Below are 56,329 nucleotides of genomic sequence, written 5' to 3' on the forward strand. Positions count from 1 at the left end.
CCGGATCGCCCGCGAGGCACTGCGCGCGCGTGGCGGCCGGGCCCACGCGGCGGGCGCCGGGGAGCCGACCGTGGGCCCGGACGGCGCCACCCGGGGCGACACCTGCCATCTGGACGTGGTCGACCGCTGGGGGAACATGGTCGCCGCCACCCCCAGCGGCGGCTGGCTCCAGTCCAACCCGGTCGTCCCCGAACTCGGCTTCCCGCTCGGCACCCGGCTGCAGATGGCCTGGCTGGAGGAGGGGCTGCCCAACACCCTGACGCCGGGCCGCCGCCCGCGTACGACGCTGTCGCCCACCCTGGCGCTGCGCGACGGCGTACCGGTGCTGGCGTTCGGCACTCCCGGCGGGGACCAGCAGGACCAGTGGCAGCCGCACTTCTTCCTCGCGCTCGCCCTCGGCGCGCGCGAGCGCGGCGGCCTCGGCCTCCAGAGCGCGATCGACGCGCCGAACTGGCACAACGAGTCCTTCCCGAGCTCCTTCCACCCCCGGGTGACCCGGCACGGCAGCGTCACGGTCGAGGCACGGTTCCCCGCGGAGGTGGTGGCGGGGCTGCGGCGGCGCGGGCACCGGGTCACGGTCGGCGGCGCCTGGTCGGAGGGGCGGCTGTGCGCGGTCGCCCGCGACCCGGAGACCGGCGTCCTGTCCGCAGCCGCGAATCCGCGCGGGATGCAGGGGTACGCGGTGGGGCGCTGACCCGGCGCCGGTCGGGCGCCGGCGCGGCGCCGACCTGGCCGGCGTCCGGCCGCGCCCGGGGACGTCACCTCGATGACGGCCAGGTCAGGGGCCGTGTTCGTCGGTTGTCAGTGGGGCGTGTTTTGCTGGACGCATGATCGAAGGGTTGCTCGCAGAGTTTCTGGAAAACCGCACGTCCGACGTCGAAGAGGCGGTCCGCAAGGCGGCGGCCGTCGAGATCATGCCGCGCTTCCGCCAGCTCGCCGCGCACGAGATCCTGGAGAAGAACGGCCCGCACGACCTGGTGACGGTCGCCGACCGGCGCGCCGAGGAGTTCCTGACCGAGGCCCTGCCCGCGCTGCTGCCGGGATCGGTCGTCGTCGGTGAGGAGGCCGTCGCGGCCGACCCGTCGTCGTACGACGCGCTGGGCGGCGACGCGCCGGTGTGGATCGTCGACCCCGTCGACGGGACCCGCCAGTTCGTGCGCGGCGAGGAGGGTTTCTGCACCCTGGTGGCGCTCGCGCACCGGGGCGAGGTGCTGGCGTCGTGGACGTACGGGGCGGCGCTCGACGTCATGGCGGTCGCGGTCCGCGGCCGGGGCGCCACCGTCAACGGCGAGGCGATACGGTCCGGGGCGCCCGCACCCGGCGCGGTGATCGAGATCGCCACCTCCCACCCGGACTACACGACGCAGGACCAGAAGCGCGCGCTGCTCGGCCTGCGCACCGAGGGCGTCCGCCCGCGCCCCTGCGGCTCGGCCGGGCTCGAATACCTGGCGGTCGCGCGCGGCGAGCTGGACGCGATCGCGTTCTCCTGGGAGCTCGCCTGGGACCACGCGGCCGGCCTGCTCCTGGTGGCCGAGGCGGGCGGCACCCACACCACGGTGACCGGGCAGCCGTACCGGATAACCGGGGGCAACGCGCTGCCGTTCACGGCCGCCCGGGACGCGGCGACGGCCGAGCGGGTGCGGAGGCTGCTGGCGGGGGAGTGAGCGGGCGGCAGGTCCTCATGGACACCGCCATCGCCCGGCCGCCGCTCCGGCCGGGACGGCACCCACCGCGGACCGGATCGCCGGCGGTCCGGAATATGCTGGGTGTCTTGGCCACAAGGGCGTGAGGAGTCCAAGGTGCCGTCGATGCTCGATGCCGTCGTCGTGGGGGCGGGGCCCAATGGACTGACCGCCGCCGTCGAACTGGCCAGGCGCGGCCTGTCCGTTGAGGTCTTCGAGGCCAAGGACACCATCGGGGGCGGCGCCAGGACCGAGGAGCTCACCCTCCCCGGCTTCCGCCACGACCCGTGCTCCGCCGTGCATCCGCTGGGCATCGGCTCCCCGGCCTTCCGCGCCATGCCGCTCGACCGGTACGGGCTGGAGTGGCTGCACCCCGAACTTCCCATGGCACACCCCTTCGACGACGGCACCGCGGCCGTGCTCGCCCGCTCGGTCTCGGAGACCGCCGCGTCGTTCGGGCCGCGCGACGCGGGCGCGTACCGCAGACTCGTGGCGCCGTACCTGGGAAAGTGGGACGTCCTGGTCCGCGACTTCATGTCGCTGCCGCTGACCGCCCTGCCCCGCGACCCGCTCGGCCTCGCCCGCTTCGGCCTCGACGGTCTCCCGCCGTACACCTGGACGATGCGCCGCTTCCAGGACGACCGGGCGCGCGCGCTGCTGGCCGGGCTCGTCGGCCATGTCATCGCGCCACTGAACGGGCTCGCGACCTCGGCGGTCGGCCTGGTCTTCGCCCTCGCCGCGCACGAGAACGGCTGGCCGCTGCCGCGCGGCGGCTCGCAGTCGATCTCGGACGCGCTCGCGGCGTACCTGCGCGACCTCGGCGGCTCGGTCCACACCGGCTTCGAGGTGAAGCGCCTCGACGACCTGCCGCCCGCGCGCGCGTACGTCTTCGACACCTCGCCCACCGCGCTCGCCCGGATCGCGGGGCTGGGACGGGCGTACGAGGGGTACCGGTACGGCGCCGGAGTGTTCAAGATCGATTACGCGCTGGACGGACCCGTGCCGTGGACCGCGGCGGAGCCGCGCCGGGCCGGGACCGTGCAGATCGGACCGTCCAGCCGGGAGATCGGCGCCGCGCTGAGCGAGGCGTCCGGGGGCACCGCGCCCCGGACACCGTTCCTCATCACCGCCCAGCCGAGCCTCGTCGACCCCTCGCGGGCGCCGGAGGGCAAGCACGTGTTCTGGGCGTACGGGCATGTGCCGAACGGGTGGGACGGCGACCTCACGGACGCGGTGGAGCGGCAGATCGAGCGGTTCGCGCCTGGCTTCTGCGACCGCGTACTGGCGCGGGCCACGGCGGGGCCGCCGCAGCTCGCCGCGCACAACGCGAACTATGTGGGCGGGGACATCGCGTGCGGGGCGGCGCGGGGGCTGCAATTGCTGCTGCGGCCGACGCTGTCGCTGTTCCCGTACACGACACGGCATCCGTCGGTGTTCCTGTGCTCCTCCGCGACGCCGCCGGGGCCGGGGGTCCACGGGATGTCCGGGCACAACGCGGCGAAAGCGGTGTGGCGGGCGCTGCGGAAGGCGGACGGGAAGTGACGGGCTCGGGCGCGGCGGGCCGGGGCGCGGTGTCCATCGTGCTGGTCCGGGGGGACATCACCGAGCAGAGCGTCGACGCGATCGTGAACGCGGCGAACTCGTCGTTGCTGGGCGGGGGAGGGGTGGACGGGGCGATCCACCGGCGCGGCGGCCCCGAGATCCTCGCCGACTGCCGCCGGCTGCGGGCCTCCCACTACGGCAAGGGACTGCCGACCGGCCGGGCCGTGGCCACGACGGCGGGGCGGCTGGACGCACGATGGGTGATCCACACGGTGGGCCCGGTGTGGCAGCGGGACGAGGACCGCTCCGAACTGCTGGCCTCCTGCTACCGGGAATCGCTGAGGGTGGCGGGGGAGTTGGGAGCCCGGACCGTGGCGTTCCCGGCGATCTCCACGGGGGTGTACGGGTGGCCGCTGGAGGACGGCGCGCGGGTGGCCGTGCGGGCCGTCCGGGAGACGGCGGGGGCGGCCGGGGGTGTGGAGGAGGTGCGGTTCGTGCTGTTCGACGACGAGGCGTATCGGGCGTTCGAGGGGGCGCTGGGGTAGCGGTTGGCGGGGCGGTTGTTCGTCTGCGGGTTCCCCGCGCCCCTGGGGGTCGGGGTGCCGGGGTTGCGCTGCGGTTCGTCTGCGGCTAGGTGGGGCCTGGCCGCGCAGTTCCCCGCGCCCCCTGGGGGTTGGGGTGGGCCGGGGTTGCGCTGGGGTTCGTCTGCGGGCCGGTGGGGCCTGGCCGCGCAGTTCCCCGCGCCCCTCAAGCCCCCGGCCCCGGGCACCGGTCTGGGTTGCCCCCGCCCCCACCCCCTAGGGGCGCGGGGAACTGCGCGCTCAGCCCACCACCGACCCGCACACGAACAACCACGCCCGCCCCCACCCCCCAGGGGCGCGGGGAACTGCGCGACCAGCCCACCACCCACCCGCAGACGAATCTCCGCCCACACCCCACCCCACCCCCAACCTCCATGTCGGATTCCTGCCAGCAACCCCCCACCCCCTAACCGATCCTTAACCCATGAATCCCGCTTCCGCCGCCACCCCGGCGGCCCCCGCGGCCATGTACACCGATGCCGAGCGCTGCGTGCGGGCCGTCCAGTCCAAGGACGCCCGTTTCGACGGCTGGTTCTTCACCGCCGTCCTCACCACCCGTATCTACTGCCGGCCCAGCTGCCCCGTGGTGCCCCCGAAGGTCGAGAACATGACCTTCTATCCGAGCGCCGCCGCCTGCCAGCAGGCCGGGTTCCGGGCCTGCAAGCGGTGCCGGCCGGACACCACGCCCGGCTCCCCGGAGTGGAACGCCCGCGCCGACTCCGTCGCCCGTGCCATGCGCCTGATCCGGGACGGCGTCGTCGACCGCGAGGGCGTGACCGGGCTCGCCGCGCGGCTCGGGTACAGCGCCCGCCAGATCGAGCGCCAGCTCCACGCCGAGCTCGGCGCCGGACCGCTCGCCCTGGCCCGCGCCCAGCGCGCCCAGACCGCGCGGATCCTCATCGAGACCACCGCCCTCCCGATGGCCGACGTCGCCTTCGCGGCGGGCTTCGCCTCGGTACGCACCTTCAACGACACCGTCCGCGAGGTCTTCGCGCTCGCCCCCACCGAGCTGCGCGCCCGCGCCGCACGGGGCATCGCCCGTCAGGCCCCGGCCCCCGGCTCGATCGCCCTGCGGCTTCCGTACCGCGCCCCGCTCAACCCGGACAACCTCTTCGGGCACCTGGCTGCGACGGCGGTGCCCGGTGTGGAGGAGTGGCGGCGCGGCGCGTACCGCCGCACGCTGTCCCTCCCGTACGGACACGGCATCGCCGAACTCACCCCCGGCCCCGACCACATCGGCTGTCTGCTCTCCCTCACCGATCTGCGCGACCTCACCATCGCCATCAGCCGCTGCCGCTGGATGCTCGACCTCGACGCCGACCCGGTCGCCGTCGACGACCGGCTGCGCGCCGACCCGCTGCTCGCCCCGCTGGTCGACAAGGCCCCCGGACGCCGGGTGCCGCGTACCGTCGACGTGGCGGAGTTCGCCGTACGGGCGGTGCTCGGCCAGCAGGTATCCACCGCCGCCGCCCGCACCCACGCGGCCCGGCTCGTGGCGGCGCACGGCGAGCCGGTGGCCGACCCGGCGGGCGGGCTCACCCATCTGTTCCCCACCCCGCAGGCGCTGGCCGGTCTCGACCCGGAGTCCCTGGCCCTGCCGCGCAGCCGCCGTACCACCCTGACCACGCTGGTCGCGGGTCTGGCCGACGGCAGCCTCGCGCTGGGCATCGACACCGACTGGGACCGGGCGCGGGCCCAGCTCCTGGAGCTGCCGGGCTTCGGCCCCTGGACCGTCGAGGTGATCGCGATGCGGGCGCTCGGCGACCCGGACGCCTTCCTCCCCTCCGACCTCGGCGTGCGCCGCGCGGCCCGCTCCCTCGGCCTGCCGTCCTCGCCCGCCGCGCTCACCGCGAGCGCCGCGGCCTGGCGCCCCTGGCGGGCCTACGCGGTCCAGTACCTCTGGGCCACCGACGACCACCCCATCAACCACCTCCCCGTATGAGGACGTTCACGATGACCACCACACACACCGTCACCGACAGCCCGTACGGGCCGCTCACCCTGGTCGCCGAGGACGGCGTCCTCAGCCGCCTCTACATGGAGGGCCAGCGCCACCGCCCGCCCCAGGAGACCTTCGGCGAGCCCGACGACGGCGGCCCGTTCCCCGAGGTGATCCGCCAGCTCGCCGCGTACTTCGCGGGCGAGCGGACCACGTTCGACCTGGAGCTGGACCTGCGCGGCACCGACTTCCAGCGCGCGGTGTGGGACCAGCTGCGCGGCATCCCGTACGGCGAGACGCGCAGTTACGGCCAACTCGCCCAGGCGCTCGGCAAGCCCGGCGCCTCGCGCGCGGTGGGCCTGGCCAACGGCAGGAACCCGGTGGGCATCATCGTCCCCTGCCACCGCGTGATCGGCTCCGGCGGCGGCCTGACGGGGTACGGCGGCGGCCTCGACCGCAAGCAGCGGCTGCTGGCCTTCGAGAAGGGAGCGCCGGAGGACGCCCTGTTCTGAGGGCCCGCCACGCCCGCTCAGTCGGCCACCAGCAGGGCCCCCAGACGCAGGAACGCCTTGTACGTCTCCGGCGCCAGCCAGGACAGCTCCACCGTGCTGCCCGTCGTCAGATGGCCGTCGCGGGGGATCATGAGAACACCCCGGCAGCGGGAGCTCAGGCTGCGGATGGTGGCCGCGTCCAGGGTCCAGCCGGCGGCCGGACGGCTGTGGTTGAGGACGACCACCGCGTCCGCCACCAGGTCGGGGCGGCCCAGCGCCATCAGCCGGTCGACGGCCTGCTGAGCCTGGGTGACCCCGGCCGGGTCGGCCCGGGAGACGATCACCACGCGGTTGGCGAGCTCCAGCACCGCCTGCGGGAACTTGTCCGTGTCGGCGAGCACGATGTCGAAGTAGGGGGCCGTCACCTCCGCGACCCTGCGGTACTCCTGGTCCGAGAACTGGCCGACCGTCGGCGGATGCGAGACCGAATCGTTGGCCAGCACCATCAGCCCGGAGCGGTGCTGGGAGAGGAAGAGGCGCAGCACCTCGAAGCCGGAGACCTCGTGGGCGGAGTGGGCCAGCTCGGTCAGCCGGGCCGCCGTCGCCCGGTACACGCGGCGCGCCAGATGGATGTGGCTGCCCGCATGCCGGTCGGTGTCGACGGCCAGGACGCGCTCCTGGCGCTGCTCGGCCAGGATCGCGCCGAGCACCGTGGTGGTCGTGGTGCACCCGGCTCGGTCCTTCACCCCCAGGACCGCGATCCGCAGCGGCCGGCTCAGCGGCGCCCGGATGGCACGGATCCACTCCTCGCGGCCCGCCTCGTCCTCCGGGTCCTCCTCGGCGTCGGCCGCGACCTGGTCGTCGTCCTCGTCGTCCCACTCCACCGGCGTCCCCAGGAGCGAGCCGAACGCCTCGGCCATCTCCCGCGCGGTCGGCCTGGCCTCCGGCTCCTCGTCCACCGAACGCAGCAGCAGATCGCGCAGGCTCTCCTCCAGACGGCGGAACTCCGGGTGGTGGCGCAGTACGTCGTGCTCGTACCAGCGCCAGTGCCGTCCGGTGACCGCTTCGAGCAGGATGGTGCCCACCGCGTACACGTCGCCCGCGGCGATCCGGGATTCGCTCCAGGAGGTTACCTCCGGGGCGCGGTAGGGCGAGTTGGTGGGCATAGCAAGCGACGACGCGCTGGAGGCGCCGTCGATCCGGGCCGACGCCCAGCTGATGATGTGCAGCGTCCGCTCGGTGACGAGGACCGTCCCGGGTGTCAGCGAGCCGTGGACGAGGCCCCTGCGGTGGCAGCGGTTGATCGCTCGGGCCAGGCTCCAGCCCAGCCAGGCGAGGAGCGCGGAGTCGCGCAGCGGCCCGGTGGCGTGCAGCACCGCGCGCAGCGTCGGCGCTGGAAGGCCGGTGCTTAGACTGTCGAGCCGCAGCGCGATCCAGGGGGTGCTCCAGCTGAGGCCGGGGCGGAGGTCGCCGGCGATCACCCCGGGCGCGTACACCCCGTCCATCCGCCGCAGCGCGCGGTACTCGGTGGCGAGCAGTTCGCGGGCGACCGGCGGGTCCGAGGTGTGGGCGACCCGCAGCAGCACCTTCTGGCCGTCCGCGTCCTCGCCGATGTACGCGACCGGCTTGCCGCCGGTGTCCTGCCGCATCAGCAGGGTGTACGGGCCGAGCGCGTGCAGGTCCTGGAGGCGCAGCGGCAGCCAGCAGGGCGCCGTCTCCAGCCCGGACGGCAGCCCCACCTGGTGGTACTCCGTCACCGGCGGCGGCCGGACGGGCGCCATCGGCCGCGCCCCCAGATGGGTCAGCAGCCGGTCCTCCAGCCAGGCGAACGGCCGGGTCCCCGGCAGGAGTTCGCCCGTCCCCGACGGGTGGGCGAGCCAGGCGGGGAAGTCGGGGGAGCGGCCCACCAGGGTGGCGAGGCGGTCGGTGACCGCGCGGGTGGTGCGCAGCAGGTCGATGGGGGAGGCGGTGTCGAGCAGGATCTCCTGGACGCCGTCGAGGAAGCCGAACCGGCGGTGCTGGGCGGGCAGGGCGGCGCCGGACGGGTCGGCCGCGCGCATCAGCCCGCCCAGGAACACCTCGGCCAGGTGCGCGGTGTCGGAGCGCCACGGCACCGCCGCCTGCACGAGGCGCATCACCGGCACCGTCAGCGGCGAGATCGCGGCGAGATGCGCGGCGAGCCGGTACGCCTGCGGGGACGCCGCGTCCCGGAACCGCAGCACCGCGTCGGCCGGGTCCGTGCCCCGGGTGGCCGCCTCGCCCCGCAGGCCCCGCGCGCCCGGTGGCGCGAGCAGCGGCAGTTCGGCGCCGGCCCCCGGCGACGCCACCAGCCGCGCCCAGGCGGCGACGGCCGGGGGATACGGCTCCAGTACGGGGACCGGCACCCCGGGGAAGCGGTCGCCCAGGCCGGGCGGCAGCAGCGGGTCGGTCACCTCCCAGGTGTGGTTGGCCGCGCCGCGCCGCCGGGTGGTCACCGACCACTGCTCCGAGCGGATGCCCGAGGCGTCCCACATATGGGACGGCAGTGCGTGCACCACGGCCGTCGGACCCTGGCGCGCCCAGCGTTCCAGCGCGGAGTGCATCCGGCCGTCGCGCCAGCAGGCCCCCACCCCGTCGCTGATCACCAGGACCAGGGTGCGGCCCGAGGGGTCGGCGGCGGAGGCGGGGGAGAGCAGCGGGCCGCCGGGGTCGAAGGGGCGTCCCCGCAGGCCCGGCGCGTCCGGGGAGCGCGCGTCCAGGCCGTGCACCCGGATGTCGCGGAAGGCGCCCAACCGCTCGAAGACGGAGCGCAGTTCGGTGGCGAGCCTGCGCCACAACAGCATCGACAGACCGTCGTCGATGAGCAGGGTGAGATCAAGCCAGCGTCGTCGGGCGGGCCGCAGCACCACGTCGGGCAGACCGCTCTCGGCCATCGCGGTGGCGGTCGCCTCCTCGTCGAACTCCCAGAAGTGCGAGCCGGGGCGGGGCTGCTTCAGCAGCCGCAGGGACCGGCTCAGCCGCAGTTCGCCGTCGCCGAGCGCCTTCTCCTCGGGCACGCGCACCGGCAGGGCCCCGGTGCCCTGGGCCGGGGGCGGCGGGGAGTGGGCGGTCTCGGCGAACTCGGGGGCGCCGCGGGAGGCCGCCGCCGCGTGCAGGGCGCCCAGCAGCTGGGTGGGAAGCGGCGGCTGGGAGCCCTCGCCCTCCCCGGCCTCCGCCGCCGGACCGTCCGGGGGCGCCACCGTGCCTCCGGACGGCGTCCGGGTCGTCTCCCGGGGCGCCGGGCCCGGCCGGCGCGTGCGGTCCGGGGCCAGGGCGCTCGCGAGCGGTGCGGCGGAGCCCCGGGGCAGCCGGGTGGCGAGCCACAGGGTGTCCAGCAGCTCGTGCGTGGACAACTCGTGACCCACCAGGGCGGCGAGCCTGGCCAGGGCGTCCGGGGGCTCCGCGCGCGGCACGGCTAGACCGATCCGCCCAGCCGGTGGAGCACCGCGTCCAGCAGACCCTCGGCGTTCAGGTTCACCCCGCCCTTGCGCAGGAACACCGCGTTGAGCAACTGGTCGGTGGCGAGCTCGCCCGGCGCCCGGCGGTTGAGGAAGGCGTGCAGCAGGTCGTCCACGCCGTCGAGCGCCCCGTCGCCCAGGTGCGCGGCCACGATGTCCCGCAGCCGCTCCTCGTCCGGGTCCGGCAGGTCCAGGCGGACACAGCGCCGCAGGAACGCGGGCGGGAAGTCCCGTTCGCCGTTGCTGGTGATCACCACCACCGGGAACTCGCGGCAGCGCACCACCCCCCGGATGACCGTCACCCGGCCGCCGTCGGGGTCGTGGGTGAGCACCGGCACCTCGGACTGCGCCTCCGGCAGCCGCGACAGCTCGGGGATCTCGAACTCGCCCTCCTCGAACACCGTCAGCAGGTCGTTGGGAAGGTCCACGTCACCCTTGTCGAGCTCGTCCACCAGCAGGACCCGGGGCCGCCGACCCGGAACGAGCGCGGTGCCCAGCGGGCCCAGCCGGACGAAGGTGCCGATGTCCGGCTCGGGCGCGCCGTGCTCCTGGCGCAGATGGGTCTCGCGCAGCCGCCCGATGGCGTCGTAGCCGTACAGCGCGTCCTTGAGCACGGACCGGCTGTTGACGGGCCACTGGAGCACGGGGCCGAGTGACAGCTCGTGCGCGACGGCGTGCGCCAGTGAGGACTTGCCGGTGCCGGGGTGGCCGGTGACCAGGAGCGGGCGGCGCAGATGCAGCGCCGCGCTAACCACGTCGGCCTCGGTGCGGCCGATCAGATACGGGCGGCGGCGCACCCGGGTGCCGGGCGCGCCGCCCGCGAACTGGCGCCACGGCGGCGCCTCGGGGAAGTCCACCTCACGGGGTGTGCGGTCGCCGCGGAAGAGCCGCCACCCGTCGTTCTCCGTCATGTCGCCTGATCCGTTCCTTCCGAGGGGCGGCCGATGGCTTCCGGTACGCCCGGTTCCTGCGCGGGGTCGGCGAGCTGCAGCTCGTCGGGGAGCGGCAGCTCGGCGTCCTCCCACACCAGGGCCGGCCGCGCGGGCACCTCGGGGTCCGTGTAGGCGCGGACCCCGAAGTGCCGGACTCTTTCGGGGAGTTCGTCGACGGGTCCGTACGGCGCGGCCCCGTCGAGGCGGGCCGCGTCGGCGGGTTCGACGGCCGCGCGGTCCCACAGGACGATCGGGACGCCCATGGCCAGACAGAAGTGCAGCAGCCGCGTCCGGCCGGCCGGGGGCCCGTGCAGGAGGACGCGCGCGGCGTCGTAGTGGGTTGTCTTGAGCAGCCGGATGAGCTCCATCTCGTCGGAGATCCGGTGGTCCGCGACGAGCGGCTCGCTCTGGTGGCGGGCGCCCCAGCGGCGCTTCAGGTCGCCCGCGCCGGTGCGCGAGCGGCGTCTGATCTGCGGGCAGCGCAGCACCAGGTGGAAGTCCTCGCCCAGCCGCGCCGGGAAGAATTCGTCGGCGCCGGCCCCGTCCCACTCGTCCACCGGCAGGTGCAGCGCGTCCGGGGCGACGGACACCGCGACCAGCGCCACGTTCTGCCCGGCGCCCTCCGCGCCCCCGGCCACCTCGCGCACCAGCCGGGCGATCTCCCGCCCGGTGCGCGGGCGGTCGGTTCCGGCGGTGGTACGGGCGGCCGTGCCGTCGGCCCGCATCCGCCACACCGCGCACCGGTAGTGGCCGGCCGGGTCCTGGGGGTGGCGGGCGAGCTCCACCAGGACGCGCACCCCGGTACCGGCCGACCGGGCCGACCAGCGTGCCGCGTCCGCCCGGCGCTCGCCCAGCGCCGAGGGATGGATGCCGAGCCGGGCCGCGACCCGGCCGCTCCACTCCTGGAGCGCCTGGCAGGTCATACCGCCGGTCTCCGCGGCGGCGTACTCCACCACGCGCAGCAGGGCGGGCAGCCGGGGTGTCTCGTGCGGCACCGGCGAGCCGTCGCCGGGCCACTCCTCCAGCTCGCGGACCGCGCCGGGCACGTCCTCGGGGGCGAGCCGCGCGGCCGTCAGCGAACGGGGCAGGTCCACATAGGGCAGCGCCGCCGTCGCGGCCCGGGGCAGCAGCCCCGGGTCCCGGCGGGTGAGATGGTCCCACTTCACCAGCAGCGCCCGGTGTTCGGCGACGGAGAGCAGTCCGGCGGCGTCGGTGAGCCGGCCGAGCGCGAGCAGCCGGTCAAGCCCGGCGCGGTCCCGCGCCCCCTCCAGGGATGGCGCGAGCGACTCGGCCAGGGTGGGCAGCGCGCGTTCGACCGTGCACAGCACCACCGCGAGCTCCTCCACCGACGGCGCCGTCCCGTCCGTCCGGGTGCGCAGCCCGAGGGCCGCGCCGAGCGCGGTGGCATGCGCCGCCCGTACGGTCGGATCGCCCAGCAGGGCGTGCAGCGGGCCGACCATCATGTCCCGCACCGAGTCGTCGCCCGCCGCAGCCGCGCCCTCGCGCGCCCCGAGCACCGGGTCCGGCGCCGCTCCCACCCGCGCCAGCTCCTGCCGGACCGACTGCCAGGTCAGGCCCCAGCTGCGGCGCAGGGTGTGCTGGGCGTCGAACTCCCCTTCCGGCGGGGTGATACGGCCCATCACCAGGCCGACGGCCGCGCCGTCGGCGGGCGACCACAGGGGCCCGCCGCTGTACCCGTCGTCGACGGCCGCGCCCGAGAGCCGCCCGTCGAGATAGCCGATCCGCCCGTCGCACGAGCCGACCTGGACGTCCGCGTACGAGAACGGCTGGCCACCGCCGTACCAGGCCCGCACCAGCTGTCCGGCCCGCATGTCCTGCCAGCGCACCGGGCTCACCGGGGACGGCGGTTCCTCGTCCAGTTCCAGTACGGCCAGGTCGCCGCCCCACTCCGGGGAGCCGTCGGCCACCGGGCCCCGGTGGTGCGCGGCGCGCGGCGGCACCCAGGCCACCAGTCGCGCCTGCCGGGCCCCCGCCGCGCCCGCGGCCAGCGCGGGGAAGGAGACGTCGAGGGTGACCGCGCCCGGGTCGCGCGGGCTCAGCATCCGCAGGCCGAGGGCGGCGTTGACGACGTGGGCGCAGGTCAGCAGTCTGCGCCCGGCGAGGTAGACACCCGCGCCCGCCGTGCGCCCCCGGTCGGCCGAGAGCACCCGCACCAGCGCTTCGCGCGCGTCGGCCGACGGCTCCGGGTCGGGCGCCTTGAACCAGCCCACGGCTCAGTTGCCGCCGGGGTCCGTGCCGGGGCCCGGCGCGTCGGGGCGCAGGTTCCAGGTGGCCGAGACGGTCATGCTCGCCTGCCCATTGGCACCGACGATCCCGAGCTTGAGGTCGTGCCCGATCTGGAGCCCGAAGGCGACCGCGAGCGAGTCGGGCGGATCCGCGATGCCCCGTACGGCGTCGTGCACCTGCTGAAGAACGGGCCCCAGCGGTCTCAGCACGGCCGCGAGGGTGTCCGTCGCGAGCGCCGCGACCCGCTCGCCGCGCCCGGCGGGCGTTCCCCCGCCGACTCCGCCGGGCAGATCGTCGTCCGGGGCCGTCCGGGGTACGCCGACGGGTGAGAGCCCGACTCTGACGCGGGCGCCGTCGTCGAGGATGAGTTCCACGTAGTCGTCATGCGGCACGGGGACATTGTGCGGCCAACGGACCCGCGGGGCAGCAGAGTTGACGGAACCGGCGGCGGGCGGCCGTCAGCCCACCCGCCGGCCGTTCTCCAGCTCCGCCGTCCCCGTCCCGGCCGCCAGCACGTCGAGCGCGGCGAGCACCCGCCTGGCGGGGGTCTCGCCCCGGTCCGACTCGATCGTGCCGCCGGGCAGCGCCCAGCCGTCCCGGTGGTTCGGCTCGACGAGCAGGACGTGCCCGCGCCCGTCGCGCAGGAGGAGGGCGGCACCGGCGAGGACGCGGGGGAACCCGGCGATGTACGTGGCGCAGTCAACGGTCGTCACGGGTGCCAGGGCAGGGGCGCCCGGCCGGCCCCTGCCGCGATATGGAGGTTTTGTCGGGTGACACGCCGTCCCGCCGTGCATGACGCCTATGGGCAGGGGTGCGCCCGGCGGATAGGGTCGTCAGCGGCGCGACTGCCTGTTCGATAGCAAGGGATGCAAGGTGACGGACGGAGCAGTTTTGGAGACCGCGCGCGTGCTGGTGGCGGCGGACAAGTTCAAGGGCTCGCTCACGGCCGTACAGGTCGCGGAGCGGGTGACGGCCGGGCTGCGGCGGGTCGTCCCCGAGCTGGTGGTGGAGACCCTGCCGGTCGCGGACGGCGGCGACGGCACGGTCGCGGCGGCGGTCGCGGCCGGGTTCGCCCGCCGCGAGGCCCGGGTCACCGGCCCGCTCGGCACCCCGGTCACCGCGGCTTTCGCGGTACGGGACGGGGTGGCCGTGGTGGAGATGGCGGAGGCGTCCGGCCTCCAGCACCTCCCCGAGGGCGTCTTCGCCCCGCTGACCGCCAGCACGTACGGCTCGGGCGAGCTGCTGCTGGCCGCGCTGGACGCGGGGGCGCGCACCATCGTGTTCGGGGTGGGCGGCAGTGCCACCACGGACGGCGGGGCGGGCATGCTCGCGGCGCTCGGCGCCCGTTTCCTGGACGCGGCGGGGGAGCCCGTGGCGCCGGGCGGCGGCCCGCTGGCGACCCTGGCCACGGCGGACCTCTCGGGCCTCGACCCCCGGTTCGCCTCGGTCGAGCTCGTCCTGGCCAGCGATGTGGACAACCCGCTGACCGGGCCCAAGGGGGCGCCCGCGGTGTACGGCCCGCAGAAGGGTGCCACGCCCGGGGACGTGGCGACCCTGGACGCGGCGCTGGGCCACTTCGCCGAGGTCCTGGAAGCCTCCCTGGGCGCCCGCGCGGCCGAGGCGGCGCTCGCCCCGGGCGCGGGGGCCGCGGGCGGCGTCGGCTACGGCGCGCTGGTGGCCCTGGGGGCCACGTTCCGGCCGGGCATCGAGGTCATGCTCGACGTCCTGGGCTTCGCCCCGGCCCTCGCCCGGGCCACGCTGGTGATCACGGGTGAGGGTTCGCTGGACGAGCAGACCCTGCACGGCAAGGCGCCGGCCGGAGTGGCGTCGGCGGCCCGGGCGGCGGGCGTCGAGGTCGTCGCGGTCTGCGGGCGCCTGGCCCTGCTCCCGGAGGCCCTGGGCAGGGCCGGTATCCGCCGCGCGTACGCCCTCTCCGATCTGGAGCCGGATCCGGCGCGGTGCATGGCGGAGGCGGGGCCGCTGCTGGAACGCAGTGCGGAGCGCCTGGCCAGGGACTTCCTGACCTGACCCGTTCCCGGGCAACCCGGCGCCTCCCGTGCCCCCGGAAACCCTTGTTTGTCCGCGGGCCGGTGGTCGGTCGCCCGCGCCGTTCCCCGCGTCCTGAAAGCGCCCAGGGGCGCCCTGTAGGGGCGCGGGGAACGGCGCGACCAGCCCACCACCGGCCCGCGGACGAGGACCGGGCACAAGGGCACAACAAAGGGCCCCGGACCGAAACGGTCCAGGGCCCTCGCACCGCGCCGCCAGGCGCTACGGCTGTGCCGCCCGTGCCTCACGGCGGTTGTCGCGAATCGTGTTCACCCGGCGGGCCGTGGCGAACAGGGGAATCACCGCGCCCAGCACGACCTGCAGCACGCAGCCCGTCTGGAGCAGCAGCTGACCGCCCGGCGCGTCGAACGCCCACGCCGCCAGCAGCCCCATCGCCCCCACGATCCAGCTGAGCATGGCCACCGCGAGGATTCCCCGCGGCTTCGGGTACTCCACCCGGCTGACCATCAGCCACGCCACCCCTATGACGGCGAGCAGCGTCGGCACGAACGGCAGCTCCAGGAGCACGATCGAGACGACCGTCAGCGCGCCGAAGGGGCTCGGCATGCCCTGGAACATGCCGTCCTTCATCGTCACGCACGAGAACCGCGCGAGTCTGAGCACCACCGCGAGCAGCACGGTGATCGCCGCCACGGCCGCGACGCGCTGATGGGCGTCGTCGGCGACCATGCCGTACACCAGGACGAAGTACGCCGGGGCGAGCCCGAAGCTGATCAGGTCCGAGAGGTTGTCCAGCTCGGCGCCCATCGGCGAGCTCCGCAGCTTCCGCGCGACCAGGCCGTCGCAGAGGTCGAAGATCGCCGCGAGCAGCATCAGGATCACGGCGGTCGCGGCGGAGTGCCGCGCCATGCCGGTCTCGGCGCTGCCCGACAGGTGCGGGATGAGGATTCCGGTGGTGGTGAAGTACACCGCCATGAACCCGCAGGTCGCGTTGCCGAGCGTGAGGGTGTCCGCTATCGACAGCCGCAGGGAGAGGGGCATCTCCTCCGCGTCGTCGCCGGCGTCCGTGCCCGGCACCCAGTCGGTCTGGGTGTCAGGATCAATCACGGTCAATTCGAGTCACCCCCGCAGTGGTCTTCTGGCCGACCTCGACCGCGACCTCGACCCCCTCCGGAAGGTAGATGTCGACGCGGGAGCCGAACCGGATGAGACCGATGCGCTCGCCCTGCTCCACCTTCGTGCCCTGGGGGATGTACGGGACGATCCGCCGCGCCACAGCACCCGCGATCTGCACCATCTCGATGTCACCGAGCTCGGTGTCGAAGTGCCAGACAACGCGCTCGTTGTTCTCGCTCTCCTTGTTGAACGCCGGAACGAACCCGCCGGGCACGTGCTCGACGGAGGTCACCGTGCCCGCCAGGGGCGCGCGGTTGACGTGGACGTTCAGCGGGCTCATGAAGATCGCGACGCGGGTGCGTCCGTCCTTCCACGGCATGATGCTCTGCACCACACCGTCGGCGGGGGAGATGACCCGCCCGGAGGCGATCTCGCGCTCGGGGTCGCGGAAGAACCACAGCATGCCCGCCGCGAGCGCGGTGGCGGGTACGGCCACTGCCTTGGCGGCGCCGGAGCGGCGCGCGCGGGCGAGGCTGAGGGCTGCGGTGGCGACGGTCGGCAGAAGCCACGGCGATGCTCCGCGAGCAAGACGTCCCTGGAGGAAACCGTCGCGAGATGCAGAGGTTTGGCTGTGGGGCATGGATGACCTTCGTAGCGGATGATGCCGCGCTGGCAAGTGGGGGACGGCGGCTGGTTTACCAGCGATGCTATCGGTTGCGAGCCGCAACTGGGAAAGCCAGAAGCCGAGTCGGTCGGCCGGAAGCCCTCGGGCAGTGCCTACAGGGTGTGATCTTCTTCGCGGCCGAACCGACCTAAAAGCGACAATCAACCCTGGAATCGGTACTCTTCGAGAAGCCGACGTCCAATGATCATTTTTTGGATCTCGGCGGTACCTTCACCGATGAGCAGCATCGGCGCCTCGCGGTACAGGCGCTCGATCTCGTACTCCTTCGAGAAGCCGTAGCCACCGTGGATACGGAAGGCGTCCTCCACGACCTCCTTGCAGTATTCGGAGGCGAGGTACTTCGCCATCCCTGCTTCCAGGTCGTTTCGTTCCCCGGAGTCCTTTTTGCGTGCTGCGTTGACCATCATGGCATGAGCGGCCTCCACCTTGGTAGCCATCTCGGCCAGCTTGAACTGAATCGCCTGGTGCTGGGCGATCGCCTTGCCGAAAGTATGACGTTGCTGGGCATACGAGACACCCAGCTCGAATGCACGCTGAGCGACGCCACAGCCACGCGCCGCGACGTTGACGCGGCCGACCTCGACGCCGTCCATCATTTGGTAAAACCCTCGGCCGGTGACCCCGCCCAGGACCCGATTGGCCGGAATGCGCAGTCCGTCCATGATGAGTTCGGTCGTGTCGACGCCCTTGTAACCCATCTTGTCGATCTTGCCGGGGATGGTGAGCCCCGGACGGACCTCGCCGAAGCCCGGCTCCTTCTCCACCAGGAAGGTCGTCATCGACTTGTGGGGCGCGGTCCCCTCGGGGTGTCCTTCGTCACTCCGGCACAGAACGGCCACCAGCGACGACGTTCCGCCGTTCGTGAGCCACATCTTCTGGCCGTTCAGGACGTACTCGTCGCCGTCCCTGACGCCCTTGGACGTGATCGCCGACACATCCGAGCCGAGCGCGGGCTCGGACATCGAGAACGCGCCGCGCACCTCGCCGAGCGCCATCCGGGGCAGGAAGGTGTCCTTCTGCTCCTGGGTGCCGTGCTGCTTGAGCATGTACGCCACGATGAAGTGCGTGTTGATGATGCCGGAGACCGACATCCAGCCGCGCGCTATCTCCTCGACGCACAGGGCGTACGTCAGGAGCGACTCGCCCAGGCCGCCGTACTCCTCGGGGATCATCAGCCCGAACAGGCCGAGCTCCTTGAGCCCCTCGACGATCTGCGTCGGGTACTCGTCCTTGTGCTCCAGCTGGGTCGCGACCGGGATGATCTCCTTGTCGACGAAGTCCCGGACGGTGGCCAGGATTTCCTGCTGGACGTCGGTCAGACCGGCGGTCTGCGCGAGACGGGCCATGGCTACTTCTCCTGCTGCTTGAGCTGGGGGCGGCCGGGCTGCTCGCCGCCGCGCTCCTTGATGTACGTCTCGGTGGGGACCATCACCTTGCGGCGGAACACGCACACCAGGGTGCCGTCCTGCTTGTAGCCCTTGGTCTCGACGTAGACGATGCCCCGGTCGTTCTTCGACTTCGAGGGCGTCTTGTCCAGGACCGTCGTCTCGCCGTAGATCGTGTCGCCGTGGAAGGTCGGCGCCACGTGCCGCAGCGACTCGATCTCCAGGTTGGCGATGGCCTTCCCGGACACGTCCGGGACGCTCATACCGAGCAGCAGCGAGTAGATGTAGTTGCCCACCACCACGTTCTTGCCGAAGTCGGTGGTGTTCTCGGCGTAGTTGGCGTCCATGTGGAGCGGGTGGTGGTTCATGGTGAGCAGACAGAACAGATGGTCGTCGTACTCGGTCACCGTCTTGCCGGGCCAGTGCTTGTACACGTCCCCGACGGTGAACTCTTCGTAGGTGCGGCCGAACTGCATGGTGTTACGCCTCCGGGATCTCGAACTTCGACGTGCGCTGCATACCGGCCGCCCGGCCCTTGCCCGAGATGACCAGCGCCATCTTGCGGCTGGCCTCGTCGATCATCTCGTCGCCGAGCATCGCCGAGCCCTTCTTGCCGCCGGCCTCGGAGGTGAAGTACTCGTACGCGTCGAGGATGAGCTCGGCGTGGTCGTAGTCCTCCTGGGAGGGCGAGAAGACCTCGTTGGCCGCCTCGACCTGGCCGGGGTGCAGCACCCACTTGCCGTCGAAGCCGAGGGCGGCGGCGCGCTGGGCGACCGCCTTGTAGCCGTCGATGTTCTTGATCTGGAGGTAGGGGCCGTCGATCGCCTGGAGGTTGTTGGCCCGCGCCGCCATCAGGATCTTCATCAGGATGAAGTGGTACGCGTCCGCCGGGTACCCGGGCGGCTGCTCGCCCACGACCAGCGACTTCATGTTGATGGAGGCCATGAAGTCGGCCGGGCCGAAGATGATCGTCTCGACCCGCTGGGAGGCCTGGGCGATGGCGTTGACGTTGTTGAGGCCCTGGGCGTTCTCGATCTGCGCCTCGATGCCGATCTTGCCGACCTCGAAGCCCATCGTCTTCTCGATCTGGGTGAGCAGCAGGTCGAGCGCCACGATCTGCTGGGCGTCCTGGACCTTCGGCAGCATGATGCAGTCGAGGTTGTGCCCCGCGCCCTCGACGACGGTGACGACGTCGCGGTACGTCCACTCGGTCGTCCAGTCGTTGACCCGGACCACCCGGGTCTTGCCGGTCCAGTCACCCTCGTTCAGGAACTTCACGATGGTGTGCCGGGCCTCCGGCTTGGCGAGCGGCGCGCAGGCGTCCTCCAGGTCCAGGAAGACCTGGTCGGCGGGGAGGCCCTGCGCCTTCTCCAGGAAGCGCGGGTTCGAGCCGGGGACGGCGAGGCACGAACGGCGCGGGCGGAGACGGTTGACGGTCATGCGGGGACCTCCAGAGGGTCGAGCTTGTTCGCTTTCCGGATCTCGTCGACGATACGGCCGATGATCTCCGTGATACCGAAGTCCTTCGGGGTGAACACGGCGGCCACACCCGCCTTGCACAGCTCCTCGGCGTCCGCCGGCGGGATGATCCCACCGACGATCACCGGGATGTCGGGCGCGCCGGCCTCGCGCAGCCGGGTCAGCACGTCCGGGACCAGCTCGGAGTGCGAGCCGGAGAGGATCGACAGGCCCACGCAGTGCACATCCTCCGCCAGGGCGGCGTCGACGATCTGCTCGGGGGTGAGCCGGATCCCCTGGTAGACCACCTCGAAACCGGCGTCACGCGCGCGTACGGCGATCTGCTCGGCGCCGTTGGAGTGACCGTCCAGGCCCGGCTTGCCCACCAGCAGGCGCAGCCGGCCCGAGCCGAGCTCATCGGCCGTACGGGTCACCTTCTCGCGGACCAGCGCCAGCGGTGTGCCCGCCTCGGCGGTGACCGCGACGGGCGCGGACGAGACACCGGTCGGCGCCCGGAACTCGCCGAAGACGTCCCGCAGCGCCCAGGACCACTCGCCCGTGGTGACGCCCGCGCGGACGCACTCCAGGGTCGCGGTCATCATGTTCTCCGACCCGGCGGCGGCCTTCTTCAGCGCCGCCAGCGCCTCCGAGGCCCGGGCCTCGTCCCGGTTGTCGCGCCACTCGTGGAGCCCCGCGACCACCCGCGCCTCGTTCGCCGGGTCCACCGTCATGATCGCGGTGTCCAGGTCGGCGGTGAGCGGGCTGGGCTCGGTCGACTCGTAGCAGTTGACGCCGATGATCTTCTCTTCGCCGCCCTCGATCCGGGCCCGGCGCTCGGCGTGCGAGGAGACCAGCTGCGACTTGAGGTAGCCGGACTCGACGGCTGCCATCGCGCCGCCCATCCGCTCGATGCGCTCGATCTCGGCCAGGCACTCCTCGACCAGCGAGTCGACCTTGGCCTCGACGACGTGCGACCCGGCGAAGATGTCCTCGTACTCCAGCAGGTCGCTCTCGTGGGCGAGGACCTGCTGGATACGCAGCGACCACTGCTGGTCCCAGGGGCGCGGCAGACCGAGCGCCTCGTTCCAGGCGGGGAGCTGGACGGCCCGCGCCCGGGCGTCCTTGGACAGCGTCACGGCCAGCATCTCCAGGACGATCCGCTGGACGTTGTTCTCCGGCTGGGCCTCGGTCAGCCCGAGGGAGTTGACCTGGACGCCGTAGCGGAAGCGGCGCTGCCTGGCGTCCTCGATGCCGTACCGCTCCCGTGTGACCTTGTCCCAGATGCGGCCGAACGCGCGCATCTTGCACATCTCCTCGATGAACCGGACGCCCGCGTTCACGAAGAACGAGATCCGGGCCACCACATCGCCCCTGCGGTCCTCCGGGACCTGCCCGGAGGCGAAGACCGCGTCCAGCACGGCGATCGCGGTCGACATCGCGTAGCTGATCTCCTGGACCGGGGTGGCCCCCGCCTCCTGGAGGTGGTAGCTGCAGATGTTGATCGGGTTCCACTTGGGGATGTGGTTGACCGTGTAGGTGATCATGTCGGTGGTCAGCCGCAGCGACGGACCGGGCGGGAAGACGTGCGTCCCGCGCGACAGGTACTCCTTCACGATGTCGTTCTGCGTCGTGCCCTGCAACCGGGTGATGTCGGCGCCCTGCTCCTCGGCGACCACCTGGTACATCGCCAGCAGCCACATGGCCGTGGCGTTGATGGTCATCGAGGTGTTCATCTGCTCCAGGGGGATGTCCTGGAACAGCCGCCGCATGTCACCGAGATGGGACACCGGGACCCCGACCCGGCCCACCTCGCCGCGCGCGAGGATGTGGTCCGGGTCGTAGCCGGTCTGCGTGGGCAGGTCGAAGGCGACCGACAGACCGGTCTGACCCTTGGCGAGGTTGCGCCGGTAGAGCTCGTTGGACGCCTCGGCGGTCGAGTGACCGGCGTACGTCCGCATGAGCCAGGGCCGGTCCTTGTGACGCTCAGTCATGTGTCGCTCCGTACTCAGATGTTGCGGAAGCGGTTGATGGCGTCGAGGTGCTTGGCGCGGAGTTCGTGGTCGCGCACGCCCAGGCCCTCACGCGGGGCGAGGGCGAGGACGCCGACCTTGCCCTGGTGGAGGTTGCGGTGGACGTCGTAGGCGGCCTGACCGGTCTCCTCCAGGCTGTAGACCTTGGAGAGGGTGGGGTGGATCTTGCCCTTGGCGATGAGGCGGTTGGCCTCCCACGCCTCGCGGTAGTTGGCGAAGTGCGAGCCGATGATGCGCTTCAGCGACATCCACAGGTAGCGGTTGTCGTACTCGTGCATGTAGCCCGAGGTCGAGGCGCAGGTGGTGATGGTGCCGCCCTTGCGCGTCACGTAGACGCTCGCGCCGAAGGTCTCGCGGCCGGGGTGCTCGAAGACGATGTCGATGTCCTCGCCGCCGGTGAACTCGCGGATGCGCTTGCCGAAGCGCTTCCACTCCTTGGGGTCCTGGGTGCGCTCGTCCTTCCAGAACTTGTACCCCTCGGCGTTGCGGTCGATGACCGCCTCGGCGCCCATGGACCGGCAGATCTCCGCCTTCTCCGGGCTGGAGACGACACAGATGGGGTTGGCGCCGCCCGCGAGGGCGAACTGCGTGGCGTAGGAGCCGAGGCCGCCGCTGGCGCCCCAGATCAGGACGTTGTCGCCCTGCTTCATGCCGGCGCCGTTGCGGGAGACGAGCTGGCGGTAGGCGGTGGAGTTCACCAGGCCCGGTGCCGCGGCCTCCTCCCAGCTCAGGTGGCCGGGCTTCGGCATCAGCTGGTTGGACTTGACCAGGGCGATCTCGGCGAGGCCGCCGAAGTTGGTCTCGAAGCCCCAGATGCGCTGCTCGGGGTCGAGCATCGTGTCGTTGTGGCCGTCGCTGGACTCCAGCTCGACGGAGAGGCAGTGCGCCACGACCTCGTCACCGGGCTGCCAGGCGTTGACGCCGGGGCCGGTGCGCAGGACGACGCCCGCCAGGTCCGAGCCGATGACGTGGTACGGCAGGTCGTGGCGCTTGGTCAGCTCGCTGAGCCTGCCGTAGCGCTCCAGGAAGCTGAACGTCGACACCGGCTCGAAGATCGAGGTCCACACCGAGTTGTAGTTGACCGAGGAGGCCATGACGGCCACCAGGGCCTCGCCGGGGCCCAGTTCGGGGACCGGCACCTCGTCGAGGTGGATCGACTTGCGCGGGTCCTTGTCCCGGGTGGCGAGCCCGGCGAACATCTCCGCCTCGTCCTTGTGCACGGTGATCGCGCGGTACGACTCGGGGATGGGCAGAGCCGCGATGTCAGCGGCGGTGCTTTCCTGCGACTGAATCGCGTCCAGGATTTCCTTCACGGTGTTGCCTCCGGCGAAGCGCGTTGGGAACGCTGAGGGGACTGCTGCTGTGGAGGTGTGCCGTCGGTTCGGCGGTACTACGGGATCGGCGGCGCCTGGTGGGCGCGGGAGGGTGCCTGTGACGCAGGCGTCCGGGCGCGCTCGCTGGAGAAGCTTGCGGGGACAGCCGGCGTACGAGAGGTCTCTGCACGCCGGCCGCCCGGACAACATCAACGTATGGCACCCCGTGCCAGTCGGCAAGACACTGCGTGCCAACAATTTCTCTCAATTGCGTAATGACCTGCACCGATGAGCGATGATCGATCGAACAGGCACCGGGAAAACGCGAAGGCCCGCCCCGGAACAGGGGCAGGCCTTCACTTTTCGGACAGGTCAGCGCTGCCGCAGCGCCTTCTTGATCGACTGCATGATCTCGTCCAGCGGCGCGTCCGTCCGCGCCACCGCGACCAGCACCTCGTCGCTGGTGGAGACCGAGGCCGCCGCGGCCTTCGGCCTGGCGGTGCGCCCCGCGCCGATCCCGGAGCCGAAGGTGTCCCGGACGATCGCGAAGGCGTGGTCGAGCTGGGCCTCCACATCGCCCTGGCCGCCGGCCCGCAGCCAGCGCCGCAGCACATGGTTGTGCGCGGTGACCACCGCGGAGGCCGCCACCTCCGCGAGCAGCGGGTCGTCGTTGCCGGCCTGGTGGTCGTGCTCGTCGAAGTGGCCGAGCAGATAGCGCGTGAAGAGCCGCTCGTAGCGGGCCACCGAGGCGATCTCGGCCTCCCGCAGGGTGGGCACCTCGCGGGTCAGCTTGTAACGGGCCACCGAGACCGAGGGGGAGGAGGCGTACATCTTCATGACCTCCTTGATCCCCCGGCACACCGTGTCCAGCGGATGCTCGTGCGGGGGAGCGGCGTTGAGCACCGCCTCGGCCCGCACCAGCGTGTCGTCGTGGTCGGGGAAGATCGCCTCTTCCTTGGAACGGAAGTGGCGGAAGAAGGTGCGGCGGGCGACCCCGGCGCGGGCCGCGATCTCGTCGACCGTGGTGGCCTCGTACCCCTTGGCCGAGAAGAGCTCCATCGCCGCCGCCGCCAGCTCACGGCGCATTTTGAGCCGCTGGGCGGCGGCGCGGCTGCCGGCGGCACTCTCCGGGGCGTCGGGCGCGGCGGACGGTCGGGTCGGCCGTTTCGATGAGGCAGCGGGCTGGGGCATGGACCGAACGTACTGCATATGTGCAGGAAGCCGCGCTCGCGGGGGCGGACCGCCCGACGGATCGAGCAGCCCGCCCCAGCGCTCCCCCGGCCGGCGGGCGGGGGAGCCCCACGGCTCAGCGCCGGGCATACTCGCGGAATCCACGGCCCGTCTTGCGGCCCAGGCAGCCGGCCGCGACCAGGTGCTCCAGGAGCGGGGCGGGGGCCAGGCCCGGGTCGCGGAACTCGGCGTGCAGCACCTTCTCGATGGCCAGGGACACATCGAGGCCGACCACGTCGAGGAGTTCGAACGGGCCCATCGGGTACCCGCCGCCGAGCCGCATCGCCGCGTCGATGTCGTCCAGCGAGGCGTAGTGCTCCTGGACCATCTTGATCGCGTTGTTGAGGTACGGGAAGAGCAGCGCGTTCACGATGAACCCGGCCCGGTCCCCGCAGTCCACCGGGTGCTTGCGGATCTTCGCGGTGACCTCGCGGACGGTGGCGTGCACCTCGTCCGAGGTCAGGACCGTACGCACCACCTCGACCAGCTTCATCGCGGGCGCCGGGTTGAAGAAGTGCATCCCGATGACGTCCTGCGGGCGCGTGGTGGCGCGGGCGCAGGCGACGACCGGCAGCGAGGAGGTGGTGGTGGCGAGCACCGCGCCCGGCTTGCAGATCTTGTCCAGGGACGCGAACAGCTGCTGCTTGACCGCCAGGTCCTCGGCGACCGCCTCCACCGCCAGGTCCACGTCGGCGAAGGCCTCCAGAGCGCCCGCCGGGGTGATGCGGGAGAGCGTCTCGTCGCGGGCCACGGCCGTCATCCGGCCCTTGTCGACCGAGCGCGAGAGCGACTTGGCGATACGGGACTTGGCGGTCTCGGCCTTCTCCAGGCCACGCGCGGCGAGCACCACGTCGTACCCGGCCTTGGCGAAGACCTCCGCGATGCCGGAGGCCATGGTCCCGGACCCGGCCACACCGACCGAGCGGATCTCCCGGCCGCCGCCCGCGCCCGCCGCGATCGTGGCCGGCGTCTGCGCGTCCGCCACCACCGTCGCGCTGCCCGGGGCCTCGTACGTGTAGAAGCCGCGGCCCGCCTTGCGGCCGGTCAGGCCCGCCTCGGTGAGCTGCCCGAGGATGGGCGCGGGGGCGTGCAGCCGGTCGTGCGAGTCGCTGTACATCGCCTCCAGGACCGTGCGGGCGGTGTCGATGCCGATCAGGTCGAGCAGTTCGAGCGGGCCCATCGGCAGCCCGCAGCCCAGCTTCATCGCGGCGTCGATGTCCTCGCGGGAGGCGTACTTCGACTCGTACATTGCGGCGGCCTGGTTGAGGTAGCCGAAGAGCAGCCCGTCCGCGACGAAACCGGGGCGGTCACCGACCGCGACCGGCTCCTTGCCGAGGTCGAGCGCGAGCCGGGTGACCGCCTCCACGGCCGTGGGTGCGGTCAGGACCGAGGAGACCACCTCGACCAGCTTCATCGCGGGCGCCGGGTTGAAGAAGTGCAGCCCGAGGACGCGCTCGGGGTGCGCGGACTCGGCGGCGAGCCGGGTGACGGACAGCGCGTTGGTGCCCGTCGCCAGGATCGCGGTGGGCGCGACGACGGTGTCGAGCGCGGCGAACACCTGCTGCTTGAGCTCGTACGTCTCCGGCACGACCTCGATGACCAGGTCGGCGTCGGCCGCCGCCTGGAGGTCGCTGAAGGTGCGGAACCGGGCGAGGATGTCGCGCCGCTCCTCCTCGGTGATGCGCTCGCGGGCGACGGCCCGGGCGGTGGACGCCTCCAGGGAGGCCACGGCCCGGCGGGCGGCCTGCTCGCTGATGTCGATACCGATGACCTCGCGGCCCGCGCGGGCCAGCACCTCGGCGATGCCGGTGCCCATGGTGCCGAGACCGACCACGGCGACGGTGTTCAGGGGGGTGTCCATCACGGGACTCCAGGGTGAGTGACGACTGAGGAGAGGGCGCACGCGACCGGCATCCGGCTGTCGCGACGGCGTCGACGAGGACGCGGGTGCGCGGCAAGGGCGCACGGCGTGCGGAGAGGTGTCGTGGTGGTGCTGGGGGCCGGCGGACCCGGTCCCGGGGCCACGCCGTGAAAACTGCCGAACCGACGAACACTGCCGGTGGCTGCGTCACCAGGCCACCGGAGTCTGCGGGGGGTGCCCGCTCACATGAGGTTAACCGGTGAGTAACGAGCGCGCCATAGGGCGGGGGTGGCGACTCGATGTGATCTGGCTCGCCCCGGCGCACACGGCCGGACACCCCGGTGCCCGCCGCCGGACCCCTTCCGGTCGGGCGGAGGCCCACTACGCTTCCCGGCATGGACGAGGAGCTTCGGTCCCTGGCGGACCGGCTGCGGGACGAGGCCGGGGCGTCGGACGCGGTGCCCGCGTACGAGCGGCTGCTCTCGACCCGGGACCACGACGAGCTCGCGGCCGTGCTCACCGAACGCGAAAGGCCGCTGTGGGCCCGGGAGATCGCGGCCTTCCGGCTCGGCTGCGCGGGCGACCGGCGCGCCTTCGAGTCGCTGGTGCTGCTGCTCAACCACCGCGACCCCGCGCGCTGCGTCTCCGCGGCGCACGCCCTGGCCCGGCTCGGGGACCCGCGCACGGCCCGGGCCGCCGCCGCCCTCGCCACCAACCGGCTGCGCACCGCGTACGCCCTGCACCCCGTGCGGCTGCTCACCGCGCTGCGCGCCCCCGAGGCCGTACCGGCGCTGATCACCACCCTGCGACCGCTGCTCTCGCCCGACACCCCTTACTGGCGGGTGGCGCTCGCCTGTGTGGAGGGGCTGGGGGAGCTGGGCGACAAGCGGGCGGTGGAGGTCCTGGAGACGGCGCTCGCCCGCCCCCGTCTCGCCTCGGCCGCGGCCGTGGCGCTCAGGCGCATCGGCTGACGCGCCCGGGGACCCTCACGTACCGGACCCCGCCAGCCCCATCGCGTACCGCACCTCCGGCACGGCGACCCCGTCCGCGAGGAAGTCCTCCTCGGCGCCGTCCGGGGCGAAACCGGCACGCTCGTAGAACCGCCGGGCCCGGCCGTTGGCCTTGAGGACCCACAGCAGCAGCCGCGGACGCCCACCGGCGGCGGCGCGCGCGGTGAGCAGCGGCCGGTAGGTGCCGGTGCGAGGCGGCGACGACGGGCCGCGCCCCCGATTGGCGCACGGCCTACCCGGGCCGGGTGCCGCAGACGTCTCCGACCCGGACGCGCGGTGCGGCGGTCAACGGTCGGCGACCACCGCGAACGCCTCGATCTCCATCAGCAGTTCGGGACGGAAGAGCGACACGACCTGGACCGCCGAGGTCGCCGGGAGCCGGCCGCTGTCGAGGTGGCCCTCCCGCGCCTCGCGGATCGCGGGGAGGTACGCGATGTCGGTGACGAAGACGGTCAGCTTCACCACGTCGTCGAAGGTCGCCCCCGCCGCCTGGAGGCAACGGCGCAGGTTCTCGAAGACCTGGCGCGCCTGCGCCGCCGGGTCGCCCTCGCCGACCACGTCCCCCTTCTCGTCCAAGGCGCACTGGCCGGATATCGCGATGAACCGGCCGGTGCCCCACACCACATGGCTGTAGTTGACGCCCGGGGCCAGTCCGTCCGGGGTGGCGATGTGCGTGAGTGAAGTCATGCGCCCATCCTGAACCCAACCCCTGACAACCGGTCAACGGGGTCGGCGGATTCCGGTCAGAGCAGGGTGAGTTGCGTCGGACCGGCCGGCTCCGCATCCGGCTCCACGCGCCGCGGAATGCGCCGGGCCGCGCCCCGGTGCGCCGGGCCGATGCCGAATTCGGTGGCCAGCTCGTGTACGTGCCGGGTGATCCGGCGCTGGTACCACTTCGGGGCGTACGCCCCCTCCGCGTACAGCCGCTCGTAGCGCCGCACCAGATGGGGGTGGTGCTCGGCGAGCCACGCCATGTACCACTCGCGCGCCCCCGGCCGCAGGTGCAGCACCAGCGGGGTCACCGAAGTGGCGCCGGAGGCGGCGATGGCGCGGACGGTGGCCCGCAGCTGGTCGGGGTGGTCGCCCAGGAAGGGGATGACCGGGGCCATCAGGACCCCGCAGCCGATGCCCGCCTCGGTCAGCGTCCGTACCACGTCGAGACGGCGCTCGGGAGCGGGTGTGCCCGGCTCCACCGTGCGCCACAGGTCGTGGTCCATGAACCCCACGGAGACGGAGATGCCCACCCGCGTCACCTCCGAGGCCTGCTGGAGCAGCTCCAGGTCGCGCAGGATCAGCGTGCCCTTGGTGAGGATGGAGAACGGGTTGGCGTGGTCGCGCAGCGCCTCGATGATCCCCGGCATCAGCCGGTAGCGGCCCTCGGCGCGCTGGTAGCAGTCGACGTTGGTGCCCATGGCGATGTGTTCGCCCTGCCACCTGCCGGAGGAGAGGTGGCGGCGCAGCAGCTCGGGGGCGTTGACCTTGACCACGATCTGCGAGTCGAAGCCGAGCCCGGTGTCGAGGTCGAGGTAGCTGTGCGTCTTGCGGGCGAAGCAGTACACGCACGCGTGGGTGCAGCCCCGGTAGGGGTTGACGGTCCACTCGAACGGCATCCGGGAGACCCCGGGCACCCGGTTGACGATCGAGCGCGCGCGGACCTCGTGGAAGGTGACCCCCCGGAACTCGGGGGTGTCGAAGGTACGGGTGACCACCGCGTCCGCGTCGAACAGCGCGGTCGCGCGGCCCGCTCCGGGTGGCGCCGGATCGTTTTCGGCCAGATTGTCCCAGCGCATACACGCCTCCTCGGGCCTCGTCCGTAGCACTGACCCCAGAATAGAACATCTGTTCCCATGATCGCAGCAACCCCGATTTTGGGGGCCCGACCCCGAGGTGATTGGCTTTGCCCACCCCGAATCCGGGCGCACCCCCCGGATGTCACGAATGCTGGAGGAAGAGCCATGGCGCAGGTCGAGGCCACCACGGAGCGGATCATCGCGGCGAGCCCGGAGACGGTGTTCGACACCGTGGCCGACTACAAGGACAGCCGTCCGAAGCTCCTGTCCGAGCACTTCAGCGAGTACCAGGTGCGCGAGGGCGGCGACGGCGAGGGCACCCTCGTCCACTGGAAGCTCCAGGCCACCAGCAAGCGTGTGCGCGACTGCCTGCTGGAGGTCTCCGAGCCGACCGAGGGGCAGCTCGTGGAGAAGGACCGCAACTCCTCCATGGTCACCACCTGGACCGTCACCCCGGCCGGCGAGGGCCGCTCCAAGGTCGTCGTCAGCACCGTGTGGAACGGCGCGGGCGGCATCGGCGGCTTCTTCGAGAAGACCTTCGCCCCCAAGGGCCTCAACCGCATCCACGACACCGTGCTCGGCAAGCTCGCCGCCGAAGTCGAGAAGTAGGTCCCGGCCCACGGGCCGCCGCTGAGCGCTCCCGGTCGCGGTCACCGGTTCGAGTGGTTTTCGCGGCGACCCGGTGGTGCGCCCGCGCGCGCCGGACCGTGTGAAACACGCTGATGGGGCGGTGGACACGCCCCCCTTCAGGGCGAGTTGTGCGCCCGCGCGCCGCTTCGCTTTCGCTTGCTCCCTATTAGCGCCGGATGCGCAGTATGTACGCCGCGCAGGCGAATCAGGCGCGACGAGGGGAGCAGACGTGGGTGGGATCACTCTGGTGAAGGACCCGGCGCAGGACGGGCCTTCGGGGGAACGGCGGGCACGGTGGGCCGTGCGGGAGCCCGCTCCGGAGTTCTCCGACGCGGTGACGGAAGACCCGTTCGTCCCGGCGCCCCCCGCCGCCCCCTCGGGGGCCGCCGTGGCGCTCAGCCCGCGCCGGGTGCGGCTGGTCTTCGTCGGGCTGATGCTCACCATGCTGCTCGCGGCCCTCGACCAGATGATCGTGGCGACCGCGCTGCCGAGGATCGTCGGTGATCTGCACGGCCTCGACAAGGTCTCCTGGGCGGTCACGGCCTATCTGCTGGCCTCCACCGTCGGGCTGCCCGTCTACGGGAAGCTGGGCGACCTCTTCGGCCGCAAACCCGTCTTCCAGTTCGCCATCGTCGTCTTCGTGATCGGCTCGGCACTCTCCGGCTGGTCACGGACCATGGACCAGCTCATCGCCTTCCGCGCCGTCCAGGGCGTGGGCGGCGGCGGTCTCATGATCGGCGTGCAGGCGATCATCGCCGACATCGTGCCGCCCCGCCGACGCGGCCGGTTCATGGGCCTGATCGGCGCCGTCTACGGCCTCGCCTCGGTGGCCGGACCCCTGCTCGGCGGCTTCCTCACCGACCACGCCTCCTGGCGCTGGTGCTTCTACGTCAACGTCCCCTTCGGCCTCCTCACCCTCGCCGTCATCGCCGTCGTCCTCCAACTGCCCCAGCCCGCCGCCCGCCCGCGCCTGGACGTCCTCGGCGCGCTCCTGCTCATCGCCGCCTCGACATGCGTGGTGCTGCTGACCAGTTGGGGCGGAACGCAGTACGCCTGGGGCTCGCGCGTCATCCTGGGGCTCGCCGCGGGAGCCCTCGGCACGGCCCTGCTCTTCGTCGTGGTCGAGAGCTGCGCGCGCGAACCGCTCATCCCGCTGCGGCTCTTCCGCGACCCGGTCTTCGCCGTCTGCGGACTGGTCGGCGCGGTCATCGGCGTCGCGCTCTTCGGCGCGGCCAGCTATCTGCCGACCTTCCTGCAGATGGTCGACGGCGCCAGCGCCACCGGCTCCGGGCTCCTGGTCCTGCCCATGATGGGCGGCATCGTCGCCGCCTCGATCGTCTCCGGCCAGCTCATCAGCCGCACCGGCCGCTACAAGATCTACCCGGTCCTCGGCAGCGCGCTCGCCGCGGTGGGCATGTGGCTGCTCTCCCGGCTGGAGAGGGACACGCCCCGGCTGGACTACAGCCTCTGGATGGCGGTCCTCGGCATCGGCATCGGCCTGGTGATGCCGGTCCTCGTCCTCGCCGTGCAGAACGCCGCCGACCCCGCCGACCTCGGCACCGCCACCAGCGCCAACAACTACTTCCGGCAGATCGGCGGCAGCGTGGGGGCCGCCGTCTTCGGCACCCTGTTCACCAACCGCCTCGCCCACTCCCTCACCGAGCGGCTCCCCGCCGGCGCCCGGCTGCCCGACCCGAAGTCGATCACCCCGCAGCTGGTGCGCGGCATGCCGCCCGCCCTGCGCGACGGCTACATCCGCGCCTACGCCGAGGCCATGCCGCGGATCTTCCTCTACCTGGTGCCGGTGCTCGTGCTCGGCCTCCTGCTCGCCTTCTTCCTCAAGGAGAAACCGCTGGTGTCCCAGAACGCCCCCGCCGCCGAAGCGACCCCCGTGCCCCAGGCACGTACGCCCCACGCCCCCGCCCACAGCGGCGTCCCGGTCAGCGGAACGGTTCAGCACAGCGACGGCACCACCGTGCCGCGTGCCGCGCTCACCCTCGTCGACGTGCGCGGACAGCAGGTCGGGCGCGGCGGCAGCGGTGAGGACGGGCGGTACGCGCTGAGCGTGCCGGGCCCCGGCAGCTACGTCCTGATCGCCGCGGCCACCGGACACCAGCCGCAGGCCGTCTCGGTGACCGTCGGCGAGCGCCCGGTCGAACTCGACGTGGTCCTCGGCGGCGCCGGACGGCTGGCCGGGTCGGTGGTCACCGCCGACGGCACCCCGGTACGGGACGCCGCAGTGACCCTCACCGACGTACGCGGCGAGGTCGTCGCCACCACCCGCAGCGGGGCCGAAGGGGCCTATGTGATCGGCGAGTTGGTGGCCGGCGAGTACACCCTGGCCGCCGGTGCCCCCGCATTCCGGCCCGCGGCCCTCCCCGTCAGCGTCCAGGCCTCGCGCGAGACGCGGCAGGACATCGAACTCGCGGGCGGCGCCGTGCTGCGCGGCACGGTCAGGGCGAGCGGCGGACGGCCGGTCGAGGACGCGCGCGTGACGCTGCTGGACGCGGCCGGGAACGTGGTGGACACCATCACCACGGGCCTCGACGGCGCCTTCCGTTTCGTCGACCTCTCCTCCGGCGAGTACACGGTGATCGCCGCCGGGTATCCGCCGGTGGCCACGGTCCTCCAGGTCGCGGGTGGCGGTCGCACCGAGCGCGACCTCCAACTGGGCCACGAGGACTGACTTTTCGTCAACCACATGCCCGTTCCACGCGGGCGCGCGCCGTATTCCGGCGTTGCCCCGCGCGGGGCCTTCGCATGGCCGTACGGTAGGTGGCACAGCCGCAGATCCTTGCGGCGGGAAGGAGCCTCCACCCATGGACAGTGGCACTCCGCCGACGCTGCCCCGGCAGTCCGCCGTGGCCGGACGGATTCCGCTTGCCGTGATCGTCGTGGACGGCGACGGGCTGGTCTCGCACTGGTCGACCGGTGCGCGCCGGCTCTTCGGACCCGCTCGCGAGGAGGCGGTGGGACGGCCCGCCCTCGATCTGCTGCCGGTCTCCGGCGCGCTGGCCGAGGAACGGTCCGCCGATGTACTGGGCGAGTTGGACGCCTACGACCTGTTCGGCCCCGCGCTGGACGCCTCGCTCAACGGCCTCACCTCGTACCCCACGGCCGGGCGCGCCGCGCTCTCGGATCCCGGGCGGCCCCGCGTCGATGTGCTCTGGTGGGCGTATCCGCTGGTCGGGCCGGGCTCCGGGCGGCTTCTGGTGCTGGCGGCGGACGCGGCGCTGCTGCACGCCGGCCACCCGGGACCGGGCCGGGGCGGCGTGGAGCGGATAGCGCCGGGCTTCGCGCTGCACACCGAGTTCCAGGGCGCCGAGGAGCTGGCCGGGCGGCTGCCCGAGATCCTGCCCAGTATGAGCGTGGGCGAGAGCTCCCGGATCGTCTCGCAGGTGCTCGAACTGGGCTATCCCGTTCTGGAATTCAGCCGCCACGACCGGGTGCCCGTGACGCCCGACTGGGGTGTGCCCCGCCGCCCGGAGCGCAGGTCGGCGCGCGGCGCCGAGCGGACCCCGGCCGCCGCCGTGCCGGCGCCCGCGCCCGAGTTCGCGCAGGATCTCGAGTACGCCGCCGTGCGCGAGCGGCTGGAGTTCCTCAACGAGGTCAGCGGACGCATCGGCTCCTCCCTCGATCTGTCCCGCACCATCCAGGAGGTGAGCGCCGCCGTGGTGCCGCGCTTCACCGATGTCGCGGGCACCTATCTGCGGGAACAGGTCATCGCCGGTGAGGGGTTCCCGGACGGCCCGCCGGACGAGACCACCCTGTGGCACCGGGTCGCCGTCGAGCACGTCGACGCACCCGGGCGGTGGGACGACGTCGTGCCGGTCGGCGAGTCCATGCCGTTCCCCGCGCACACCCCCTTCTTCCAGTGCATGACGACCGGCGAGCCCGTGCTCGTCCCGCGCATCAGCGAGCAGATGGGCACCGCCATCGCCTCGCAGTTCGAAAAGCGCGACATCCGGCCTCTGATCAACGGCCGGTCGATGCTGCTGGTTCCCCTCAAGGCACGCAACGTGGTGCTCGGGTTCATGATCCTGCTGCGCCACGCGGAGCGGGCCGAGTTCAACGACATGGACCGGGTGACCGGCGCCGAACTGGCCGCCCGCGCCGGGCTCGTCCTCGACAACGCCCGGATGTACACCTACCAGGAGAGTGTCGCCGAGACCCTCCAGGACTCGATGCTGCCGCAGGTCACCCCACAGATGACGGGCTGCGACACCGCCACCCGCTATCTGCCCGGCACCCTGCTCGGCCGGGTCGGCGGCGACTGGTTCGACTCCATCAAGCTGCCCGGCTCCCGGATCGCCCTCGTGGTCGGCGACGTGATGGGCCACGGCCTCAACTCGGCGGCGATGATGGGCCAGTTGCGTACCGCCGTCCAGACCATGGCCGCCCTGGACCTGCCACCCGCCCAGCTGCTGCGCAACCTCGACGATCTGGCGCAGCGGCTCGGCGAACACTATCTGGCGACCTGTCTGTACGCGGTCTACGACCCCATCGAGGGGGAACTCCTCCTGGCCAACGCGGGCCATGTGCCGCCGGTCCTGGTCCGCGCCGCCGACGGCCGCAGCGAACTGCTGGAGCTGCCCACCGGGGCGCCCATCGGCGTCGGCGGGGTGCCCTTCGAGACCGTGCGCCTGCGCGTCGAGCCGGGCGACCGGCTGGTGATGTGCACCGACGGTCTGGTCGAGGTGCGCGGGGAGGACATCGGTGTGGGCCTCGCGACGCTCTGCGAGTCGGCCGCGCACCCCGCCGCCTCGATGGACGACGCCTGCGACACGATCATCCGCGCCCTCAACGTCCGAGGTGGCCGCAAGGACGACGTCGCCCTGCTGATGGCCCGGCTCAACGGCATCGCGCGCGAGGACGTGGCCGAGTGGCAGCTCGACATCGACGCGCGCGAGGTGGCCCGGTCCCGGCGCTTGGTCGTCGGCCAACTGCGCGCATGGGAAGCGGAGGAGGTGGCGGAGACCGTTGAGCTGCTGGTCAGCGAGGTCGTCACCAATGCCGTACGGCATGCGCACAGCCACCGGGTGCGGCTGCGGATGGTACGGGCCGAGACGCTGCGCTGCGAGGTCGTCGACGACGACCACACGCTTCCGATGCTGACGCACGCGGGAGCGCTGGACGAGGCGGGGCGGGGTCTGCGGGTGGTGAGCCGACTGGCCCGCGAGTGGGGGACGAGCCGTACGGGCGAGGGCAAGACCGTGTGGTTCGAGGTGCCGCTGCCGCGCCGGGGGCGCACGGGGCGCTGAACCGGCTCGAACGAGGCGTGAAGGATTGGGCCGAGCCCTTGTCGGCGTGGCTCCGGGCCGATAGACCGATCTTCACACCGTGCGTGCCAGCCTGGGGAGTCGGTCATGAGCGTGACGAGTCGGTACAAGGATGCCTGGGAAGGCTTCTGGAACGAGGCGCCGGACGAGACGGGCGCGGTGTTCTGGGACGCCGAGCCGGCCCTGACGGCGGGCCCCCACCTCGCCCTCTTCGAGCCCCATATCACCGACCTGGCCCTGCCCCTGGTCGATCTGGGGTGCGGCAACGGCACCCAGACCCGCTTCCTCGCCGACCGCTACGACAGGGTGGTCGGCGTCGACCTCTCACCCGCCGCGGTGGAGCGGGCCAGAAGCCAGGACCCGGACGGCCGCGCCCGGTTCGAGCAGCTGGACGCGACCGACGAGAAGGCCGTCCAGGACCTGCACGCGCGTCTGGGCGACGCCAACGTGTACGTACGCGGGGTGCTCCACCAGTGCGAGCCGGCCGACCGCGGGCCGCTGGCCGACGCCGTCGCCGCGCTGGTGGGGACGCGCGGCCGGGCCCTGCTGGTGGAGCTCGCGGAGACGGCCAAGCAGGTCCTGGTGGGGCTGGCCCAGGACCCGGCGGGGGCGCCGCCGAAGCTGCGCCCGGTCTTCGACCACGGCCTCACCCCGGGCGAGGTGGCCGACGCGGCCGTGCCCGCCCTGCTCGGCGCGGCCGGGCTGACGGTCGTGGCCCGCGGCGAACTGCCGCTGACCACGACCGAGTACCGCCCGGACGGCACCCGGATAACGCTGCCGTCCACGTGGTGGGTGGTGGGGCGTACCGGGTGAGGACCGGCGCGGCCGGACAGGCCGCGGGTCAGGAGTCCTTGCGCCGGCGCAGCAGCAGGACACCGCCGGCCAGGACCCCCGCCAGGGAGGCCGCCGCGACGGGCTGCGCCGCCGCGCCCAGGGCGAACGAGTCCTGGGGCGCCGCGCCGCCGCCGTGCCCGTGGTGGCTGACGGTGGACCTGGCGGCGCCGGCGTCGATGGTGCGCTGACTGGGCGCGGCCGGCTGCGCCCCGGCCTGCGCGGCCTTGCCGTACACGACGTCCGAGCAGCTGTAGAACGCCTCGGGGCTGTCGCTGCGCTGCCACACCTTGTAGATGACGTGGCGGCCGGTGCGGGCGGGCAGGTTCCCGGTGAAGTTGTAGTAGCCGTCGGTGGAGGTCCTCGTCGTGGCGTAGGTGGCGACCGGCTGGGAGTCCAGGTCGGACCACTTCAGGGGCTTCGTGGGGTCGAAGCCCTCCTTGGTGATGTAGAGCGTCATGGTCCCCGAGTGCGGGGCCGTCACGCGGAACCTGAACCCGAAGGAGCCCGCCGAGACCCCGGTGGCCGGCCAGTCGGTGCGCGCCCAGTCCAGGGCGCGGTACTTCTCGCGATTGGCGGAACACAACTTGCCGTCGGGGATGAGCTGTTGGTGGTGCCCGTCGGCGTTGGCGATGTTGACCTCGTTCCAGTCGTACAGCGGCTGGGTGCCGGAGTCGGCGACCAGGTCCTTGCACACCTGCGACTTGGGCGTCTCGGGGCCTTCCGCGTAGCAGGCGGCGACCCGGCTGACGGGGTTGAACACGGCGCCGTGCGCCGCGGCGGGCGAGGCGGCGACGGAGAGCAGTGACGCGGACGCCACACCGAGACCACCGAGGACACCGAGCGAGGCTGCTGTACGTCGTACGGACATGTGGGGCTCCTTCGCAGCTGGTTCGGACCAGAGGCTGGCATTGGTCTGGACCAACACGCAAGAGGTCTGCACCAATTGGGTGCGTCAGGAGCCCCGGCGGAGCGCGCGCCAGGACACGCGCCGGGGGTTGTCCACAGGGCTGGTGAGGGCGTTCCGCGACGCGTACGGTTTCGTGGCATGAAGATCCTCATCAGCGCCGACATGGAGGGCGCCACCGGTGTCACCTGGCCGGCCGACGTGCTGCCGGGCACCCCGCAGTGGGAGCGCTGCCGGGCCCTGTTCACGTCCGATGTGAACGCGGCGGCGCTCGGCTTCTTCGACGGCGGCGCCGACGAGGTCCTCATCAACGAGGCGCACTGGTCCATGCGCAATCTGCTGCTGGAGCGGATGGACGAGCGCGTGCAGATGCTCACCGGCCGGCACAAGTCGCTGTCCATGGTCGAGGGCGTGCAGCACGGCGACGTGGACGGCATCGCCTTCGTCGGGTACCACACGGGAGCGGGCACCGAAGGCGTCCTGGCGCACACCTATCTCGCCAACTCCATCACGGGCGTCTGGCTGAACGGGACGCGGGCGAGCGAGGGCCTGCTCAACGCCCAAGTGGTCGCGGAGTACGGCGTGCCGGTGGTGCTGGTCACCGGTGACGATCTGACCTGCGCGGATGCCGAGGGCTATGCCCCGCGGGCGCACAAGGTGGCAGTCAAGGACCACGTCTCGCGGTACGCGGCGGTGTGCCGCACCCCCGCGCGCACGGCCGCCGACATCAGGTCGGCGGCGAAGGCGGCGGCGGAGCTGGCGGTCCGTCACGACCCGGTCCAGGGCGGGCCCTTCACCGTCGAGCTCGAATTCGACGCGGAGCATCTGGCGATGGCCGCCACGGTGGTCCCGGGCGCGGCGCGCAGCGGCGAGCGCCGCGTCGCCTATACCAGCGACACCATGTACGAGGGCATCCGCACCTTCAAGGCGGTCACCACGATCGTCTCGGCCGCGGTGGAGGAGCAGTATGGCTGAGCACATCGACGCGACCGCGCTGGACGAGGTGGTGGACTTCACCTGCGACCTCATCCGGATCGACACCACCAACCGCGGCGGCGGCGACTGCCGCGAACGCCCCGCCGCGGAGTACGTGGCGGAGCGGCTCGCCGCCACCGGCCTGGAGCCCACCCTGCTGGAGCGCACACCCGGGCGCACCAACGTGGTGGCGCGCATCGAGGGCACCGATCCCGGCGCCGACGCGCTGCTGGTCCACGGCCATCTCGACGTGGTGCCCGCCGAGGCCGCCGACTGGAGCGTGCACCCCTTCTCGGGCGAGGTCCGCGACGGGGTGGTGTGGGGGCGGGGCGCCATCGACATGAAGAACATGGACGCGATGGTCCTCACCGTCGTCCGGGCCTGGGCGCGCGCGGGCGTGCGCCCCCGGCGGGACATCGTCATCGCCTACACCGCGGACGAGGAGGCCAGCGCCGTCGACGGCTCCGGCTTCCTCGCCGACCACCACCCCGCCCTGTTCGAGGGGTGCACCGAGGGCATCAGCGAATCCGGCGCGTTCACCTTCCACGCCGGCCCCCGCATGGCGCTCTACCCCATCGCGGCGGGTGAGCGCGGCACCGGCTGGCTGAAGCTCACCGCGCACGGCCGGGCGGGCCACGGCTCCAAGGTGAACTCGGCCAACGCGGTCAGCCGGCTGGCCGCCGCGATCACCCGGATCGGGGAGTACCGGTGGCCGGTCCGGCTCACCCCGACCGTCCGCGCGGCCCTGACCGAGCTCGCCGCCCTGTACGGGATCGACGTGGACCCGGCCGCCCGCGGCTTCGACGTCGACGCGCTCCTCGGCAAGCTCGGCCCGGCCGCCGCCCTGGTGGAGGCGACGGTACGCAACAGCTCCAACCCGACTATGCTGGAGGCCGGTTACAAGGTCAACGTGATCCCGGGGCACGCCACCGCGTATGTGGACGGGCGGATCCTGCCGGGCGGTGAGGACGAGTTCCGGGCCACGCTCGACCGGCTCACCGGCCCGGACGTCGACTGGGAGTTCCACCACAACGAGGTCGCCCTCCAGGCCCCGGTGGACACACCGACGTACGCCAAACTGCGCGCGGCCGTGGAGAAGTTCGCCCCCGAGGGGCATGTCGTGCCGTACTGCATGTCCGGCGGCACCGACGCCAAGCAGTTCTCCCGGCTCGGCATCACCGGATACGGCTTCTCGCCGCTGCGGCTGCCGCCCGGCTTCGACTACCAGGCGCTGTTCCACGGCGTCGACGAACGGGTCCCGGTGGACGCCCTCCATTTCGGCGTGCGGGTCCTCGACCACTATCTGCGTTCCGCGTAGGGGGAGTTGGAAGACATGGTGCCCATCGGGCCTTACGGAACCTGGCCGTCGCCGATCGACGCCGAGCTCGCCGCCGCCCACGACGGTTCGCCCGACTTCGTCGGCGTCGTCGGCGCGGAGGTGTGGTGGACCGAGCCGCGTCCCACCGAGGGCGGCCGACGCGCCCTGGTCCGACGCCGGGCGGACGGCACCCCCGAGTCCGCGCTGCCCCCTCCGTGGAACGTACGCAGCCGGGTCATGGAGTACGGCGGGGTGCCGTGGGCCGCGAAGGCGCAGGACACCGGGGGACCGCTTGTGGTATTCGTCCACTTCCCGGACCAGCGGCTGTACGCCTACGAGCCGGACGGCGCGGGGGAGCCGAGGCCGCTCACCCCGCTCTCGGCGGTGGGGCAGGGGCTGCGCTGGGCCGACCCCGTCCTCGTGGCGGGGCGCGGTGAAGTGTGGTGCGTCCTGGAGGAGTTCACCGGTGACGCGCCGACCGACGTGCGCCGGGTGCTCGCGGCCGTACCGCTCGACGGCTCGGCCGCCGAGGACCGGGGCCGGGTGCGCGAGCTCTCCGACGGACGGCACCGCTTCGTCACCGGCCCCCGGCTCTCCCCGGACGGCTCCCGCGCGGCATACCTCGCCTGGGACCACCCGGACATGCCGTGGGACGGCACCGAGCTGTTCCTCGCGGAGATCGGAGCGGCCGGTGTCCTCGAAGGGGCGCGCCCGGTCGCGGGCGGCCCCGGCGAGTCCATCGCGCAGGTGGAGTGGGCACCCGACGGCCGGCTGCTGTTCTCCTCCGACCGCACCGGCTGGTGGAACCTCTACCGGGCCGACCCGGCGCCCCCCGCTCCGGCGTCCACCGCCCCGGCCTCCGGCCGCCCGGCGGACCGCGAGGGCGCGGCGGTGGCGCTCTGTCCGCGCGAGGAGGAGTTCGGCGGGCCGCTCTGGCAGCTCGGCCGCCGCTGGTTCCACCCGCTGGAGAGCGGGCTGGTCGCGGTGGTCCACGGCCGGGGCGCGACCGCGCTCGGCATACTCGACCCGGAGACCGGCGAGGTCGTGGACGCGGCCGGGCCCTGGACGGCCTGGCACGGCACGCTCGCGGTGCACGGCAGCCGGGTCGTCGGGGTCGCCGCGAGCCCGCGCACGGCGGCCGAGGTGGTGGAGCTGGACACCCGCTCGGGCCGCACCCGCGTGGTCGGGCGCCCCCACGAGGACGCGGTGGACCCGGCGTACTACCCGGAACCGCAGATCCGCACCTTCACCGGCCCGGGCGGCCGTGACATCCACGCCCTGGTCTACCCGCCGCACCACCCCGGCCGGGCGGCGCCCGCCGAGGAACTGCCGCCGTATGTGATCCGGGTGCACGGCGGACCCACCGGTCAGGTCCCCCTCGTCCTCGATCTGGAGATCGCCTACTTCACCTCGCGCGGCATCGGCGTGGCCGAGGTCAACTACGGCGGCTCCACGGGGTACGGACGGGAGTACCGCGACCGGCTGCGCGAGCAGTGGGGCGTCGTCGACGTCGAGGACTGCGCGGCCGTGGCGCGGGCGCTCGCCGACGAGGGCACCGCCGACCCCCGCCGCCTGGCGATCCAGGGCGGCAGCGCGGGCGGCTGGACCGTGGCGCTCTCCCTCGCCACCACCGATGTCTACGCCTGCGGCACCCTCCTCTACCCCGTGCTCGACCTCGCCGACTGGTCCTCGCCCGAGGGCACACACGACTTCGAGTCGCGGTACATGGAGTCCCTCATCGGCCCTCTCGCCGAGTTCCCCGGGCGGTACGCGCAGCGCTCGCCGATCAGCCACGCGGAGCGGATCAGTGCGCCGTTCCTGCTGCTCCAGGGGCTCGACGACCCGATCTGCCGGCCCGCCCAGTGCGAACGGTTCCTGGCCCGGACGGCGGGCCGCGGCATACCGCACGCGTACCTCGCCTTCGAGGGCGAGGGCCACGGCTTCCGCCGCGCGGACACCCTGGTCCGGGCCCTGGAGGCCGAACTGTCCCTGTACGCCCAGACGTTCGGCATCGACCGGCCCGACGTCCCCCTCCTGGAGCTCGACAAGTGACCCCGCCACACCACACCCCCACCCCGCTCACCCGGCCGGCGCGGCTGCGGCCCGGCGCCCGGGTGGCGGTGGTGGCCCCCAGCGGACCCGTGGTGGACGAGCGGCTCGACGCGGGGCTCGACATCCTGCGCGGCTGGGACCTCGACCCGGTCGTGATGCCCCATGTCCGCGACCGCCACCCGCGGTTCCGCTACCTCGCGGGCGGCGACGAGGACAGGGCGCGCGACCTCCAGGAGGCGTGGTGCGACCCGTCGGTCGACGCGGTGCTCTGTGCGCGCGGCGGGTACGGGGCGCAGCGCATGGTGGACCTGGTCGACTGGAGCGCGCTGCGGGCCGCCGGGCCCAAGGTGTTCGTCGGCTACAGCGACGTGACCGCGCTGCACGAGGCGTTCGCGGCACGCCTCGGCATCTCCACCCTGCACGGGCCGATGGTGTCGGCCGAGACGTTCCTCAAGGACGACCCCACCCAGCGCTCCCTGCGCACCACGCTCTTCGCACCCGAGGCGGCCCGCCCGCTCGGCCTGGAGAGCGCCCGCGCCATGGTGGCGGGCCGGGCCCGGGGCATCACCGTGGGCGGCTGCCTCGCCCTGCTCGCCGCGGGCCTCGGCACTCCGGACGCCATGGCCTCGGTGCGCGGGGGACTGCTGCTCCTGGAGGACGTGGGCGAGGAGGACTACCGGATCGACCGCGTCCTGACCCAGCTGCTGCGGTCGGGATGGCTGGACGGGGTGGCCGGGGTGGTGCTCGGCTCCTGGGAGGCGTGCGGACCGTACGAGAGGGTGCGGGCCGTGCTGGCCGACCGGCTCGCCCCGCTCGGCGTGCCGGTGGTGGAGCACTTCGGCTTCGGCCACTGCACCCCCTCGCTCACGATGCCGCTCGGGGTGCCCGCGGTGCTGGACGCCGACGCGGGCACGCTCACGTTGGAGGTGCCCGCGTTGGTGTAGGCCGTACGCCGGGAGGGCGGGCCGCCGAGGGAGGCGCGGACCGGGGACGCGCGGGCTCGCTACAGGGCCGCGTACCCCGGGCGGATCAGCTCGTCGATGATGCGGCGGCGCTCCGGCAGCGGCAGGAACGCGGCCTCCACGGCGGCGACGGTGAACTGCTCGAACACCTCGGGCCCGTAGCCGAAGGCGTCCACCATGTGCTGGAACTCCTCGCTCATGGTGGTGCCGGAGACCAGCCGGTTGTCGGTGTTGAGGGTGACCCGGAAGCCGAGGCGGCGCAGCAGGTCGATCGGGTGCGAGGCGTAGTCCTTGGCCGCGCCCGTCTGGAGGTTGGAGGTGGGGCACACCTCCAGCGCGATGCGGTTGTCGCGCAGATAGGAGGCGAGGTGGCCGAGGTCCGCCGTGCCGTCCTCGTGGACCGTGATGTCATCGGTGATCCGCACACCGTGGCCGACGCGCTCGGCGCCGCAGATCTGCACGGCCTCGTGGATCGACTCGGCGCCCACGGCCTCGCCCGCGTGGATGGTGAAGTGGCAGTTCGACCGCTTCAGGTGCTGGAAGGCGGGGAGGTGGCGGGCCGGCGGGTTGCCGATCTCGCCGCCCGCGATGTCGAACCCGGCCACCCCGCGGTCGCGGTGCGCCACGGTCAGCTCGGCGATCTCCAGGGAGCGGTCGGTGTGGCGCATCCCGGTGAGCAGGGCGCGCACGGTGATCCGGCCGCCGGTGCGGCGCTCGCCCTCGCGCAGACCCGCGTTCACCGCCTCGACGACCTCGTCCAGGGTGAGCCCGCGCTCCAGGTGCTGCTCGGGCGCGTACCGCACCTCCGCGTAGACGACCCCGTCCGCCGCCAGGTCCTCGGCGCACTCCGCCGCGATCCGCTCCAGCGCCTCGCGGGTCTGCATCACCGCGCAGGTGTGGGCGAAGGTCTCCAGGTAGCGCTCCAGCGAGCCGGAGTCCGCCGCGTCGCGGAACCAGACCGCGAGCGCCGCCGGGTCCTCGGTCGGCAGGCCCTCGTAGCCGCAGGCGCGGGCAAGCTCGACGATGGTGGCGGGACGCAGGCCACCGTCGAGGTGGTCGTGGAGGACGGCCTTGGGCGCGCGGCGTATCCAGTCGGCGACGGGCTGGGCGGCGAGGTTGTCAGACAAGTGCATGACCGGGGAGTGTACAGCCTCGGTCCGCGCGGCCTAGCCGCTGTGGAGCACGGGGAGGGCCGGCGCCCCGCTGGGCAGCATGTGCTTGGCGGCGAGGACGGGGGTGCCCGCCACCGTCACGACCTGTGTGACCAGGACGGCGGGGGTCTCCGCCGGGCGCTGAAGCTGCTCGCCCCGGCGGCGGCCGAGCAGGGTCGCCGTCACCCCGCTGTGCGCGCTCAGCGGTACGCCCCGGGAGGCGTCCACCAGCACCGCGAGCATGGAGCGGGCGCTCTCACCGGCCAGTGCGGCGGCGAAGGCGGGGTGCAGCCGTTCGAGCACGTCGTGCGGCGCGGCCCACTCGTGGCACAACGCCACCGACAGCCCCTCGCCGACCAGCACGGTCTCCCAGAACCGCAGCTCAGCCCCGGCCCCGGGGAGCAGGTGCTGCGTGGTGAAGTCGGTCGGCTCCTCGACACTGCGCAGCAGCGCGCGCACCCTTACCGGCCCGCCCGCGCCGAGCAGCTCCTCCAGCGGCTGGAGCTGCTCGAAACCGCGCCGGGGGGGCCGGTCGTTCACGGTCCGCCCCACGCCCCGGCGCACCGAGAGCAGCCCGTCCTCCTGGAGCAGCAGCAGCGCCTCGCGCAGCGCCGGACGGCTCACTCCCAGCTCGCCCGCGAGCCTCGGCTCCGAGGGCAGGGTGGAGCCCGGCGGATAGGTGCCGTCGTGGATCGCGTCGGCGATCCGCTCGTACAGGGCGACGACCGGCCTGCGCTGCTGTCCGCTGACTGCCATGGCGCAAGCATGGCCCGACCTCCACTTGTCTGACAAGGCGGCGGGGGGTGGGCGCCCGTGGCCGGAACCGCCCCTCACCCGTACGGACCGCTTCGGCGCCCCCTCCCGTACGCCATCCCCTCATCCTGTACGGAAGGCGTGGCGCGAATCCGCGGCCGGCCCACCAGGGGCGGAGGGAGCGGCCCGAGGAGGTCACCAGGGCAGCCACGGCAACAGCCGGATGAGGATCAACTCCCGGTATATCGTGGCCCGTTGTCACGCCATACGGTACGGACGAGGAGTGCGAGCATGAAGTTCAGGGCCACGGTCATCCCGTCCGGCAACGCGCTGGGCGTCGAGGTGCCGCAGGACGTCATCGACGAGCTCGGGCAGGGCAAGCGGCCCCCCGTGGTGGTCGGGATCAACGGCCACTCCTGGCGTACCAGGGTCGCCGCCATGCGCGGTCAGATCCTCATCGGTATCAGCGCGGCCAACCGCGAGGCGAGCGGTGTCGACCTCGGCGAGGAGATCGAGGTGGAGCTCCGGCTCGACGAGGAGCCCCGCGTGGTCGAGGCACCGGACGACCTCGCGGCCGTGCTCGACGCGGACCCGGCCCTGCGCGGTGCGTACGAGCGGATGGCCTTCAGCCTCAAGCGCAAGCAGGTCGGGGAGATCGAGAGCGCCAAGAGCCCGGAGACGCGGCAGCGGCGCATCGACAAGCTGGTCGAGTCGCTGCGGGGCAAGTGACCCGCAGGACCGCCCGTCCCTCTCCCACCCCCTCCTCCTCGTCCTGTCCCGCCAGTACCCTGACCCCGTGCCCGACAAGATCACGTATCTCGCCCAGGGCCCCCGCGTGGGCCTGCGGACCTTCACGCACGAGGACGCCGAGGAGTTCACCGCGCTCGCCCGCGAGAGCCGGTCCCTGCACGCGCCGTGGCTCTTCCCGCCGACCGACCTCGACGCGTACGCGGCCTACGCGGAGCGGCTGCTCGCCGATCCGACCCGGTACGGGTTCCTCGTCAGCACCCGCGAGGACGGCCGGATCGCCGGGTTCATCAACATCAACAACGTGGTCCAGGGCGCGTTCCGCAGCGGCGCGCTCGGCTACGGCGCCTTCGCGCACGCCGCCGGGCGCGGGCTGATGAGCGAGGCACTGGATCTGGTCACCCGGTACGCGTTCGCCACGCTCGGACTGCACCGTCTGGAGGTCAACATCCAGCCGGGCAACCTCGCCTCCATCGCCCTGGTGCGCCGCGCCGGATACCGCCTGGAGGGCTTCTCGCCCGACTTCCTCTTCATCGACGGCGCCTGGCGCGACCACCAGCGCTGGGCGATCACCGCCGAGATGGTCGAGCCCCGCTGACTCCCCGCCGGGCGGCGGCCTTTGCGCAATCCTGACCAGGGGCTCCTCTGGTCAGCGCGGCGCGTGCCGTGTTCCATGGTCACGGGGCGGTCGCAGGGACGGGGTGGCCGACCGCGCGAGGGAGTGAGGTTGTCTTGGCCACGACCGTACGTCGTTCCGTACTGACGCTGCCCGCCGCCCCGTTGGGGCAGCCCAACCCGCTGCCCGCGCTACGGCCGATCGACCGGGCGCAGGCCGTCGACGCACGGGCCGAGCGGGCCCGCGAGGGCCTGCCGCGCGACATGGCCCGCCAGATCGGCTACCAGCCCCTGGAGACGGTCCTGCCGGTACGGGTCCTCGACGGCTACGGCCGGGAGCGCACCCCGACCGACCTGGACACCCTCGTCCTGGAGAACTCCCGACTGCGCGTCACCGTGCTGCCGGGCCTCGGCGGCCGGATCCGCTCCCTCTTCCACAAGCCGACCGGCCGCGAACTCCTCTACGTCAACCCCGTCCTCCAGCCCGCCGGCTTCGCCCTGAACGGTGCCTGGTTCTCCGGCGGCATCGAGTGGAACATCGGCGCCACCGGCCACACCACCCTGGCCTGCGCACCCGTGCACGCGGCCGTCGTCCCGGCCCCCGACGGCGGTGAGATGCTGCGCCTGTGGGAGTGGGAGCGGCTGCGCGACCTGCCCTTCCAGGTGGACCTGTGGCTGCCCGAGGACTCCGACTTCCTGTACGTGGGTGTGCGTGTGCGCAACCCGCACGAGCGGACCGTGCCGGTCTACTGGTGGTCCAACACCGCCGTGGAGGAGGGTGAGGGCACCCGCGTCCTCGCCCCCGCCGACAGCGCCTGGCTCCTCCACTGCCCCGAGGGCGTGGCAGGTGCCCCCACCGGGCACGGGCGCACCCTGCGGCGGGTGCCGGTCCCGGAGTGGGAGGGCGCCGACCGTACGTATCCGCTGCGCGGCGAGTACCCCGCCGACTACTTCTTCGAGGTGCCCGACGGCGCGCGCCGCTGGATCGCCTCGCTCGACGCGTCCGGGCGGGGCCTGGCGCAGACCTCGACCGACCTGCTGCGGGGACGCAAACTGTTCCTCTGGGGCTCGGGCCGGGGCGGGCGGCGCTGGCAGGAGTGGCTCACCGAGCCCGGCACGACCGGTTACGCCGAGATCCAGGCGGGTCTGGCCCGTACGCAGCTGGAGCACGTTCCGCTGGAGGCGGGCGGGGAGTTCGCCTGGCTGGAGGCGTACGGGCCGCTCGCCGCCGACCCCGAGCGGGTGCACGGCGAGGACTGGACGGTCGCCCGCGAGGAGGTGGCGCGGCGGCTTCAGGCGGCCCTGCCGCGCGAGGCGGTCGAGGAGGCGTACGAGGCCTGGCGCCCGTACGCCGACACCGAGCCCACCACCTCCCTGGCCACCGGGTCCGGCTGGGGCGCGCTCGAAGTGCTGCGGGGGAACCTGAAGCTGCCGGGTACCCCGTTCCCCGAGACGACGCTCGGCGAGGAGCAGGTGCCCTGGCTGGAACTGCTGAACGCGGGCGCGCTGCCCGAGCCGCGCCGGGTCGTGCCGCCGGGGCCGACGCTGGTGGCGCCGCACTGGCGGGACATGCTGGAGACGGCGCCCGCCTCCCCGCTCACCGAGTACCACCTCGGGGTCGCGCAGTGGCACGCGGGCGACCGGGCGCAGGCGGTGCGCAGTTGGGAGCGCGGACTGCCGCTCGCGCCCTCGCGCTGGCCGCTGCTGCGCTGTCTGGCGGTCGCGGACCGGCTCGCGGGCAACCCGGACCGGGCCGCCGATCTGTACGCCGAGGCGTTCGACGACCTGTGCGAGGAGCGGCGGGACGGGGAGCACTGGGTGGCCGCGACCGCCGCGCTGGGCCGCGAGGCGATCGCGGCACTGCTGGCGGCGGGACGGCCGGACGGGGCCCGCGCGGTCTGGGACCGGCTGCGGGATCCCGTACGGGCGCGCGGGGCGTTCCGGCTCCTGGAGGCCCGGATCCTGCTGGCCGAGGGGGACGTGGCGGGGGCGCGGGCCGTCTTCGACGAGGGGTTCGAGGTGGCGGATCTGCGCGAGGGCGCGGAGGTGCTGGACGAGGTGTGGTCGCGGATCACGGACGAGCCGTTGCCGGACCGGTACGCGTACCGGATGCGACCGCCGTCCTGCTGAGGGGGCTGAGGGGCGCGGTTCGGATGCGCGTGGGCGAGGGGCCCGTCGTGCGGGCCTCCGTGCCCCGCGAGGGGCGCTGTCGCGCCCCCGGGTCACCACCTCGCGCCCCGGCAGGCGCGTTACCCCCGGTGGTCCACGTACTCGAAGACCGAGCCGTCGGGGTGGACCGCGATCAGGTTGCGGCCCACCGGGGTGGGGACCGGGCCCGCGATGACGCGGGCGCCCACCCCGGTCAGGGCGCGGTAGGCGTCGTCGACGTCCTTCACGGCGATCGTGGCCGACACCTTGCGCAGGATCTCCAGCTCCGACTCCGGACCGCTCATCAGCAGGAAGCAGCCGACCGCGGCGACCGAGACCCCGCCGCGTTCGAAGCGCAGGGCCTTGCTTCCGACGAGGCCTTCGTAGAAGGCCACCGAGGTCTCCAGATCGTCGACGCAGACGCGCAAAGTGGTTCCGAGGATCTCCATACGAACGAGCCTAGTTGGTGACCGTCACACGCGGCAGAGGATCTCGCCGTGGGGGACCATGAACCACCCGTCGTCGGCGGCGGCCCACTCCCGCCACCCCTCGGCGATCGCCGCGAGCCCGGCCTCGGTGGTGTGGCCGCCGTCCACCGCGAGCCGTGCGTAGGAGGACGCCACCGTGCGCTCCGCCCACAGCCCGCTCCACCACGCGCGCTCCTCGGGGGTGGCGAAACACCAGGCCGAGGCGGTGGAGGTGATGTCCGTGAACCCGGCGGCGCGCGCCCACGACCGCAGCCGCCGCCCCGCGTCCGGCTCGCCCCCGTTGGCCCGGGCGACCCGGTGGTACAGCTCCAGCCACGCGTCCAGGGCCGGGACTTGGGGGAACCAGGTGAAGGAGCCGTAGTCGCTGTCGCGCGCCGCGACCAGTCCGCCGGGGCGGGTGACCCGGCGCATCTCGCGCAGCGCCCGGACGGGGTCGCCCACGTGTTGCAGCACCTGGTGGGCGTGGACGACGTCGAAGGAGGCGTCGGGGTGGTCCAGGGCGTGGACGTCCGCGACGGCGAACGCCATGTTGGTCTGCCCGCGCTCCTCGGCGTACGCCCGCGCCCGCTCGACGATGCCGGGCGCCGCGTCGACGGCCGTCACATGGCCGTCCGGGACCAGCGCGGCCAGGTCGGCGGAGATGGTGCCGGGGCCGCAGCCGATGTCCAGGATCCGCGCGCCGGGCCGGAGTTCACCGAGGAGGTAGGCGGCGGAGTTGGCCGCGGTGCGCCAGGTGTGCGAGCGCAGGACGGACGCGTGGTGGCCGTGCGTGTAGACGGCGTTCTCCGGTGCCATGGCCGGCTCCCTCTCTCCCTGTCCGACCTCTGCGGTCGGTACGGCCACCGTACGCCGCCATGTCGCATACTGAGACCTGTGTTTCACCATACGGACTGCGCGGGCCCGTCCGCCGGGCGTGCTCCGGGGCGGGCGCGCATCACCCGGTCCGTACTACCGACGGGGTGGAACAACCCGTAGCGTCGGGTGCGTCACCCCTGCCGAGCAAGGAAGATCACTTGGGAGGGCACCATGGGTGAGGTAGCGATCCGGTACGTCGGCGGGCCGACCGCCGTCGTGGAGATCTGCGGTTTCCGGCTGGTCACCGACCCGACGTTCGACGCTCCCGGCGACTATCCGATCGGCACGGGCCGCAAGCTGGTCAAGACGGCGGGACCGGCCGTCGAGGCCGACGAGATGGGCGCCGTGGACGCGGTGCTGCTCTCGCACGACCAGCACCCCGACAACCTGGACGAGTCCGGCCGCGCCTATCTGGCCCGGGTGCCGCTCGTGCTGTCGACCACCGCCGCGCGCGCCAGGCTCGGGGACACCGTGACGGCGCTGCCCAACTGGCGGACGTACGGGCTCGGTGAACGGCTGCGGATCACCGGCGTGCCCGCGCTCCACGGACCCGCGGGCGCCGAGACGGTGACCGGCGAGGTCACCGGCTTCGTCCTGCACGGCGACGCGGTGCCGACCGTCTACGTCAGCGGCGACAACGCCTCCCTGGACCACGTCCGCGCGATCGCCGAGCGCTTCGGGCCCGTCGACGTGGCCGTGCTCTTCGCCGGGGCGGCCCGCACCCCGCTCCTCGACGGCGCCCCGCTCACCCTGACCAGCGAGGCCGCCGCCGAAGCCGCCCGGATCCTGGGCGCCCGCCATGTCGTGCCGCTGCACTTCGAACACTGGGGCCACTTCAGCGAGGGCGCGGACTCCCTGACCGAGGCGTTCGCCGCCGCCGGGCTCGGCGAGCGGCTGCGGCTGCTCAAGCCCGGGGCGACCTTCACCGACTAGGGCGGGCCGCGAAAGCAGCGCCGCCCGCGTCTCACGCGCGGACCGGCGGCCGGTACACCGTCAGCGCCTCGGGCAGCTTGTCGACCGTCAGCTCACCCTCTATGTGGGCGACCTCCCCGTCGTACGCCACCGGGGTGCGCGGCGCGAGGGCGCCGATCCGCAGCCGGCGCAGCCGACGCGCCGCGTGGACGGGGGAGCGGCTGAGCGGTCCGGCGAGCGCGGCTGCCAGCAGCCGCAGCCCGGGGAGCCGGCCGCCGTGCACCACCCGCACATCGAGCAGCCCGTCGGCCAGGTCGTAGCGGTGGGCGGGGGCCGGGCCGAGGCGCTGGTAGATGCAGTTGCCCGCGAACAGCAGCCACAGCGCGTGCGGCCTGCCGTGCACCTCGGCCTCCAGGGGCCGCTCGCCGCGCAGCACCTCGAACGCCGCGAGCACCCCGGCCGGCCAGCCGCCGATCCGCGGCGACCAGCGCTCGCGCAGCCGCACCAGCTCCGGGTAGACACCGAGGCTGAAGGTGTTGACGAAGTACCCGGCGGCCGTGCCGTCCGGGCCCGGCGTGAACCGGCCGAGGTCCACCTTGACCGCGTCGCCCGCCTCCAGCGCGCGTGCGGTGTCCTGCACCTCCTCGATGCCCAGGTCGTACGCGAAGTGGTTGAGGGTGCCTCCGGGGAAGACCGCGAGCGGTACGCCGTGCCGGGCGGCGGCCACCGCCGCCCGGTTCACCGTGCCGTCGCCACCGCACACCCCGAGCGCCCGGCCGCGCCGGGCCGCCTTGTCGAGCGTGGCCTCCAGGTCGTCGGGGGCGCACTCGATCACCTCGGCCAGCGGCAGCGCCTCGCGCACCGCCGAGGCCTTGGCGGCGGCCGTGCCGGAGCGCTCGTTGACCACCACCACCAGGTGCTCCCCGCCGGGCAGCGCGGGCGCCTCCGTATAGGGGCGGCCGGGCGCGGGCAGCTGGCGCCGGGTGGGGACCAGACCGCGTACCGCGAAGGCCGCGCCCACGCCCAGGGCCGCGCCCACCACCACGTCACCCGGATAGTGCACGCCCGTGTACACCCGCGAGGCGGCCACCGAGACCGCGACCGGCGCCACCAGCGCGCCCCAGCCCAGCGACTCCAGGGCCACGCCGGTCGCGAAGGCCGCCGCCGAGGCGGAGTGGCCGGAGGGGAAGGACGTGGTGATCGGCTGGTGCTTCAACTGCCGCACCAGCGGCACCAGCTCCAGTATCGGCCGGGGCCTGCGCACCGACCGCTTGGCCACCGTGTTCACGGTCGCCGAGGCGAGCGCGAGCGAGGCCACCCCGCGCAGCGCGGCCCGCCGCGCCCGGGGCGAGCCGGTGGCGGCCATCGCGGCGGCGGCGCCGAACCAGAGCAGCCCGTGGTCGGCGGCCCGGCTCAGCCGCGGCAACACGGCGCGGGCGCCGGGCCAGTTGCGGCCGGCGGCCTCCTGGAACAGCTCGCGGTCGCGGTCGCTCAGACGGCGGGGCAGCCCACGGGTCCAGAACGACCGGTTGGCGGGGGGTGGCACGGACGGCTGGGACGGAAAAGACATGGAGCATGGGTACCCGCGCCCGCTCGGCGCAATCCGTGCTTGAGCCCTCGGCTCCCGTCGGACACAGTGGCCTCATGGATTCCTCTGCGTCCGCGGACCACGCCCGGCTCCTCGACCTTCACCGCGAGGCCGTCACCCTCTTCGGCTCCCGTGTCCACGCCGTCCGCCCCGACCAGTGGGACCTGCCCACGCCGTGCGCCGAGTGGACCGTGCGGGACCTGGTCAACCATCTGGCCGTCGAGCAGCTGTGGGTGCCGCCGCTGGTCGCCGAGGGCCGCACCATCGCGGAGGTCGGCGACGCCTTCGACGGCGACGTCCTCGGCGAGGACCCGGTGGACGTGTGGGAGACGGCGCTCTCGGCGGCCGTGGCGGCCTTCGCCGCGCCGGGCGCGCTCGACGGCACGGTCGAGCTCTCCTACGGCAGGACGGCCGCCCCCGCGTACTGCTCGCAGATGATGGCGGACGCGGTGGTGCACTCCTGGGACCTGTCCCGGGCGATCGGCGCCGACGAGCGGCTGCCGGACGCGCTGGTGGACGCGGCGGCGCGGGAGTTCGGCGGCTACGCCGACCAGCTGCCCCGGAGCCTGTTCGACGCGCCCGTCGCGGTGCCCGAGGGGGCGGACGCCCAGGCGCGCCTGCTCGCGATGCTGGGCCGGGCTGCCTGACGGGCCATCAGGGAAGCTGAGGGGGCCTCGGCCGGTCGCTCCAGCGGCTCTGGCGGGGCACCCGGGCGGAGCGCGGCACCGCCGGGCCGGCCTCCGGGGCCTCCACCCGGCAGTCCTGGTGCGCGGTGACGTCCCGCAGACTCACCAGCCCCAGCGGACGGCCGCCCTCGACCACCGGCAGCCGCCGCACGGCGTGCCGCCGCATCAGCCGCAGCGCCGTCGCCACCTCGTCGTCGGGGCGCACGCTCACCGAGGAGCGGGTGCACACGGACTGGGCGCTGACCGTCAGCGGATCCGCGCCCTCGGCCACCGCGCGCACCGCGATGTCCCGGTCGGTGAGCACCCCGATCAGCCGGTCGCCCCGGGCGACCAGCACATCCCCGACGTCCTGGGCGCGCATCAGCCGGGCCGCCTCGACCAGTGAGGCATCGGGCCGCACGGCCGCCACACCCGCCGTCATGACTTCACGGACGTACCGTGCCATCGCTGTCCCGCCCTTTCTCCGTTGCTTCGTGCTTCTTCTTGCTTCGTGCCGGCTCGGTGAGGGCGCAGTACCCGGACCCGCGCCGGCCATGCCCGAAACCCGGGGGGTTTGGAGTGACAGACCCCGGGCAGGCGCACGTCGTGCTTCGGACCGGAGGCACGTCCGTGGGAGCGGCTGTCCGCTCCGGGCGTGCCCGTGCTCCGGCCGGGGCACCCGGCGCAGCCCCTTCCCAGCGGTGACCACCATCCGATTCCACCGTTCTCAGGGAGCTGTCCGCATGCGTACGTACGCACCTGCCACAGCCAGGCATTCGCACGACGACGCGCCCGACACCGCCGACGCGTTCGTCCGCCTGGCCGCCCTGCCCCCCGGGCCCGAGCGGCACGCGCTGCGCCAGGAGCTGGTCCGGGCCTGGCTGCCGATGGCCGAGCGGCTGGCCGGCCGCTTCCGCAACCGGGGCGAGTCCCTCGACGACCTGCGCCAGGTCGCCGCCCTCGGCCTGGTCAAGGCCGTCGACCGCTACGACCCGGAGCGCGGCGCCGCGTTCGAGAGCTTTGCGGTGCCGACCATCACCGGCGAGCTCAAGCGCCACTTCCGCGACCACATGTGGACCCTGCACGTGCCGCGCCGGGTCCAGGACCTGCGCGGCCGGGTCCGATCCGCCCGCCAGGAGCTCATGCAGAGCGGCGCCTCCCGCAACCCCTCCGTGGCGGACATCGCCGCGCACACCGGGATGACCGAGGAGGAGGTCAAGGCGGGCCTCGAAGCGCTCGACAGCTTCTCCGCGCTCTCCCTCGACGCCGAACTGCCGGGCGCCGAGGACGGGTACTCCCTCAGCGACTCCCTGGGCGAGCCCGACCCGGCGCTCGACATCGTCGTCGACCGCGAGTCGGTCAAGCCCGGGCTGCGCCGGCTGCCGCCGCGTGAGCGCCAGATCCTCTACATGCGGTTCTTCCGGGACATGACGCAGAGCAGCATCGCCGAGGACCTCGGCATCTCCCAGATGCACGTCTCCCGGCTGATCAGTCGCTGCTGCACTCGGCTGCGGGACCAGGCCCTGCGGGAGCAGACTCCGGCCGGTAACCTTCCGGCGCGGCGGGACGCCGCATAGCCAGCGCCACATGGCGGGACATCACGTCCATCGCGTGCGCCTCGGCCATCGAGAACGGGCGCGCCGAACCCGTACGGAAGAGGGTGAGCACCCCCTGTACGGGGCCGGGCGCGCCGAGCGGCACGCACAGCAGCGACGTCACGTCCGCGCGGGTGAGGAACGCCGCGCCCGAGGCGTCGTGGCCGAACCCCTCGGTGTCCTCGGGCTGGAGCTGGAGCGCGGTGGCCCCCGCCCGGGCGGCCTCGGCCACCAGCGGGGCGCGGGCCGGGTCCTGGGCGGCGAGAGCCCGGCGCAGTCCGGCGTCCTCCTCGGCGGCCGGACCCAGCACGGCGACGCGCCGCGGCCCGTCCTCCACCACATCGGCGATCACCCACTGGGCGAAGCGCCCGCAGAGCACCCGGGCGGCCGTCTCCAGCGCCTCGGCGCCGTCGCCCGGCGGCAGCCGCAGCAGCGCCCCCGCCATCGTGTCCACCAGGTCCATCAGCCGGGCATGCCGCGTCGACTCGGTGAGATCGGGCACCTCCGCGGCCGGGGTGGCGGCCTGGGCGGACCGGGACATCCCCGGCTGGAAGACGACCAGGACGGCCGGGTGCGGCTCGTCCGGCGGGCGCAGCGCGGACAGCGTGGCGAACAGCGGCTCCCCGGGGCGCTGCTGGAGGCGGACGGTCAGTCCCCGGTCGCCCTCGCCGCGCGCCACGGCCGCCGCCTGGGAGCGGAACGCGGCGCGGTCGCCCGGCATCAGCAGGGCCGCCAGCGGCCGTCCGGTCGCGTATCCGGCGCGGGCCCCGGTCAGACCGGTGGCCGCGAAGTTCAGCCTCCGCACCACCGTCTCGCGGTCGACGAGCACCACCGGCAGCGGCAGCCGCTGGAACAGCGCCTTCAGCAGCAGCCGCTCCTGCCGGTCGCCGGGTGAACCGGCCGCGCCCGCGGCGACGGCGACGCACTGCTCGTACCGGGGCCACAACTGTTCGGCCACGTGCTGGAGTTCGAAGAGCGCGGCGTCGAGGAGGGTGAGCCGGTCGTCGGCGTCCTGGGAGCGCGCGGTGCGCAGCTCGCCCACCCGTCTGACGAAGTCCGCCAGGTCCTCGCCGAATTCGTCCACCGTCTGCGTCATAGCAGCAAGTTAGCCGCTGGCGCCGTTTCCCGGTCCCGGCGCGGGGAATGCGCGGTTCAGGAGGTTTTCCCATGTTCTCCGAGCCGGAACGTCAACGACCGCACTCCGTCTCGCCGGTGGGCCGGCTCTCCCGGCTCGCCGAGCAGTCGGTGCGCTGCGCGCCCGCCTCCTGCGGCGCGGTCGCGACCATCGCCGACAGCGGCTCCGAGCGCCGTGTCACCGCCACGCACCCCGACCTCGAACCGCTGGTGAGCGTCCAGCTGGAGTGCGGCGAGGGGCCCATCCCGACCGCGCTGGACGTCGGCGCCCCGGTGGACACCGAGGACCTCCTGACGGAGGAGCGCTGGCCCGGCTACCGCGCGGTGGCCCTGGAGTCGGGCGTACGGTCCTGCGTCACCCTTCCCTTCCGCCGCTGCGGCATCGAGGTCACCCTCAGCCTCTACAGCTTCCGCCCCGGTGGGCTCGACGACGCCGTGTCGGGCCCGGTGAGCATCCTCGGCGAGGAGGCGACCGCCGGGATCGCCCGCGACCGCCGCTACCGCGCGGCGCTGGCCGAGGTGGAGCAGCTGGAGGCCGCGCTGCGCTCCCGCCCGGTGATCGACCAGGCCAGCGGCATCGTGATGCATGTGCTCGGCTGCGACGCGCAGAAGGCCTTCGCCCTGCTGCGCACCCTCTCGCAGCACGCCAACCGCAAGCTGTCCGAGGTCGCCGAGGGCGTGGTGCGCACCAAGGGCCGGGGCCTGGAGGACGAGCTCTCCGCCCTCACCCGCCTCTCCTGAGCCGGCGCCCCCGACCGGCCCGGACGACCGGACCGGGAGCGCCGGGCACGCATGCGGGGCGGCGCCGCGGAGCAAACCTCCGTATAAAGGGCTCAAGGGGGCCGACAAGGGCCCGAGGGGCCGACACGACGGACCGCACGGGTACGAAGGAGGCCGCGGATGCACGGGACGGTGGCGGAAGGCCGAGGACCCGTCCGCTACGGACCGCCCGCCCCCGGCACCGGACTGCCCGTCCTGCCCCAGCTCGCCGAGGTGCTCGCGGGCGCCGCGGGGCGCACCCGGCCCGAACCCCCGGGCGGCGGACCCGGACTGCGCGGCGCCGCCTGCGGCTACTGGCACCGGCGCGGGCTGCGCTGCGACCCCGGTCTGGTGGCCGCCGCGCCCGGCGCCCAGCCGCTCCTGTTCGCCCTGCTCGCCTCGTACGGGGGTGATGTCCTGCTGCCCCGCCCCTGCCCGGCCTGGTGGACCCCGCAGGCCCGGCTGCTGGGGCGGCCCGCCTTCCATGTGCCGACCCCGGCGGAGTGCGGCGGCGTGCCCGACCCGTACGCCCTCCTGGAGACCGTGCGCCGGGTGCGCGTCGAGGGCGGGGTGCCCCGGGTCCTGGTGCTGTCCGTCGCCGACGACCCGGCCGCCACGGTCGCGCCGCCCGAGACCGTACGGGAGGCGTGCGAGGCGGCCGTGGGGGAGGGGCTGCACATCATCAGCGACGAGACCTGGCGCGACACCCTGCACCGCCCGCACGAGACGGTCCTGTTCAGCCCCGCCGAGATGTGCCCGGACGACGTGACCGTCCTGTCCGACCTGTCGGGCGCGCTCACCCCGGCCGGGTGGCCCGCCGCCGTCGCCCGCTTCTCGGACACCGAGCAGGGCGCCCAGCGCCGGGCCCGCACCCTCGACGTCCTCACCGCACTCGGCTCGGTGGTGGCGGGCCCGGTCGCGGAGGCGGCGGCGTACGCCCTGGAGGAGCCCGACCCGGTGGCGGTACGGATGCGCCGGGCCGCGGTCCTGCACGGCGCCCTCGCCGCCGAGGCCCACCGCGCGGTCCTCGCCGCCGGTGCCTTCGCCCGGCCCCCGCAGGCGGGCCGTCACCTCTACGCCGACTTCGGCGGTCTGCGCGGCCGGCTGGCCGCGCGCGGGGTCACCGACTCCATGGAGCTGGAGGAGTACCTGACCGCCCGGCTCGGCGCCCCCGCCCCCGGCGGCCACCG

48 protein-coding genes and 1 pseudogene (2 of these 49 only partly in view) are annotated in these 56,329 nt (G+C 73.5%); 24 read left to right on the plus strand and 25 right to left on the minus strand.

Features of this window, described 5'->3' with window-relative positions; all coding sequences use genetic code 11:
- The 6 genes from ACZ5ID_RS08360 to ACZ5ID_RS08385 form a co-directional block, all read left to right on the plus strand.
- Nucleotides 1-694, plus strand: partial view of a gamma-glutamyltransferase family protein gene (locus tag ACZ5ID_RS08360; RefSeq protein WP_468894661.1) — the 3' portion only. It extends 1,103 nt beyond the left edge of the window; the window shows 694 of its 1,797 coding nt (coding positions 1,104-1,797); its start codon lies off the left edge, out of view; the stop codon is at nt 692-694.
- A gap of 133 nt (nt 695-827) precedes the next feature.
- On the plus strand, nt 828-1,664 hold the full coding sequence (locus ACZ5ID_RS08365; protein ID WP_468894663.1) for an inositol monophosphatase family protein: 837 nt from the start codon (nt 828-830) through the stop codon (nt 1,662-1,664).
- Nucleotides 1,665-1,799: 135 nt separating this feature from the next.
- Nucleotides 1,800-3,224: a phytoene desaturase family protein gene (locus tag ACZ5ID_RS08370; RefSeq protein ID WP_468894665.1), complete on the plus strand. Its 1,425-nt coding sequence runs from the start codon at nt 1,800-1,802 to the stop codon at nt 3,222-3,224.
- Nucleotides 3,221-3,769, plus strand: a complete 549-nt coding sequence (locus ACZ5ID_RS08375; RefSeq protein WP_468894667.1) for an O-acetyl-ADP-ribose deacetylase — start codon at nt 3,221-3,223, stop codon at nt 3,767-3,769. The genes ACZ5ID_RS08370 and ACZ5ID_RS08375 overlap by 4 nt, the downstream gene beginning before the upstream one ends.
- Nucleotides 3,770-4,271: 502 nt before the next feature.
- Nucleotides 4,272-5,747, plus strand: a complete 1,476-nt coding sequence (locus ACZ5ID_RS08380; RefSeq protein WP_468895083.1) for an AlkA N-terminal domain-containing protein — start codon at nt 4,272-4,274, stop codon at nt 5,745-5,747.
- Between the two features lie 11 nt (nt 5,748-5,758).
- On the plus strand, nt 5,759-6,256 hold the full coding sequence (locus tag ACZ5ID_RS08385) for a methylated-DNA--[protein]-cysteine S-methyltransferase (protein ID WP_468894669.1): 498 nt from the start codon (nt 5,759-5,761) through the stop codon (nt 6,254-6,256).
- Between the two features lie 17 nt (nt 6,257-6,273).
- Here ACZ5ID_RS08385 and ACZ5ID_RS08390 read toward each other — a convergent pair whose 3' ends face one another.
- The 5 genes from ACZ5ID_RS08390 to ACZ5ID_RS08410 form a co-directional block, all read right to left on the minus strand.
- Complete coding sequence (locus ACZ5ID_RS08390; protein ID WP_468894671.1) at nt 6,274-9,666, minus strand: SAV_2336 N-terminal domain-related protein; 3,393 nt, start codon at nt 9,664-9,666, stop codon at nt 6,274-6,276.
- A gap of 2 nt (nt 9,667-9,668) precedes the next feature.
- Nucleotides 9,669-10,622, minus strand: a complete 954-nt coding sequence (locus ACZ5ID_RS08395; protein WP_468894673.1) for an AAA family ATPase — start codon at nt 10,620-10,622, stop codon at nt 9,669-9,671.
- The gene (locus tag ACZ5ID_RS08400; RefSeq protein ID WP_468894675.1) at nt 10,619-12,874 is read right to left on the minus strand and encodes a VMAP-C domain-containing protein; all 2,256 of its coding nucleotides are present in this window, start codon (nt 12,872-12,874) and stop codon (nt 10,619-10,621) included. Before ACZ5ID_RS08400 ends, ACZ5ID_RS08395 begins: the two co-directional genes overlap by 4 nt.
- Before the next feature lie 3 nt (nt 12,875-12,877).
- Nucleotides 12,878-13,282, minus strand: a complete 405-nt coding sequence (locus ACZ5ID_RS08405) for a CU044_2847 family protein (protein WP_468894677.1) — start codon at nt 13,280-13,282, stop codon at nt 12,878-12,880.
- Between the two features lie 66 nt (nt 13,283-13,348).
- The gene (locus ACZ5ID_RS08410; protein WP_468894679.1) at nt 13,349-13,603 is read right to left on the minus strand and encodes a hypothetical protein; all 255 of its coding nucleotides are present in this window, start codon (nt 13,601-13,603) and stop codon (nt 13,349-13,351) included.
- Between the two features lie 160 nt (nt 13,604-13,763).
- Between ACZ5ID_RS08410 and ACZ5ID_RS08415 the strand changes: the two genes are divergently transcribed.
- A complete protein-coding gene (locus ACZ5ID_RS08415) occupies nt 13,764-14,918 on the plus strand; it encodes a glycerate kinase (protein ID WP_468894681.1) in 1,155 nt (384 codons plus the stop codon).
- A gap of 240 nt (nt 14,919-15,158) precedes the next feature.
- Here ACZ5ID_RS08415 and pssA read toward each other — a convergent pair whose 3' ends face one another.
- From pssA to ACZ5ID_RS08460, 9 genes are all read right to left on the minus strand, one after another.
- On the minus strand, nt 15,159-16,010 hold the full coding sequence (gene pssA / locus ACZ5ID_RS08420) for a CDP-diacylglycerol--serine O-phosphatidyltransferase (protein WP_358833650.1): 852 nt from the start codon (nt 16,008-16,010) through the stop codon (nt 15,159-15,161).
- On the minus strand, nt 15,997-16,653 hold the full coding sequence (locus ACZ5ID_RS08425) for a phosphatidylserine decarboxylase (RefSeq protein WP_344081582.1): 657 nt from the start codon (nt 16,651-16,653) through the stop codon (nt 15,997-15,999). Before ACZ5ID_RS08425 ends, pssA begins: the two co-directional genes overlap by 14 nt.
- Nucleotides 16,654-16,838: 185 nt before the next feature.
- A complete protein-coding gene (locus ACZ5ID_RS08430; RefSeq protein ID WP_188272373.1) occupies nt 16,839-18,044 on the minus strand; it encodes an acyl-CoA dehydrogenase family protein in 1,206 nt (401 codons plus the stop codon).
- A 2-nt stretch (nt 18,045-18,046) separates the two neighbouring features.
- Nucleotides 18,047-18,559, minus strand: coding sequence for a MaoC family dehydratase (locus ACZ5ID_RS08435; protein ID WP_468894683.1), 513 nt, complete (start codon nt 18,557-18,559; stop codon nt 18,047-18,049).
- Between the two features lie 4 nt (nt 18,560-18,563).
- Entirely contained in the window at nt 18,564-19,523 is a 960-nt protein-coding gene (locus tag ACZ5ID_RS08440) for an HpcH/HpaI aldolase/citrate lyase family protein (RefSeq protein ID WP_344081573.1), read from the minus strand.
- Complete coding sequence (locus tag ACZ5ID_RS08445) at nt 19,520-21,532, minus strand: protein meaA (protein WP_468894685.1); 2,013 nt, start codon at nt 21,530-21,532, stop codon at nt 19,520-19,522. The genes ACZ5ID_RS08440 and ACZ5ID_RS08445 overlap by 4 nt, the downstream gene beginning before the upstream one ends.
- Nucleotides 21,533-21,546: 14 nt before the next feature.
- The gene (gene ccrA / locus ACZ5ID_RS08450; RefSeq protein WP_468894687.1) at nt 21,547-22,884 is read right to left on the minus strand and encodes a crotonyl-CoA carboxylase/reductase; all 1,338 of its coding nucleotides are present in this window, start codon (nt 22,882-22,884) and stop codon (nt 21,547-21,549) included.
- Between the two features lie 372 nt (nt 22,885-23,256).
- Complete coding sequence (locus ACZ5ID_RS08455) at nt 23,257-24,075, minus strand: TetR family transcriptional regulator (protein WP_468894689.1); 819 nt, start codon at nt 24,073-24,075, stop codon at nt 23,257-23,259.
- Between the two features lie 115 nt (nt 24,076-24,190).
- The gene (locus ACZ5ID_RS08460) at nt 24,191-25,975 is read right to left on the minus strand and encodes a 3-hydroxyacyl-CoA dehydrogenase family protein (RefSeq protein WP_468894691.1); all 1,785 of its coding nucleotides are present in this window, start codon (nt 25,973-25,975) and stop codon (nt 24,191-24,193) included.
- A gap of 395 nt (nt 25,976-26,370) precedes the next feature.
- Between ACZ5ID_RS08460 and ACZ5ID_RS08465 the strand changes: the two genes are divergently transcribed.
- Nucleotides 26,371-26,946, plus strand: coding sequence for an adenylosuccinate lyase (locus tag ACZ5ID_RS08465; protein ID WP_468894693.1), 576 nt, complete (start codon nt 26,371-26,373; stop codon nt 26,944-26,946).
- Nucleotides 26,947-26,961: 15 nt separating this feature from the next.
- Here ACZ5ID_RS08465 and ACZ5ID_RS08470 read toward each other — a convergent pair.
- The 3 genes and pseudogenes from ACZ5ID_RS08470 to ACZ5ID_RS08480 all read right to left on the minus strand — a co-directional run.
- Nucleotides 26,962-27,144: pseudogene (locus tag ACZ5ID_RS08470) on the minus strand (N-acetyltransferase); the annotation flags it as partial.
- A gap of 126 nt (nt 27,145-27,270) precedes the next feature.
- Nucleotides 27,271-27,672 (minus strand): RidA family protein, encoded by a 402-nt coding sequence (locus ACZ5ID_RS08475; protein WP_468894695.1) that lies wholly within the window; start codon nt 27,670-27,672, stop codon nt 27,271-27,273.
- A 56-nt stretch (nt 27,673-27,728) separates the two neighbouring features.
- Nucleotides 27,729-28,775, minus strand: a complete 1,047-nt coding sequence (locus tag ACZ5ID_RS08480; RefSeq protein WP_468894697.1) for an Rv2578c family radical SAM protein — start codon at nt 28,773-28,775, stop codon at nt 27,729-27,731.
- Nucleotides 28,776-28,940: 165 nt separating this feature from the next.
- Between ACZ5ID_RS08480 and ACZ5ID_RS08485 the strand changes: the two genes are divergently transcribed.
- From ACZ5ID_RS08485 to ACZ5ID_RS08500, 4 genes are all read left to right on the plus strand, one after another.
- Nucleotides 28,941-29,384 carry an SRPBCC family protein gene (locus ACZ5ID_RS08485; RefSeq protein WP_406551684.1) on the plus strand — a complete coding sequence of 148 codons (444 nt, stop codon included), beginning with the start codon at nt 28,941-28,943 and terminating at the stop codon, nt 29,382-29,384.
- Between the two features lie 250 nt (nt 29,385-29,634).
- The gene (locus tag ACZ5ID_RS08490; RefSeq protein WP_468894700.1) at nt 29,635-32,091 is read left to right on the plus strand and encodes an MFS transporter; all 2,457 of its coding nucleotides are present in this window, start codon (nt 29,635-29,637) and stop codon (nt 32,089-32,091) included.
- A gap of 133 nt (nt 32,092-32,224) precedes the next feature.
- The gene (locus ACZ5ID_RS08495; RefSeq protein WP_468894702.1) at nt 32,225-34,666 is read left to right on the plus strand and encodes a SpoIIE family protein phosphatase; all 2,442 of its coding nucleotides are present in this window, start codon (nt 32,225-32,227) and stop codon (nt 34,664-34,666) included.
- Nucleotides 34,667-34,771: 105 nt separating this feature from the next.
- Nucleotides 34,772-35,497, plus strand: coding sequence for a class I SAM-dependent methyltransferase (locus ACZ5ID_RS08500; protein WP_468894704.1), 726 nt, complete (start codon nt 34,772-34,774; stop codon nt 35,495-35,497).
- Between the two features lie 28 nt (nt 35,498-35,525).
- Here ACZ5ID_RS08500 and ACZ5ID_RS08505 read toward each other — a convergent pair whose 3' ends face one another.
- Nucleotides 35,526-36,386 carry a lytic polysaccharide monooxygenase auxiliary activity family 9 protein gene (locus tag ACZ5ID_RS08505; RefSeq protein ID WP_468894706.1) on the minus strand — a complete coding sequence of 287 codons (861 nt, stop codon included), beginning with the start codon at nt 36,384-36,386 and terminating at the stop codon, nt 35,526-35,528.
- A gap of 177 nt (nt 36,387-36,563) precedes the next feature.
- Between ACZ5ID_RS08505 and ACZ5ID_RS08510 the strand changes: the two genes are divergently transcribed.
- The 4 genes from ACZ5ID_RS08510 to ACZ5ID_RS08525 are packed head-to-tail and all read left to right on the plus strand — an operon-like array spanning nt 36,564 to nt 41,711.
- Nucleotides 36,564-37,397, plus strand: coding sequence for a M55 family metallopeptidase (locus tag ACZ5ID_RS08510; protein WP_468894708.1), 834 nt, complete (start codon nt 36,564-36,566; stop codon nt 37,395-37,397).
- Nucleotides 37,390-38,715, plus strand: a complete 1,326-nt coding sequence (locus ACZ5ID_RS08515; protein ID WP_468894710.1) for a M20/M25/M40 family metallo-hydrolase — start codon at nt 37,390-37,392, stop codon at nt 38,713-38,715. The genes ACZ5ID_RS08510 and ACZ5ID_RS08515 overlap by 8 nt, the downstream gene beginning before the upstream one ends.
- A gap of 15 nt (nt 38,716-38,730) precedes the next feature.
- Nucleotides 38,731-40,767, plus strand: coding sequence for a S9 family peptidase (locus tag ACZ5ID_RS08520; protein ID WP_468894712.1), 2,037 nt, complete (start codon nt 38,731-38,733; stop codon nt 40,765-40,767).
- Nucleotides 40,764-41,711 carry a S66 peptidase family protein gene (locus tag ACZ5ID_RS08525; RefSeq protein ID WP_468894714.1) on the plus strand — a complete coding sequence of 316 codons (948 nt, stop codon included), beginning with the start codon at nt 40,764-40,766 and terminating at the stop codon, nt 41,709-41,711. The genes ACZ5ID_RS08520 and ACZ5ID_RS08525 overlap by 4 nt, the downstream gene beginning before the upstream one ends.
- A 59-nt stretch (nt 41,712-41,770) precedes the next feature.
- Here the strand turns inward: ACZ5ID_RS08525 and ACZ5ID_RS08530 are convergent, their stop codons facing one another.
- Nucleotides 41,771-42,862, minus strand: coding sequence for an adenosine deaminase (locus ACZ5ID_RS08530; RefSeq protein WP_468894716.1), 1,092 nt, complete (start codon nt 42,860-42,862; stop codon nt 41,771-41,773).
- A 33-nt stretch (nt 42,863-42,895) separates the two neighbouring features.
- On the minus strand, nt 42,896-43,636 hold the full coding sequence (locus tag ACZ5ID_RS08535) for a GntR family transcriptional regulator (protein ID WP_468894718.1): 741 nt from the start codon (nt 43,634-43,636) through the stop codon (nt 42,896-42,898).
- Between the two features lie 288 nt (nt 43,637-43,924).
- Between ACZ5ID_RS08535 and ACZ5ID_RS08540 the strand changes: the two genes are divergently transcribed.
- From ACZ5ID_RS08540 to ACZ5ID_RS08550, 3 genes are all read left to right on the plus strand, one after another.
- Nucleotides 43,925-44,362: a YdeI/OmpD-associated family protein gene (locus ACZ5ID_RS08540; protein ID WP_468894720.1), complete on the plus strand. Its 438-nt coding sequence runs from the start codon at nt 43,925-43,927 to the stop codon at nt 44,360-44,362.
- A gap of 67 nt (nt 44,363-44,429) precedes the next feature.
- A complete protein-coding gene (locus ACZ5ID_RS08545) occupies nt 44,430-44,978 on the plus strand; it encodes a GNAT family N-acetyltransferase (protein WP_468894722.1) in 549 nt (182 codons plus the stop codon).
- A gap of 134 nt (nt 44,979-45,112) precedes the next feature.
- Nucleotides 45,113-47,125, plus strand: a complete 2,013-nt coding sequence (locus ACZ5ID_RS08550; protein WP_468894724.1) for a DUF5107 domain-containing protein — start codon at nt 45,113-45,115, stop codon at nt 47,123-47,125.
- A gap of 119 nt (nt 47,126-47,244) precedes the next feature.
- On the opposite strand, the gene ACZ5ID_RS08555 is transcribed toward ACZ5ID_RS08550, so the two are convergent.
- A complete protein-coding gene (locus ACZ5ID_RS08555) occupies nt 47,245-47,592 on the minus strand; it encodes a VOC family protein (protein WP_468894726.1) in 348 nt (115 codons plus the stop codon).
- Between the two features lie 24 nt (nt 47,593-47,616).
- Nucleotides 47,617-48,426 (minus strand): methyltransferase domain-containing protein, encoded by an 810-nt coding sequence (locus ACZ5ID_RS08560; RefSeq protein WP_468894728.1) that lies wholly within the window; start codon nt 48,424-48,426, stop codon nt 47,617-47,619.
- A 231-nt stretch (nt 48,427-48,657) separates the two neighbouring features.
- On the opposite strand from ACZ5ID_RS08560, the gene ACZ5ID_RS08565 reads away from it, so the two are divergent.
- A complete protein-coding gene (locus tag ACZ5ID_RS08565) occupies nt 48,658-49,419 on the plus strand; it encodes an MBL fold metallo-hydrolase (protein ID WP_468894730.1) in 762 nt (253 codons plus the stop codon).
- 31 nt (nt 49,420-49,450) lie between these two features.
- Here the strand turns inward: ACZ5ID_RS08565 and ACZ5ID_RS08570 are convergent, their stop codons facing one another.
- A complete protein-coding gene (locus ACZ5ID_RS08570) occupies nt 49,451-50,968 on the minus strand; it encodes a phosphatase PAP2 family protein (protein WP_468894732.1) in 1,518 nt (505 codons plus the stop codon).
- Between the two features lie 74 nt (nt 50,969-51,042).
- Between ACZ5ID_RS08570 and ACZ5ID_RS08575 the strand changes: the two genes are divergently transcribed.
- Nucleotides 51,043-51,633, plus strand: coding sequence for a TIGR03086 family metal-binding protein (locus ACZ5ID_RS08575; protein WP_468894734.1), 591 nt, complete (start codon nt 51,043-51,045; stop codon nt 51,631-51,633).
- A 7-nt stretch (nt 51,634-51,640) separates the two neighbouring features.
- Here ACZ5ID_RS08575 and ACZ5ID_RS08580 read toward each other — a convergent pair whose 3' ends face one another.
- Nucleotides 51,641-52,117, minus strand: a complete 477-nt coding sequence (locus ACZ5ID_RS08580) for a CBS domain-containing protein (protein WP_468894736.1) — start codon at nt 52,115-52,117, stop codon at nt 51,641-51,643.
- Between the two features lie 277 nt (nt 52,118-52,394).
- Here ACZ5ID_RS08580 and ACZ5ID_RS08585 point away from each other — a divergent pair, with 277 nt between their 5' ends.
- Nucleotides 52,395-53,228, plus strand: coding sequence for an RNA polymerase sigma factor SigF (locus ACZ5ID_RS08585; RefSeq protein WP_468894738.1), 834 nt, complete (start codon nt 52,395-52,397; stop codon nt 53,226-53,228).
- Here the strand turns inward: ACZ5ID_RS08585 and ACZ5ID_RS08590 are convergent.
- Complete coding sequence (locus ACZ5ID_RS08590; protein WP_468894740.1) at nt 53,140-54,342, minus strand: PAS domain-containing protein; 1,203 nt, start codon at nt 54,340-54,342, stop codon at nt 53,140-53,142. The genes ACZ5ID_RS08585 and ACZ5ID_RS08590 overlap by 89 nt on opposite strands.
- Nucleotides 54,343-54,413: 71 nt before the next feature.
- On the opposite strand from ACZ5ID_RS08590, the gene ACZ5ID_RS08595 reads away from it, so the two are divergent.
- A complete protein-coding gene (locus tag ACZ5ID_RS08595; protein WP_468894742.1) occupies nt 54,414-55,121 on the plus strand; it encodes an ANTAR domain-containing response regulator in 708 nt (235 codons plus the stop codon).
- Nucleotides 55,122-55,280: 159 nt separating this feature from the next.
- On the plus strand, nt 55,281-56,329 hold the 5' portion of the coding sequence (locus ACZ5ID_RS08600) for a pyridoxal phosphate-dependent aminotransferase (protein ID WP_468894744.1). It continues 166 nt past the right edge of the window; only the first 1,049 of its 1,215 coding nucleotides appear in the window; it begins with the start codon at nt 55,281-55,283; its stop codon lies beyond the right edge, outside the window.

The sequence above is a fragment of the Streptomyces sp. NPDC031670 genome, from assembly GCF_055580545.1.

What these genes read in the sequence shown, in the direction of transcription:
- ACZ5ID_RS08465 (WP_468894693.1), top strand. Translation starts at nt 26,371, where the DNA reads ATGGACGAGGAGCTTCGGTCCCTGGCGGACCGGCTGCGGGACGAGGCC.
- ACZ5ID_RS08430 (WP_188272373.1), bottom strand. Translation starts at nt 18,044, where the DNA reads ATGGCCCGTCTCGCGCAGACCGCCGGTCTGACCGACGTCCAGCAGGAA.
- ACZ5ID_RS08520 (WP_468894712.1), top strand. Translation starts at nt 38,731, where the DNA reads ATGGTGCCCATCGGGCCTTACGGAACCTGGCCGTCGCCGATCGACGCC.
- ACZ5ID_RS08570 (WP_468894732.1), bottom strand. Translation starts at nt 50,968, where the DNA reads ATGTCTTTTCCGTCCCAGCCGTCCGTGCCACCCCCCGCCAACCGGTCG.
- ACZ5ID_RS08515 (WP_468894710.1), top strand. Translation starts at nt 37,390, where the DNA reads ATGGCTGAGCACATCGACGCGACCGCGCTGGACGAGGTGGTGGACTTC.
- ACZ5ID_RS08440 (WP_344081573.1), bottom strand. Translation starts at nt 19,523, where the DNA reads ATGACCGTCAACCGTCTCCGCCCGCGCCGTTCGTGCCTCGCCGTCCCC.
- ACZ5ID_RS08560 (WP_468894728.1), bottom strand. Translation starts at nt 48,426, where the DNA reads ATGGCACCGGAGAACGCCGTCTACACGCACGGCCACCACGCGTCCGTC.
- ACZ5ID_RS08475 (WP_468894695.1), bottom strand. Translation starts at nt 27,672, where the DNA reads ATGACTTCACTCACGCACATCGCCACCCCGGACGGACTGGCCCCGGGC.
- ACZ5ID_RS08380 (WP_468895083.1), top strand. Translation starts at nt 4,272, where the DNA reads ATGTACACCGATGCCGAGCGCTGCGTGCGGGCCGTCCAGTCCAAGGAC.
- ACZ5ID_RS08445 (WP_468894685.1), bottom strand. Translation starts at nt 21,532, where the DNA reads ATGACTGAGCGTCACAAGGACCGGCCCTGGCTCATGCGGACGTACGCC.
- ACZ5ID_RS08395 (WP_468894673.1), bottom strand. Translation starts at nt 10,622, where the DNA reads ATGACGGAGAACGACGGGTGGCGGCTCTTCCGCGGCGACCGCACACCC.
- ACZ5ID_RS08425 (WP_344081582.1), bottom strand. Translation starts at nt 16,653, where the DNA reads ATGCCCCACAGCCAAACCTCTGCATCTCGCGACGGTTTCCTCCAGGGA.
- ACZ5ID_RS08480 (WP_468894697.1), bottom strand. Translation starts at nt 28,775, where the DNA reads ATGCGCTGGGACAATCTGGCCGAAAACGATCCGGCGCCACCCGGAGCG.
- ACZ5ID_RS08435 (WP_468894683.1), bottom strand. Translation starts at nt 18,559, where the DNA reads ATGCAGTTCGGCCGCACCTACGAAGAGTTCACCGTCGGGGACGTGTAC.
- ACZ5ID_RS08575 (WP_468894734.1), top strand. Translation starts at nt 51,043, where the DNA reads ATGGATTCCTCTGCGTCCGCGGACCACGCCCGGCTCCTCGACCTTCAC.
- ACZ5ID_RS08505 (WP_468894706.1), bottom strand. Translation starts at nt 36,386, where the DNA reads ATGTCCGTACGACGTACAGCAGCCTCGCTCGGTGTCCTCGGTGGTCTC.
- ACZ5ID_RS08385 (WP_468894669.1), top strand. Translation starts at nt 5,759, where the DNA reads ATGACCACCACACACACCGTCACCGACAGCCCGTACGGGCCGCTCACC.
- ACZ5ID_RS08530 (WP_468894716.1), bottom strand. Translation starts at nt 42,862, where the DNA reads ATGCACTTGTCTGACAACCTCGCCGCCCAGCCCGTCGCCGACTGGATA.
- ACZ5ID_RS08535 (WP_468894718.1), bottom strand. Translation starts at nt 43,636, where the DNA reads ATGGCAGTCAGCGGACAGCAGCGCAGGCCGGTCGTCGCCCTGTACGAG.
- ACZ5ID_RS08460 (WP_468894691.1), bottom strand. Translation starts at nt 25,975, where the DNA reads ATGGACACCCCCCTGAACACCGTCGCCGTGGTCGGTCTCGGCACCATG.
- ACZ5ID_RS08565 (WP_468894730.1), top strand. Translation starts at nt 48,658, where the DNA reads ATGGGTGAGGTAGCGATCCGGTACGTCGGCGGGCCGACCGCCGTCGTG.
- ACZ5ID_RS08365 (WP_468894663.1), top strand. Translation starts at nt 828, where the DNA reads ATGATCGAAGGGTTGCTCGCAGAGTTTCTGGAAAACCGCACGTCCGAC.
- ACZ5ID_RS08590 (WP_468894740.1), bottom strand. Translation starts at nt 54,342, where the DNA reads ATGACGCAGACGGTGGACGAATTCGGCGAGGACCTGGCGGACTTCGTC.
- ACZ5ID_RS08585 (WP_468894738.1), top strand. Translation starts at nt 52,395, where the DNA reads ATGCGTACGTACGCACCTGCCACAGCCAGGCATTCGCACGACGACGCG.
- ACZ5ID_RS08510 (WP_468894708.1), top strand. Translation starts at nt 36,564, where the DNA reads ATGAAGATCCTCATCAGCGCCGACATGGAGGGCGCCACCGGTGTCACC.
- ACZ5ID_RS08540 (WP_468894720.1), top strand. Translation starts at nt 43,925, where the DNA reads ATGAAGTTCAGGGCCACGGTCATCCCGTCCGGCAACGCGCTGGGCGTC.
- ACZ5ID_RS08455 (WP_468894689.1), bottom strand. Translation starts at nt 24,075, where the DNA reads ATGCCCCAGCCCGCTGCCTCATCGAAACGGCCGACCCGACCGTCCGCC.
- ACZ5ID_RS08495 (WP_468894702.1), top strand. Translation starts at nt 32,225, where the DNA reads ATGGACAGTGGCACTCCGCCGACGCTGCCCCGGCAGTCCGCCGTGGCC.
- ACZ5ID_RS08580 (WP_468894736.1), bottom strand. Translation starts at nt 52,117, where the DNA reads ATGGCACGGTACGTCCGTGAAGTCATGACGGCGGGTGTGGCGGCCGTG.
- ACZ5ID_RS08595 (WP_468894742.1), top strand. Translation starts at nt 54,414, where the DNA reads ATGTTCTCCGAGCCGGAACGTCAACGACCGCACTCCGTCTCGCCGGTG.
- ACZ5ID_RS08500 (WP_468894704.1), top strand. Translation starts at nt 34,772, where the DNA reads ATGAGCGTGACGAGTCGGTACAAGGATGCCTGGGAAGGCTTCTGGAAC.
- ACZ5ID_RS08485 (WP_406551684.1), top strand. Translation starts at nt 28,941, where the DNA reads ATGGCGCAGGTCGAGGCCACCACGGAGCGGATCATCGCGGCGAGCCCG.
- ACZ5ID_RS08555 (WP_468894726.1), bottom strand. Translation starts at nt 47,592, where the DNA reads ATGGAGATCCTCGGAACCACTTTGCGCGTCTGCGTCGACGATCTGGAG.